Genomic DNA, 49,516 nt, shown 5'->3' with positions numbered 1-49,516 from the left:
CAAGCAGCCAAGCAGCCAAGCAGCCAAGCAGCCAAGCAGCCAAGCAGCCAAGCAGCCAAGCAGCCAAGCAGCCAAGCAGCCAAGCAGTGTGTGACGCTCACGAGCAAAAGCAAACGCCGAGGCAATGGCCTCGGGGTTTGCTTGTAGCTCGGCGCTCGTGGCTCGTGGCTCGTGGCTCGTGGCTCGGCGCTACCTTAACCTCGTCAGCATCCCGTCCAGGGTCCCGTAGAGCCACTCGCGAAAGCGCTGCAGGCGCGGCCGTCGCGACCAGGCCTCGGGGTCGATCTCCCGGCTCGACGCGAAGTTGCGTTCGAAGAGCCCGGCGACCTCGGCGGCGAAGCGGGGGTCATCGACCTCCTGGTTGGCCTCGAGGTTCCACTGCAGGCTCCAATGGTCGAAGTTGCACGAACCGAGGCTGACCCAGTCATCGGCCAGCGAGAACTTGGCATGGATGAAGGTGGGCTGGAACTCGAAGATGCGCACCCCCGCCCGCAGCAGGCGACCATAGAAGCGCTGTCCGGCATAGCGCACGCCGGGATGGTCGTGGAGCTCGCCCGGCAGCAGCAGGCGCACGTCGACGCCGCGCCGGGCCGCTCGGGCCAGGCGCATGCGCAGGGTGAAGGTGGGCACGAAGTAGGGGGTACAGATCCACAGCCGCTCCGCGGCGGTCGAGACCCGATGATGCAGCGAGTGGCGGATCGCCTGGTAGCGATAGCCCTGCCCCCAGACCACGCGACCGCGCATGCCGCGGTAGCCCTCGCGCTGGCGCATCGCGAGCTCCAGCCCCCGCACCAGGGAGGCCCTGCCCGGCCCGCGACTCATCGGTGAGTCCCAGAGCCGGCAGAACAGCCGCACCCAGTCGGCCACCACCGGCCCCTCGATGCGCATCGCCACCTCGTACCAGGCATCCAGGAACTCGTCCACCGCGCCGAAGCCGCCGGTGAAGGCCTCGGCACCGTCGACCACCACCAGCTTGCGGTGGTCCCGGGTCAGGTTGCGCACCAACGACTGCATCCCCAGGGGATTGAAGAAACGCAGCGCCACGCCCCCCGCCTCGAGACGCTGGCGATCGGCAGTGGCGAGCCCCATGGCACCATAGCCGTCGAGCAGCAGCATCACCGACACGCCCCGCTCGGCGGCACGAAGCAGCGCCCCGATCAGCGCGGTGGCCAGCCGGCCGGATTCCATCAGGTAGAGCTCGATCAGCAAGGAGTGGCGCGCCCGGTCGACGGCCTCGAACATCGTGGGCAGGAAGAGGGCCGCCTCGGGAAGCAGTTCGAAGTGATTGCCGTCTCGCCACATGCCGTGCATGGCACCGTCCCTGTCACATACCGTTACAGCATTGACGCATGTTTGCCGTCCCGGGAAAAGCCCGGCCCCCTGACCGCCGGGGGACGGGCCGCTATACTGACGGTTCACTCCCGGGCACAGGCGACAGGATGGGCCTTGCACGCATGCTGGCCGGCGCGCTGCGCGCGCCCCTCGAGGGACTGATGGCCCGCTGGGCCCGGATCCGGCTGATCGAGCCCGCCCCCGAGGCGCTCCCCCTCGAGCCGACGCTTCCGACCCTCTATGTGCTGCCGCATCCGGCGCTCTCCGATACCCTGCTGCTGGCATCGCTGACCCGTGCCAACGGTCTGCCGACGGCCGGCGGCCGGCGCACCATCGGCGCGGTCACCCTGCCCGCCAGCATGGCGCTGCCTGCCCCGAGCCGACGCCTGTGGCGCCCAACGCGGCGACCGGAGGCCCCCTTCCTGTCGCTGATCGAGCAGTGCCAGCGTGATCCCGGCCGTGACGTCCAGCTGGTGCCGGTGAGCATCTTCTGGGGACGTGCCCCGGGCAAGCGCTTCGGTTTCTGGCAGCTGCTCGCCGCGGACAGCTGGCAGCTCACCGGGCGGCTGCGCCGGCTGCTGTCGGTGGTTGTCCACGGCAAGGACGTGGAGGTCCATCTCGGCACGCCGCTAAGACTCTCCGAACTGCTCGACGCGCGCGAGGCCGACCTCACCAATCGCAAGGTCGCCAGGCTGCTGCGGGTGCACTTTCGCCGCCTGCGCACCCGGGTGCTGGGGCCGGACCTCTCCCATCGGCGCACCCTGATCGAGGGGATCGCCGCGAGCCCCGAGGTGCGCCGCGTCATCCGCGAGGTGGCGGTCGCGGAGCAGCGCTCGGTGCCGCGTCTCGAGGGCCGGGCCCGCCGCTATGGCCGCGAGATCGCCTCGAACATGACCTACCCGGTGCTGCGCTTCATGGACGGCCTGCTGAGGCGTCTCTGGAACCGCCTCTACGACGGCGTGGCGGTGCACGGCCTGGAGCGGGTCAAGGCCATCGCCGGGGACCATACCCTGGTCTACGTCCCCTGCCATCGCAGCCACATCGACTACCTGCTGCTCTCCTACGTGCTCTACCGCGACGGCCTGATGCCCCCGCACATCGCCGCCGGACGCAACCTTGACATGCCGCTGATCGGCCCGCTGCTGCGTCGCGGCGGAGCCTTCTTCATGCGTCGCAGCTTCCGCGACAACCGCCTCTATGCCACGGTCTTCAACGAGTACCTGCACCGCCTGATCGCCCGCGGCCACCCGCTGGAGTACTTCATCGAGGGCGGGCGTTCGCGCAGCGGGCGCATGCTGCCTGCCCGGCCCGGCATGCTCTCGATGACCCTGCGCTCCTACCTGCGCGGCGCACGCGCCGGCGGCCAGCCGCTGGTCTTCGTGCCGGTCTACATCGGCTACGAGCGCATCCTCGAGAGCGGCAGCTACCAGCGCGAGCTGCATGGCGGCAGGAAGCGAAAGGAGAGCCCCTGGGGCCTGCTGCGGGTGCTCGGCCGGCTGCGCCAGCCCTTCGGGCAGGTCACCGTGAACATCGGCGAGCCCCTCTCGCTCCCGGCCTTCCTCGACGCGGAGGTGCCCGGCTGGCGAGGGCGGCTCGACGACCCCCGCCCGCCCTGGCTCGCCCGCGCCGTCCCCCGCCTGGGCGAGACCCTCTCGCGTCGCATCAATGCCGCCGCCGCCCTCAATCCGGTCAACCTGGTGGCCCTGGTGCTGCTGGCCACCCCCCACCATGCCATCGAGGCCAGCCTGCTCAAGCGCCAGCTGGCGCTGCTGGTGGCCCTCCAGCAGCGCCTCCCGGGCGGTCAGCATGTCAGCCTGCCGGAGGGCACGCCCGACGCCTGGCTCGAGCGGGTTATCGCCCTGGGGATGGTCGAGCGACGCCCGCACCCGTTGGGCGACATCATCGTCGCCGACGGCCGCCAGGCCGGCCTGCTTGGCTGGTACCGCAACAACGTGCTGCACCTCTTCGCCCTCGCCGGGCTCACCGCCTTCACGTTCCGCCACCAGGCCTGCCATGACCTGGATGGCCTGGTGGCCCTGCTCGCCCCCGGCTGGCCGATCCTCACCCGCGAGCTGGTGATCGCCCCTCCGGCCTCGCTGCGCGAGGAGCTGGCCGGGATGCTCGACGCCCTGGTCGAGGCGGGACTGCTGGAAGCCGAGGGCGGGCGCTGGCGACGGCCTCGGGAGTCCCTGGAGGCCGGGGAGCAGCTGCGCATGCTCGGGGGCCTGATGCAGCCTTCGCTGGAGCGCGGCTACCTGCTGCTGTCGGTCCTGTTGAGCGAGCCCTCGGGGCGCTTCACCGCCGACGAGCTGACCGCGCGCAGCCGCGAGCTCGCCGAGCGGCTGGCCCTGCTCTCGGGGCTGGATGCGCCGGAATTCTTCGATACCCGGCTGTTCTCCGGCCTGGTGGAGAGCCTGGAGGCGCAGGGATGGCTTCACGCCGAGGAGGGCCGCCTGGTGTTCGATGACCGCCTGAGCGAGGCGGCCCAGCGGAGCCGGGCGCTGTTCGACCCGGCGCTGCGCCACCGGCTGCAGCTGGTCAGTCGCCCGGAAGCGGGCTGACCTCAGGCCTCCAGGCGGCGGTGGACGTAGAGGTCATAGCGACTGGTCTTGTCCTCGATGACGTGGCGCGGCGACGGCCCCTCGATGGACGGGGCCTTGCGCGGCCGCTTGACCACCACCCGGTGGGTCGCCACGTCCAGTGCCGCCTCCAGCAGCCGCGGGGCATCCGGGTCATCGCCGGCCAGGGTGCGGAAGAGTCGCATCTCCTTCTTGACCAGCGCGGACTTGTCGCGGTGGGGGAACATCGGATCCAGGTGGATCACCTGGGGCGCCACGCTGCCGCTCGCCACCAGCGCCTCCAGTCCCCGGGTCGCGTCGCCGTGAACCAGTGCCATGCGCGCGGCGATCTCGTCGATCCCGGCGTCCTCCCGGGCACGGGCCAGGCCGTCCTCCAGCAGCGCGAAGATTGCCGCGACCCGCTCGATCAGCAGCACCTCGGCCCCCAGGCTCGCCAGCACGAAGGCGTCGCGACCCAGCCCCGCGGTGGCATCCACCACCGAGGGCGTGACGCCCCTGGCCAGGCCGCAGGCGCGGGCCACCAGCTGGCCACGCCCCCCTCCGAAGCGACGGCGATGGGCGGCGCGTCCAGCGACGAAGTCCACCGCCAGCGGATGGCCGAAGCGCTTCGGATCGCCGGCCAGGACCAGGCGCCCCCCCTGGTGGACCAGCAGCAGCTCGGCCTCGCCCTCACCGGCCCGGGGCAGGCCGAGTCGCGCCGCGAGGGCCGGGTCCGCCACCCCCACCGGCACGCCAGGCCTCATCGGCCCTTCAGCCAGGCGACCCGGTCGCGCAGATAGACCGGCTGCACCTCGTGGGGCGGCCGCCCCTTGCCGGCCACGAAGTCGCGCAGCGCCAGCAGGGCCATGTCGGCCGCATCGGCCTCCGGCTCGGGCAGGCAGAGCCCCATGCCGGCCTGCACCTCGGCAGGCATCTGGTCCCACAGGCGCCAGCCGGAGCCGATGCCGACCCAGTCGTGGTCGTCATGGCCGACGGGCAGGCGCAGCCGCGCCGGCGGCATCACCGCCTCCTCGGTCAGCGCCACCGGCGCACCATCGCGGCACTGCCAGGCCGCCACGTAGATCTCGCCCATGCGGGCATCCAGGGCGGTGATCAGCCAGCGGTAGTGGTGGCGACGATGGGCGCCGAGTGCCAGCGCCTCGAGGGTCGAGATACCGACCAGCGGCCGGTCGAGGCCGAAGGCGAGCCCCTGGGCGACCCCCGCGGCGATGCGCAGGCCAGTGAAGGAGCCCGGCCCCCTGCCATAGGCGACGGCATCCAGCGCCGAGGCCGGCAGGCCGGCCTCGGCGAGCACCTCGTCGACCATCGGCAGCAGCCGCCGGGTGTGCTCCCTCGGGGTCAGGGCGAAGCGTGAGATCAGTTCGTCGTCGATGCCCTCGCGGCGGCGCAGCAGGGCGGCGGAACAGGCGCTCGAGGAGGCATCCAGGGCCAGCAGGATCGGCATGGGCAAGAGGTCGCGGCGGGAAATGTCGGGGCATTATACGCGCGCCATCGCCAACGACGAAGGCCCGCGCATGGCGGGCCTTCGTCAAGGGCGCGAGTGGGGGATCAGCCCTCCAGCGCCTCGATCACCTGGGCGGTGATGTCGTCGATGCTGCCCACCCCTTCGACGCGATGGTATTCCGGGGCCGCCTCGGGGTCCTCCTTGGCCCACTGCCGGTAGTAGTCGACCAGCGGCGCGGTCTGCTCGTGGTAGACCGCCAGGCGGTTGCGCACGGTGGACTCGCGATCGTCGTCACGCTGGATCAGCGTCTCGCCGGTGACGTCGTCCTTGCCATCCTCCTTGGGCGGCTGGTACTCGAGGTGATAGACACGGCCGGAGCCCGGGTGCACGCGGCGACCCGCCAGGCGCTTGACGATCTCCTCGTCGTCCACGGCGATCTCCAGCACGTGGTCGATCTTGACCTCGGCATCCTTCATGGCCTGGGCCTGGGGGATGGTGCGCGGGAAGCCGTCGAACAGGAAGCCGTTGGCGCAGTCGGGCTGGCTGATGCGCTCCTTGACCAGGGCGATGATGATGTCGTCCGACACCAGGCCGCCGCTGTTCATGATCTCCTTGACCTTGAGCCCCAGCTCGCTGCCCTCCTTCACCGCGGCGCGCAGCATGTCGCCGGTGGAGATCTGCGGGATGTTGAATCGCTCGCAGATGAACTGGGCCTGGGTGCCCTTGCCGGCACCGGGGGCGCCCAACAGGATCAAACGCATCTGACTGCTCCTTGAAGTGTGAATCACGTACACGAGGAAAGGGAAGACCCGAACGATAACCGTGCCGTCAGGCCCAGACAAGCGAAGTGACCGCCGACAGCCCGCCAAAAGCGGAAAAAAGGTCGGCGTATCAAGCTTGTGGCAGCCAAATAGCACTTTGGTCTGCCCCGGGGATCGAGCCCGCCATAACGGACGACGGCGCCTTGCGGCGCCGTCGTACCAGGCAGGATGGTCGCCCTACAGCAGCAGGCGACGAATATCCGTCAGCAGCTGGCCCAGCAGCGCGGTGAAGCGCGCCGCATCGGCGCCGTTGACCGCCCGGTGGTCATAGGAGAGGCACAGCGGCATCATCAGCCGCGGCTGGAAGGTGGCACCATCCCACACCGGCTTCATCTGCGCCTTGGAGATGCCGAGGATGGCCACCTCCGGGGCGTTGACGATGGGCGTGAAGGCGGTGCCGCCGATGGAGCCCAGGCTGGAGATGGTGAAGCAGCCACCGGTCATCTCCTCGCGCTTGAGCTTCTTCGACTGCGCCTTCTTGGCCAGCTCCACGGACTCCTTGGCAATATCGATCAGCGACTTGCGGTCGGCATCGCGGATCACCGGCACCATCAGGCCGTCCGGGGTGTCCACGGCGACGCCGATATGCACGTACTTCTTGTGCACCACCGTCTCGCCGTCGCTCTTCAGGCTGACGTTGAACTGCGGGAACTTCTGCAGCGCGAAGGCGCAGGCCTTGATCAGGAAGGGCAGCGGCGTGAGCTTCGCGCCCTGGGCCTCGGCCTCGGCCTTCATCGACTTGCGGAAGGCCTCCAGCTCGGTGATGTCCGCCTCGTCGAACTGGGTGACGTGGGGCAGGTTGACCCAGCTGCGATGCAGGTTGGTGGCGCCCATCTTCATCAGGCGCCCCATGGGCTTCTCTTCCACCTCGCCGAACTGGCTGAAGTCCTGGTCGGGGATCGGCGGGATGCCGCCCCCGGCCGCCGCCGGCGGAGCCGCCGCCGCGGGCGTGCTGCCCTTGCCGTCCATCACCTGCTTGACGTAGGCGTGGACGTCCTCCTTGAGCACGCGCTCCTTGGGGCCGCTGGGCCTGACCAGCCCCAGGTCCACGCCCAGCTCCCGGGCCAGCATGCGAACCGCCGGGCCGGCATGCACCAGCTTGCCGTCGCGGGGCTTGTGGGCGGCCATCTGGGCCTCGGGGCTCGGCGAGCCGGCGGGGGTTTCCGTCGGCGCCTCGGCCTTCGGCGTCGCCTTCTGCTCGGGCTGCTTCGCCGCCGGCTTGGCGGCGGGCTTGCTGCCAGCCAGCGGAGTGCCGGCCACCTCGATATAGCCGATCAGGTCACCCTCGGAGACGGTATCGCCCTCCTTCACGGTCAGCTCGAGCAGCTTGCCCTTGTAGGGGCTGGGCACGTCCATGGAGGCCTTGTCAGACTCCAGGGTAATCAGCGGGTCCTCCTCGTCGACCTCGTCGCCGACGCTGGCGGCGATCTCGATGATCGGCACGTCGGAGGAGCCGGAGAGGTCAGGGACGCGGACCTCCTTGCGCTCCGGCTCGCCACCGGCACCCTCCTCCTCGGCCGGGGCCGACGCCTGCGGGGCGCTCGCTGCCGGCTCGGGCGCCGACTCGGCGGCGGGCTCGGCCTCGCCGCCCCCCTCGCCGATACCCGCGTCCGCGATCTCCATGGTGCCGATGACGTCGCCCTCGGAGACGGTGTCACCCTCCTTGACGGTGAGCGAGACCAGCTTGCCGGCATGGGGGCTCGGCACGTCCATGGAGGCCTTGTCGGACTCCAGGGTGATCAGGGTATCCTCGGCGGCCACCTCGTCGCCCTCGGCCACCGCCACCTCGATGATCTCCACATCCGCGGAACCACCCAGGTCGGGGACCTTGATCTCAATGGTGCACTTGCCGCCGCCCCCACTCCTGGCGGCGGGCTTCTCCGGGGCCGGTTCGGGCGCCGACTCGGGTTCCTTCTGCGCCTCGGAGGCCTCGCTCTTCTCCTCGGCCTCGCCGCTGCCCTCGACCTCGATCTCGATCTCGACGATGTCGTCGCCCTCGGAGACGGTGTCGCCCTCCTTGACCAGCACCTTCAGCACCTTGCCGCCCTTCGGCGCCGGCACGTCCATGCTGGCCTTGTCGGACTCCAGCGTGATCAGGGTGTCCTCGGGGGCGATGACATCGCCCTCGGCCACCGCGATCTCGATGATTTCCACATCGGTATCGCCACCGATGTCCGGAACTTTGATGATTTCGCTACTCAAGGTCGCGCTCCTTCAAACTCTTGACGGGGGCGGGCCTCGCGGGCCCGCCATGCCACCGGATCAGTCGGTCGGCGCCTCACACCTCAAGCGGGTTGGGCTTGGCCGGGTCGATGCCGTACTTCTTGAGCGCCTCGCCGACGACCTTGCGATCCAGTTCGCCACGGTCGGCCAGCGCCTTGAGCGCGGCCACGGTCACGAAGCGGCGGTCGACCTCGAAGAAGGCACGCAGCTTCTCGCGGGTATCGGAGCGACCGAAGCCGTCGGTCCCCAGTACATGGTAGTCGGTCGGCACCCAGGCGCGGACCTGGTCGGCGAACAGCTTCATGTAGTCGGTGGAGGCGATCGCCGGCCCCTTGCGGCCTTCCAGGCAGGCAGTGACGTGGGGCTTGCCCGGTTCGGCCTCGGGGTTGATGAAGGCCTGGCGGTCGATCTCCAGGGCCTCGCGGCGCAGTTCGTTGAAGCTGGTGACGCTCCAGATGTCGGCGCCAACACCCCACTCCTCGGCGAGCATCTCGGCGGCGGCCTCGACCTCGCGCAGGATGGTGCCGCAACCCAGCAGCTGCACGCGGCCCTTGTCGCCCTGCGTCTCGCGCAACAGGTACATGCCCTTGATGATGTCGGCGGCGGGCACCTCGTCGAGGGCCGGGTGCTCGTAGTTCTCGTTCATCACCGTCAGGTAGTAGAAGCAGTTCTCCTTGTCGGTGAACATGCGCTTCAGGCCGTCCTGGACGATCACCGCCACCTCATGGGCATAGGTGGGATCGTAGCTGCGGCAGTTGGGAATCATCGAGGCCTGCAGGTGGCTGTGGCCATCCTGATGCTGCAGGCCCTCGCCGTTCAGGGTGGTACGCCCGGCGGTGCCGCCGACCAGGAAGCCGCGGGCCTGCATGTCACCGGCCGCCCAGGCCAGGTCGCCGATGCGCTGGAAGCCGAACATCGAGTAGTAGACGTAGAACGGCAGCAGCGTCGTGGCGTTGTTCGAGTAGGAGGTCGCGGCGGCGATCCACGCCGACATGGCGCCGGCCTCGGTGATGCCCTCCTCGAGGATCTGGCCCTTCTGATCCTCGCGATAGAACATGATCTGACCCTTGTCCACCGGCTCGTACTTCTGCCCCTCGGAGGTGTAGATGCCGAGCTGGCGGAACATGCCCTCCATGCCGAAGGTCCGCGCCTCGTCGGGAATGATCGGCACCACACGCTCGCCGATCTTCTTGTCCTTGACCAGGCCGTTGAGGATGCGCACGAAGGCCATGGTGGTGGAGACCTCGCGACCCTTGGAGCCGCCGGTCTGCGACGCGAAGGTCTTGTCCTCGAGGGCCGGGATCGGCAGCGCCTCGAAGTCATGGCGGCGCGCCGGCAGGTAGCCACCCAGGCGCTCGCGCTGGAGATGCATGTACTTCATTTCCGGCGTATCGTCATCCGGCTTGTAGTACGGCACTTCCTTGAGCTGCTCGTCGGAGAGCGGGATGCCGAAGCGGTCGCGGAACGTGCGCAGCGCCTCGTACTCCATGGTCTTGACCTGGTGCGCCTCGTTGGCGGCCTCGCCGTCGCCGCCCCCCATGCCGTAGCCCTTGACGGTGTGCGCCAGGATCACGGTGGGCCGGCCGTTGGCCTTCTGGGTCGCCTCGTGGTAGGCCGCATACACCTTGAAGGGATCATGGCCGCCGCGGTTGAGCTTCCAGACGTCCTCGTCGGACATGTCCTTGACCATCTCGGCGGTTTCCGGGTACTTGCCGAAGAAGTGCTCCTTGGTATAGGCGCCGCCGTTGGCCTTGTAGTTCTGGTAGTCGCCGTCGACCGCCTCGTCCATGCGCTTCTGCAGGATGCCCTTCTTGTCCTTCTCGAAGAGCGGGTCCCAGAGGCGACCCCAGACGACCTTCAGGACGTTCCAGCCGGCGCCGCGGAACACGCCCTCGAGCTCGTCCATGATGCGCGAGTTGCCGCGCACCGGGCCGTCCAGGCGCTGCAGGTTGCAGTTGACGACGAAGATCAGGTTGTCGAGCTTCTCGCGGCTGGCCAGGTGGATGGCCCCCAGGGATTCCGGCTCGTCGCACTCGCCGTCGCCCATGAAGCACCAGATCTTGCGATCGTGCATGTCCTTGAGCTCACGCGAATCCAGGTACTTCATCACGTGGGCCTGGTAGATGGCCTGGATGGGACCGAGACCCATGGACACCGTGGGGAACTGCCAGAAGTCCGGCATCAGCCAGGGGTGCGGATAGGACGAGAGACCGTCGCCATCCACCTCCTGGCGGTACTTGTCCATCTGGTCCTCGGTGAGACGCCCTTCCAGGTAGGCACGGGCATAGACGCCCGGCGCCACATGGCCCTGGATGTAGACCAGGTCGCCCTCGAAGTCGCCGTTGGGGGCGCGGAAGAAGTGGTTGAAGCCCACGTCATAGAGGGTCGCCGCCGACATGAAACTGGCGATATGACCACCCAGCCCCGGGTTCGCGCGATTGTTGCGGATCACCTGGGCGATGGCGTTGTAGCGGATCAGCGAACGGATGCGACGCTCCATGAAGAGATCACCCGGCATCGGCGCCTCGCGGTGCACCGGAATGGTGTTGCGATGCGGGGTGGTCACCGAGAAGGGCACCTGCATGCCATCGCGACGCACGCGGTCGGCCAGGCGCGTCATCAGGTACCGGGCACGATCCTCGCCCTCGCGATCCAGGACCGACTCCAGGGAATCCAGCCATTCCGTGGTTTCGACCGGATCGAGATCTTCTCTTGATTCCAGACTCATAGACGTCTCTCCGAATGACGGTGGGGACTACAGCCCCTCAGAGGGGCGAGTGGCGCTCATGTTCGGACGTGCAGACCGAACGCGTCAGGCCTGTAGTTGTTTTACAAGGTGGTGTGATGTGCGGTTGCCGTTGGCGCGAAGATACCGTAAACGCCGGGCCCTGCCAATTCAAGATAAAATGGAAATAGTTTTCACATAACCCATATTGCACCGCAACACAGGGGATTACGTGACCCCACGGCGTCGAATCCGGGCCTGCTCAGGAAGTTGTAGCGAAACTACCGTATGAAGCAAGCGTGCCATTCAGGCGTGATCGGCAAGGCTTCCCTGGCACCCTAGAGAACGTATTCTTTCCACTTCCTGGCGAAAGAAGGCCCAGTCGAAGGCGGGCCCCGGGTCGTTCTTGCGCAGCGGCGCCACCCGGGCATGGCTGGTGATGCGCGTCTCGTCGAGGGCCGGGTAGGCCGCCAGCAGGGCAAGGGTGACGGCCGCGAGGGCCCGGTACTGGGCGCCGGTGTAGGGGCTGACCTCGTCTCCCTCCAGTTCGATGCCCACGGCGAAGTCGTTAAGCGCCGTCCGCTCGCGCGCCCCGTCCCGCCACCGCGAGCGGCCGGCATGCCAGGCCCGCGCCTGGAAGGGCACGAACTGCACGCACTCCCCGTCACGGCGGATCAGCAGGTGGGCCGAGACACGCAGCCCGGCGATGGTCGCGAAGAAGGGGTGTGCCTCGGGGTCGAGCCGGTTGGTGAAGAGCCGCTCGATATGCTCGCCCCCGAAGACCCCGGGCGGCAGGCTGATGGCGTGCAGCAGCAGCAGCGAGACCTCCCCGGCCGGGCGTTCATCCTGGTTGGGAGAAGGAAGGCGCCGGGCGCCGGGCAGCCAGCCGTCGTCGATGCGCATGGTTTTTCCCTGACGTCGATGCATGGGTTTCCCTATAATGACCGCCTCAAGCTTCCCCGCACAGAGATGGACCCGCCATGCATTACCAGGACGCCCTTGCCGAAGAGATCCGTGACAGTGCCGCCCGGCTGCTGGCCGAGGACGTCGGTCCCGGTGACATCACCGCCCAGCTGGTGCCCGAGAAGCAGATGGCCCGAGCCCGGGTGATCACCCGCGAGGCGGCGGTGCTGTGCGGCGTGGCCTGGGTCGACGAGCTGTTCCGGCGCCTCGATGCCCGGGTCGCCCTGCACTGGCAGGCCGCCGACGGCGACCGCCTCGCGCCCGGGCAGGTCTTCCTCGAGCTGGAGGGGCCGGCGCGCAGCCTGCTCACCGGGGAGCGGGCCGCGCTCAACCTGCTGCAGACCCTCTCCGCCACGGCGACCCGCACCCGCCACTGCGTGGACCTGCTCGAGGGGACCGGCGTGCGCATGCTGGACACCCGCAAGACCCTGCCCGGGCTGAGGCTCGCCCAGAAGTACGCGGTGACCTGCGGCGGCGGTCACAACCACCGGATCGGCCTCTATGACGCCTTCCTGATCAAGGAGAACCACATCGCGGCCTGCGGCGGCATCGCGGCCGCCGTCGACGCGGCGAGGCGCATCGCCCGCGAGCTGCCGGTGGAGGTGGAGGTGGAGACCTTCGAGGAGCTGGACCTGGCGCTTGCCGCCGGGGCCGACGTGATCATGCTCGACAACTTCAGCCTCGTCGACATGCGCGAGGCGGTGCGTCGCACCGCCGGGCGTGCCACCCTGGAGGCCTCGGGGAACGTCGACGAGGGCACCCTGCGCGCCATCGCCGAGAGCGGCGTGGACTGCATCTCCAGCGGCGCCCTGACCAAGGATGTCAGGGCCATCGACCTGTCGATGCGCATCGTCGAGCAGGAGGCCTGAGCGGCTCCTCAGGTCTCGACGGCGACCAGCCGCTTCTCGAGCCGCTGGCGGTAGAGCCGCTCGCCGCCGCGCTCGACCCAGTCGTCGCCCAGCCGCTGCCAGCCGCGGTGAACCAGGCCATCGACCAGCATGGCGCTGGCCTCGATGGTGGCACGGGTCACGCCCTGCTCGAGGAGCAGGCGCTCGGCATGCACCAGCAGCGTCGAGCCGATCCCGCGCCGCCCGAGCGACGGCCAGACATAGAGGGTCTCGATCCGCCCGCGGGGAATGTCCAGCTCCAGGAAGCCCACGCAGCGGCCCTCGCAATCGGCGACCAGGGTGGTGTAGAGCGCCTGGCGCGCCGCCCAGGCACTGCCATCCCGGGGCAGGACCGTCGCCCAGGCCTCGCGCTCGACCAGCGAGTAGTGCCCCGCCGCCCCCTGCATCACGGCGTGGTGGAAGACCTCGGCCTGGTCGGCGGCGTCCCGGGCGCGGGCCGTGCGATAGACGATTCGCGGCCCACGGCGGCGCCCGGAGGGTGGCGGCTCGGCCGGCTCGGAACCGGTGTCGATATCGGCAAGACGCATGCGAGACCTTCCTGAGATGATGACCGCCCCAGCAGACTACCCAAGCCACGCCGCGGGGCCAAGCCCTGCGGGTGGTCACCCTCAGGATATGCCATGAACGACCGCCCCGCCCCGCCCGACGCCTTCCATATGACGCCCATCGGCATCATCGAGAGCGACTTCCCCGACAAGTTCGGTATCCCGCGCCAGCCGGGCCTGGCAACGGCGGCCCGGGCATCCCTGGTGCTGGTCCCGCCCTTCGACGACCCGCTGGCGGTGAGAGGTCTCACGGCCTTCAGCCACCTCTGGCTGACCTTCGTCTTCCACCTCACTCCCGAACAGGCCGGCCCGGCACGCTGGCGCCTGCTGGTGCGCCCGCCGCGCCTGGGCGGCAACGCCAAGGTGGGGGTCTTCGCCAGCCGCAGCACCCACCGCCCCAACCGCCTGGGGCTGTCGCTGGTGGAACTGGTCGAGATCGACACCTCGCACGGCGTGCGCCTGCGGCTTCGTGGCGCCGACCTGGTCGACGGCACCCCGGTGCTCGACATCAAGCCCTACCTGCCCTGGGCCGAGGCCCGCCCCGAGGCCCGCGCCGGCTTCGCCCCCGAGACGCCGCCGACCCTGGCGGTCAGCCTCTCGCCCGAGGCGGAGGCGATGCTGGCCCGGCGCCCCGACGGCGACTCGCTGCGTGAACTGATCATCCAGGTGCTGGCCCAGGACCCGCGCCCCGCCTACCGCAACGGCGCCGAGGCACGGATCTACGGGGTGCGGCTGCGCGACGTGGACGTGCGCTTCCAGGCCCTGCAGGCGCCGGCCGGCCCCACCACCCTCAGGGTGATCGAGATCGTCCCGGCCGCGGGCCGGACATGACGAAGGGCCCCGCGGGGCCCTTCTCGCATCACAGGGGCGGCATCAGTCGAAGTCGATGCCGATCCGTTTGCCCACCTCCTCGTAGGCCTCGATCACGCCGCCCAGCCCCTGGCGGAAGCGGTCCTTGTCGAGCTTCTCGCGGGTCTTGGCATCCCACAGGCGGCAGCCGTCCGGGGAGAACTCGTCGCCCAGTACGATCTCGCCCTTGAACAGGCCGAACTCCAGCTTGTAGTCCACCAGCAGCAGGCCACCCTCGGCGAACAGCGCCTTGAGCACCTCGTTGACGCGGAAGGTGAGCGCCTTCATCTCGGCCAACTGCTCGGGGGTCGCCCAGCCGAAGGTCTCGGCCAGCGACTCGTTGATCATGGGGTCGTGCAGGGCATCATTCTTGAGGAACAGCTCGAAGGTGGGCGGGTCGAGCGCCTGGCCCTCCTCCACACCGAGGCGCTTGACCAGACCGCCGGCGGCGATGTTGCGCACCACGCACTCCACCGGGATCATCTCGAGGTTCTTGACCAGGCTCTCGGTGTCCGAGAGGCGCCGGTCGAAATGGGTGGGGATGCCCGCCGCCTGCAGCTTCTCCATGATGAAGGCATTGAAGCGGTTATTGACCATGCCCTTGCGGGCCAGCGATTCCATGCGCTCGCCGTCGAAGGCGCTGGTGTCGTCGCGGAAGGTCAGGATCAGGCGATCGGGGTCATCGGTGGCATGGACCGACTTGGCCTTGCCGGCATAGAGTTCTTGGCGCTTTTCCATGGGAGCCTCCAGAGGCGCGGATACGGATCAGGATGGTCGTTCAGCCGAGGGTCTGCCAGGCCAGGCCAGCGTCCTGGGCGGCGATCCTCAGCCGGGATTCATCGCCGTCGAGCAGCGGCACCAGGGCCTCCAGGGCCAGCTCGGGGCGATTGTTGTGTTCGGAGAGGTGGGAGCTAACGATGCGCTGCAGGCGGTCGAGCCCCAGCCGGGCCAGCAGCCAGGCCGCCTGGCCGTTGGCCAGGTGCCCCCAGTCACCGCCGACGCGCCGCTTGAGGCTCGCGGGATAGGGCCCCTCGGCGAGCATCCGTGGGTCGTGGTTGCACTCCAGCACCAGGCCGTCGCAGCCGGCGAAGGCCTCGACCACATGCGCGCTGGGATGCCCCAGGTCGGTGAGCAGGCCGAGGCGCCGCTCGCCGGCGTCGATACGAAACTGCACCGGCTCCCGGGCGTCGTGGGGCACGGTGATGGGGTCGATGGTCAGCCCCTTGACCGCGAAACGGGCCTGGGGAGTGATCCAGTGGCGGCGCGGCAGCTCGCCGAGCCGACCCGACAGCCAGGTCCCCGGCGTCAGGTGGACCGGCAGCCCGTGGCGGCGGGCCAGGGGGCCGACGCCCCGCACATGGTCGCCATGCTCGTGGGTCACCAGCAGGGCATCGAGCTGGCGGGGATGCAGCCCCAGGCGGGCCAGTCGGCGCTCGGCCTCGCGCAGGGTGAAGCCGCAGTCGACCAGCAGGTGCGTCTCGCCGTCGCTGACCAGGGTGGCGTTGCCCTTGCTGCCGCTGCCCAGGGAGGCGAAGGAGAGGCGCCCGCGCCCACCCGGCACCGTACCGCTCATCAGCGCAGCAGGCCCGCCACCCGCTCGAGCAGCTCGCGCTGGTCCTCGGTGGAGAGCGCCTCCTCGCCGGCACCCTGGGCCGTGAGCACGGTCTCCTGGGGGCCGCGGGCCTCCAGCACCAGGCGCACCTGCCGGGTCGACTCGCCCAGGTCGAGGGTCGCAAGCGACTGCAACAGGCCCCGCTCCCGCTCGCTCCGGGTCAGGTAGCCCACCAGGAAGCTGCGCGACGAGGGGTCGCGCTCGAGCAGCTCGCGACGCCCCTCGACCGAGAAGTCGAGTTCCAGCTGGTGGCTGAGTTCGGCCCAGAGACGATCCGCCTCGAAGGGCAGGATCACCTGCCAGTCGTCACCGCGCTGCTCGAATCGGGCACGACTCTGGGCGTCGGGCCGCTGGGCGGCCAGCGAGGCGGCGCTCGGCGACATGCTGCGCGCCTCGAAGTGGCGCTCCAGCGCCGTCAGGCAGGCGGCCTGCGTGGTCCCGCCCTGCTCGCAGCGAATCTCGCTGTCGCCGCTGCGAAGCGCCGGACGGACACTGAGCCTGGCCTGGTCGGTTTCCAGGATGCCACGGCGGGAGTCGCTGGCGGTGACGGTCAGGCCGCGGCTGCGCACGAAGCGCTCGAGCTCCGGCCAGACCGTTGCCGGTTCGGCGCCCACCACCAGCCAGCGCTCGTCACCGACCGCGCGACGCTCGACATAGCCTCGCTCCATGCTGCGCCCGGGCGACAGGGCCTGGGGGAGCGGTGCCTCGACCACGCCGTCCTCGGCGGGCCGCGTGCCGCTCACCTCGGGGACCGGCATGGCATCCCGGTAGCGCTCGGCATCGCGGCTCTCCGGCAGCACCAGGGGCGCATTCTCCTCGGCCTCGCCGTAGTCGAGGTTGCGATCATGATAGAAGCCATCACGGGCACAGCCGGCCGTGGCCAGGGCGATCACCGCCACCAGCGGCATCCATTTCAGCGCAGAGTTCATGCGTCCACCTTGCCTAGAGTTGTGCGGGGTGCGCGGTGCCGGGCACCGCTCAGTCGTCGATCAGGCCCGCCAGCTGCAGGGCCTCGCTGACGGTGGAGTGATACTTCTCGGAGAGCCAGGTCAGCGGCAGCCGGATGCCGGGCTCGATGTGGCCCATGCGATACAGCGCCCACTTGACCGGGATCGGGTTGGACTCGATCCCCAGGTTGGTGTGCAGCGGCATCAGGCGGGTGTTGATCTGGTGGGCCCGGTCGGCATCCCCGGCCACGGCGGCACTGCAAAGCTCGTGCATCGCCTTGGGGGCCACGTTGGCCGTCACCGAGATGTCGCCATGGCCGCCCATCAGCATGAAGTCGCAGGCGGTGGCGTCGTCCCCGGAATAGAGCATGAAGCCGCTGTCCTTGAGGCGCGCGATCAGGTCCTCGGCGCGCTCCAGGTTGCCGGTGGCGTCCTTGAGCCCGATGATCTTGTCGACCTCGGCCAGGCGCAGCACGGTCTCGTTGTAGATGTCCGAACAGGTGCGCCCCGGCACGTTATAGAGGATCACCGGCAGGTCACTGCTCTCGGCGATGGCCTTGAAGTGCCGGTAGAGCCCTTCCTGGGTGGGCTTGTTGTAGTAGGGCGCCACGGTCAGGCAGCAGTCCGCCCCGACCTCGCTGGCGTAGCGGGCCAGCTCCACCGCCTCGGTGGTGTTGTTGGAGCCGGTGCCGGCGATGACCGGGATGCGCCCGTTCACCTCCTCCACCACGGTGCGGATGACATCGAAATGCTCGGCGAACGACATGGTGGTCGGCTCGCCGGTGGTGCCGGCCGCCACGATCGCATCGGTGCCGTTGTCGAGATGAAAGTGCACCAGGCGGCGCAGGGCCTCCCAGTCGATATCGCCGTTGACCTTCATCGGCGTCGCCAGCGCGACGATACTGCCAGTGATCATCCTCTCGATTCCTCTCGATTCGCCTGCATTCGCGGTCGCGGGGACCTCGGGCAACGCCCCGGTGCCAGGGGCCAAATGGTACTCAGGCCTCGAGAGCCTGTACAGCCGCGACTTTACAGTTCGCCGCGGGTTGCGTGTAATCGGGGCTTCTTCCCTCCCCCACGACAGGAGCACGACCATGAGCGTCAGCCTCGGCGAGCCCGTTCCGGACTTCACCGCCACTGCCACCGGCGACACCACCGTCACCCTCTCGGCGCTGAAGGGACAACAGGTGGTGGTCTACTTCTACCCCAAGGCCAGCACCCCCGGGTGCACCACCGAGGGTGGCGACTTCCGTGATCGCAAGGAGGCCTTCGACGCCGCCAACACCGTCATCCTCGGTGTCTCCCGGGACGGCATCCGCGCCCAGGAGAACTTCAAGGCCAAGCAGGGCTTCAACTTCGAACTGATCTCCGACAAGGACGAGGCGCTCTGCCGGCTGTTCGACGTCATCAAGCTCAAGAAGCTCTACGGCAAGGAGCACCTGGGGATCGAGCGCAGTACCTTCCTGATCGACGCCGACGGCAAGCTCGCCCGCGAGTGGCGCGGCGTCAAGGTCAAGGGCCATGCCCAGGAGGTGCTGGAGGCCGCCCAGGCCCTGCACGCCGGCTGAGCCTTCTCGCATGTCGCTCCGCGCGGACGATCGCCCGCGCCCCGGGACGCTCACGACTCGGCGGGCGTCTCGGCCGCCTCCTGCCGGTGGCGGTGCTTGATGCCTCGCGGCCAGGCGTAGACCAGCGCCTTGAGCAGGGTCGCCAGGGGGATGGCGAAGAACACCCCCCAGAAGCCCCAGATGCCGCCGAAGAAGAGGATCGCCAGGATGATCGATACCGGGTGGATGTTGACCGCCTCGGAGAACAGGACCGGCGACAGGACGTTGCCGTCCAGGGCCTGCAGCACGCCGTAGGCGACCAGCACATAGAGGAACTCGTCCGTCAGGCCGAAGTGGAAGCCGGCCACCGCCGCCACCGGCAGGGTGGTCACCGCCGCCCCGATATAGGGCACCAGCACCGAGAGCCCCACCACCACCGCCAGCAGCGCCGTGTAGGGGAGCCCGAAGTAGGCGAAGGTGAAGAAGGCCGCGGTGCCGACGATGATGATCTCGATGAACTTGCCGCGCACGTAGTTGGCGATCTGGTCGTCCATCTCCTCCCAGACGCGGGTCATCAGCTCGCGCCGTTGGGGCAGCAGCGAGACGGTGAAGCCCACCAGGCGGTCGCGGTCCTTGAGCATGAAGAACACCAGGATCGGCACCAGGATCAGGTAGACGATCAGCGTCAGGACATTGCCCAGCGAGGCCAGCGACAGGGTCAGGGCGCGCTGGCCGAGCTGTGTCACCTCACGACCGGCCACGTCGATCCAGTTCTGCATCTGGTCGGGGGTGACCAGGTTCGGATAACGCTCCTGGAGATCATCCAGCAGCTGCTGGCCACTGGCGAACATGCGCGGCGCCTCCTGGACCAGCCCCACCAGCTGGTTCCAGATCAGCGGCAGCAAGATGAAGGCCAGTGCCAGCAGTACCCCGATGAAGGCGAGGAACACCACGAACACCGCCAGCAGGCGCGGCATCCTGCGCCGCTCCATCCAGCTCACCGGCCCCTGCAGCAGGAAGGCGACCACCATGGCGATGAGGAAGGGCGCCAGCATGCGCCCGAAAAAAATCACCGCGGTGAAGCCCAGCACCAGCACCACCAGCAGGATCACCGCCTCCTCGTCCGAGAAATAGTGATCCATCCAGCGCCTGAAGACCGACCTCAGGGTCATGGAGTCGGCTCCCCGCCCTTGCGGATCCAGTAGTGGTAGACGTCACCGCGCTCCTCCCTGGCCGGCATCTCGTGCGCGCTCTGGGCCACGAAGGTCTCGAAGTCGCGCCAGGAGCCCGCATCGGTGGCCATGACCTCCAGCAGCTGGCCGGGCGCGAGGCGCGACAGGGCCTGCTTGGCCTTGAGCAGCGGCAGGGGGCAGGGAAGACCGCGGGCATCGAGCAGGTCATCGGGTTGCAGCGCCATGGTGTCTCCCGGGAAGATACAATAGGACGTGCCGGCCAACGGGCCCGCACGCAAGTCCCTGCGATTTAAAGGCACTTTGCAGGCCGAATCAATGTCACATCTGGGTACCTGCCACCCCTTGCGCTCCCCTTGACGAGGACGGCCATGCTGCGTCGAACCGGAACCTGCCTCACCGCCTGCGCCCTGAGCCTGGCGCTTGCCCTGCCGAGCCAGGCCCAGTCCCCCGGGCGCTACGAGGCCCCCGGCCTGACCCGAAGCCCCTCGGTCGCGGCCGGAGGCGACTACGGGCTGCCCAGCCTGACCCGCCAGGGGAGCCAGGCCATCAGCGGCGAGGAGTATCGGCTGGGCCGCGCCTGGCTGCGCCAGTTCCGCGCCCGCGCTCCCGAGTGGCAGGACGCCATCGCCCAGGACTACGTGGAGTCGCTGGTGGCCCGCCTGCTGCCCCACAGCGGCCTGGGAGACGCCCGCACCGCCGTCACCCTGGTGGAGAGCCGCCTGCTCAATGCCTTCGCCGTGCCCGGCGGGGTGATCGGCGTCAATGCCGGGCTGTTCGCCTTCGCCGAACGCGAGGCCGAGCTGGCCTCGGTGATCGCCCACGAACTGGGCCACCTCTCCCAGCGCCACTATGCCCGCGGCCAGGCCCGCGCCGAGCAGACCCAGATCCCGGCGATGGCCGCCATGCTCGCCGGCATGCTGCTCGCCGCCGGGGGCGGCGGCGATGCCGGCATCGCCGCCGCCATGGGCTCCCAGGCGGCCTTCATCCAGGACCAGCTGAGCTACTCCCGGCGCTTCGAGCAGGAGGCCGACCGCGTGGGCCTGCAGGCCATGGCGGATGCCGGCTATGAACCGGGCGCCATGGTGGAGATGTTCCGCGCCATGCAGCGCATGATGAGCCTGCAGGGGGGCACCCCCCCGGAGTTCCTGCTCACCCACCCGGTGACCGAGTCGCGCATCAGCGATACCCAGGCCCGCGCCGACCAGGTCTCGGTGGCGGCGCCGCGCGACGGGGACCTCCACTACCAGTTGGTGAGGGCCCGAGCACTGCTGACAGTCCACGATCGCGACCCGCAGCAGGCCAGCACCCGCCTGGCCCAGGACCAGGCGCCGGAGGCGGCCCGGCGCTACCTTTCCGCGCTGATCGATGCCCGGGCCGGGCGCACCGACCGGGCACTGGACGAGCTCGACGCCCTGGCCAGGTCGCAGCCCGACCTGGCGATGCTGCCGGCCTCGGCGGCCCAGGTCGCCTTCGAGGCCGGCCGCATCGACGAGGCCATCGACCGCAGCCGTCGCCAGCTGCGGTTGATGCCGGACTACGCGCCGGCGAGCCGACTGCTGGGCGAGGCATTGCTGCAGCGTGACCCCGACGAGGCCTATCGCGTGCTGCGCGAGCTGGCCGACGCCCGCCCCGAGGACCCGCAGGCGTTCACCCTGCTCGCCGAGGCCGCCGGCCGCAGCGGTCGCGAGGCCTGGGGCCACCTGGCCCGCGCCGAACAGCTGCAGCTCACCGGTCGCATCGACCGCGCCATCCGACAGCTGGAGGTGGCCAAGGAGGTGGCCGAGCGCGAGGGTGACGGCGCCGCCGCCAGCCATATCGAGCGGCGTCGCGAGGACTTCATCGGCTACCGGGAGACGCTGGAGAAGTTCTAGCTACAAGGAGCAAGGAGCAAGCTGCAAGCTGCAAGCTGCAAGCTGCAAGCTGCAAGCTGCAAGCTGCAAGCTGCAAGCTGCAAGCTGCAAGCTGCAAGCCAACAGCGTGAAATCACCCGCAGCAAAAGAAAACCCCGGAGGCCTCAGCCTTCGGGGGTTTCTTGTCGCTTGGCGCTTGTGGCTTGACTGCTGTTATTTCTGGAAGTTGAGCATCCGCTCCAGGGGCTTGAGGGCCGCCAGGCGCAGGGCATCGTCGACGAAGATCTCGCCCGAGCCGTCACGCAGGGTGCCCGCCAGGTTGTCCAGCGCATTCATCGCCATCCAGGGGCAGTGGGCGCAGCTCTTGCAGGTCGCGCCATTGCCGGCGGTGGGCGCCTCGAAGAGCGTCTTCTCGGGAACCGCCTGCTGCATCTTGAAGAAGATACCGCGGTCGGTCGCCACGATCAGCTTGTCGTGGGGCAGTTCCTTCGCCGCCTTGATCAGCTGGGAGGTGGAGCCCGCCACGTCGGCCAGTTCGACCACCGAGGCCGGCGACTCAGGGTGAACCAGTACGGCTGCCTCCGGGTAGAGGCCCTTGAGATCCTCGACGCCCTGGGCCTTGAACTCCTCGTGGACGATGCAGGCACCGTCCCAGAGCAGCATGTCGGCGCCGGTCTGTTTCTGGATATAGCCCCCCAGATGCTTGTCCGGGGCCCAGAGGATCTTCTCGCCGCGCGCCTGAAGGTGCTCGATCACGTCAACGGCGATGGAGGAGGTCACCACCCAGTCGGCGCGCGCCTTCACCGCCGCGGAGGTGTTGGCATAGACCACCACGGTGCGGTCGGGATGGGCGTCGCAGAAGGCGCTGAATTCGTCGGCCGGGCAGCCCACGTCCAGCGAGCAGGTCGCCTCCAGGGTGGGCATCAGCACCCGCTTCTCCGGGGAGAGGATCTTGGCGGTCTCGCCCATGAAACGCACGCCGGCCACCACCAGGGTGTCGGCCTCGTGGCGGGCGCCGAAGCGCGCCATCTCCAGGGAGTCAGCCACGCAGCCGCCGGTCTCCTCGGCGAGCTGCTGGATGGCGTCGTCGGTATAGTAGTGGGCCACCAGCACGGCATTGTGGGCCTCGAGCAGACGCTTGATCTCCTCGATGCGCGCCTCGTCCTCGGCGGGAATGCGGGTGGGACAGTAGGTGCGTGCGAGCTGCTCGCGCAGATCGGCACGGGAAGTCATGATCGTCATCGTGTCTACCACCGTGACAGGCAGGGGCTCCCCCTGCATTACACCAGGTGCCGCCGCTCGTGCACTCCGCACGGGGCAACACGCCAGAGGGCCAACCGCTGCGTCTTTCGCGATGGTCGACCCGCACCGCCATTCTAGACCAGAACGCTGCAATATTGACCAGTCCCGGTCAGAAAAGCGTCATGCGGATGATATGCGGCCTGCGGACGGCAGGTTCAAGGGCACGCCAGGTTCCAGTCGGCCTCGGTGCCGACGGTGTGCCAGCGCACCGACGACAGCCGGCCGGGGTGGCACCGTGGTTTACCGATACTTCACGACACCGTGAAGACTGGACAGTGACGCGAGGTCACCATGCCAACCCCCATCCAGCACAACGCCCCCACCGCCGCCACGTTCACGACGTTCACGCGGCTGCCCGACCGCGAGCCCGGCGAGCAGCAGCACGGCTACCTCTTCTCGCCACAACGCTCGCCCGAAGCTCCGCGCGAGACGCCCGCCAGGACACCCACCGAAGAAGCTGACGAGCGAGCTGCCGAGGGCGACGATGACCGGATGAGCCAGGATTTCAACGCGGTCGATTTCGACCCTCTCCTGTAGCACACCGGCTGGCGCGCTCTCCCCCCAGAGCGCACCAGCCGACGTCATGGTGAGCCCTCCTCGATGAGGATCCGGCGGTAGAGGTTTCGATCGGCGGCATAGCAGCCACAGGACGCCTCGATCAGGCCGGCCCGGTCCAGCACCGTGATATCCCCACGGTGATAGCTGATCAACCGGCGCCCCTGAAGCGCCATGGCGGCCAGGGTGATGCCGGCACGGCGCACCCCCAGCATCATGGCCAGGAACTCGTGGGTAAGATGCAGCCGATCGGAGTGGGCACGATCCTGGGTCATCAACAGCCAGCGCGCCAGGCGGGCCTCGACCTGATGAAAGTGGGTGCATGCCGCCACCCGAGTGAGCTGTTGCATCAGCACGTAGAGATAGCGCTTCAGCAGCGCCTTGAGTGCGGGGCGCTGCTCCAGGTGACGGCAAAAGGCAACCGCCGGCATGCGCAGCGCCTGCCCTGCCCCCTGCACCATGGCGCGCAAGGGCGACTCATCGAGCCCCAGGATCAAGGGCATGCCATACATCCCTTCACTGCCGACCATTGCCACTTCCAGCCGCTCACTGTCACCTAGGCTGGCAATCAGGGAGATGAAGCAGTCGAGCGGAAAATGGACATGCAGGATCTGCCCACCTGGCTCGGTCAATACCTCACCGAACGCCAGGTCGACAGCCTCGCAGTCGGCAAGAAAAGACGCCCGGTCCTGAGGCGACAAGCTGTCGATAAGGTGGTTGGTCACCGGACCGGGGATAGAGGACTGCATGGGCACGCTCCTGGTGAAGACCCGGCAATCGGCACATGGCAAGCAACCACCAGGCTCCGAGGCCGGCGGCAACCGGGGTGATCAGGGAATCACCGAAAAGCCGCCGAGCGAACAGTGGCATGTCCAACATCATGCCGTCGGTGCGCCAGGAGACACAGGAAGGACAGGTGTTGCTCGCGCAGGATATCGCGCCTCGAGGAAGAGGGCCCATCACCCGGGACGATGATAGCTCAGCAGGCGTTCGTACTCCTTCTTGACGACCGCATAGCACTCGCAGACCCGCGCTTCCAGGCCAGGTCTGTCCAGGATACTGATGCGCCCACGATGATAGGAAATCAGCCCGGCCTTCTGCAGCTTGCCGGCCGATTCGGTGACGCCCTCTCGTCGGACGCCCAGCATGTTGGCGATCAGCTCCTGGGTCATGACCAGCTCGTTGCTCGGCAAGCGATCCAGGCTCAGCAAAAGCCACCGACACAGCTGCTGATCCAGGCTGTGGTGCCGGTTGCATACCGCCGTCTGCGCCATCTGGGTGATCAGGGCCTGGGTATAACGCAACAACAGGTACTGGAGTGTCGACGCGCGATCGAATTCGTCCTTCAGCAATTGCCCCTTGAGGCGGTAGGCACCGCCAGCGCTCTGCACGACGGCACGGCTCGGCGTGGTTTCGCCGCCCATGAACAGCGAGATGCCGACGATACCCTCGGCACCGACGACGGCAATTTCCGTCGAGTCGCCATCTTCCATGACGCAGAGTAGTGATACGATGCAGTCCGTCGGGAAGTAGACATGGCGCATCACCTTGCCCGACTCGACCAGCGACTCCCCAAGGGTCAGCTCGACCCGCTCGAGGTGGGGCGCCAGGCGCTGGTATTCATCCCTCGGCAGGGCCGCCAGCAGGTGATTCTGACGAGGATCATGTTGCACAGCCATGACAGACACTCCCATATCGGGCCAGCCACCCCGGCAACAGGGTACGAAGAGCGAGCGTCTCCGATGGTGGTTGACGAACCGAGGCAGCCTCTGGAACGCCTTGCCGGACTTGGCCCGGATCTCGTCAAGAGACAGGCCACAAGCTGCCCCACAGCACCAGGCAACCGATAACCCATTGATATAAATCGATAAACACTGAATCACGGGAGTCTCGCTGCACTCCTCCACCCGCCAAATAGTCGCGCAGGAAAGGAGGCCCATGCCATGTACGCTAACGCACGGAAGCGACGCCGTCACGCCACTACGCTCGCTGGGTATCGGCCAGGCGCACCAAGGCCCGGGCCAGGCAACGCCGTCCCGGCGGAAATCAGACATCGGCAGAACAGGAAACCGGCTCATGGTAATGCACGCCCTTCTGATGACCAGGTCTCTTGTCTCACTCCCTCAAGTGCACCAGCGGGCCACGTCGCCCTCGCCTCACCATCGGGCATGCGGCCCATGGCCAATGCACCCACCCGAGTCGAGTGCATGAGGGACGACTCGATACTTCAGGGCACCGCCTGGACACCGCTCGATTCCGCCGCCTTCCCTGCCGAGCAGCCGCTGCGGCAAGGTCGCACGCCGAGAACGGAGTACCTCTCCGAGCGAACAGCGACCAGAACCTCGAGACGGTGCCTCGCCGCCGCCCTGGAGGCCGAGAAGAGATGGGCGCGGGTGGCCCTCGACGCCATCGGCGATGCCGTCCTGACCATCGATCTCCGCGGCACGGTCACCTACATGAACCGGGTGGCCGAGACCCTCACAGGCTGGTCACAACCGGAGGCCATCGGCGCACCACTCTCCCGAGTGCTACCCCTCGTCGATGGCAAGACACACCGGACGGCCATCCCCCCCGGGCGGCGCGCCATCGAGGAGAACAAAGCGGTGGGCCTCGCCCTGGATGGCGTGCTGGTCCGCCAGGATGGCAGCAGGATCGAGATCGAGGATTCCGCGGCGCCCATCCATGACCGGGAGGGTCGCGTCACCGGCGCCGTGATCGTGTTCCACGATGCCTCCCAGTCGCAGGTCATGCTGGAGCGGATGGCCCACCAGGCGCAGCATGATGCGCTCACCGGCCTGCCCAACCGCGCCCTGCTGACCGAACGACTCTCCCGCGCCCTTGGCCTGGCCCGACGTCACCGCCACCTGGTCGCCCTGCTCTATCTCGACCTTGACGCCTTCAAGCCCATCAATGATTCGTTTGGCCATGCCGTGGGGGACAGCCTGCTCCAGGCGGTGGCGAGCCGTGTTCAGGAGTGCATGCGCGACATCGACACCGTCTGCCGCCAGGGTGGCGACGAATTCGTGATCCTTCTCGCCGAGATCAGGCGACCCGAGGATGCCACCCGAGTCGCGGAAAAACTGCTCGCCGTCCTCGGCAGGCCCTACTGCATCCAGGGCCAGGAACTCCTCATCACGCTCAGCATCGGCATCAGCCTCTACCCGGATGATGCCGACGATGCCGATGCCCTCATGCACAACGCCGACACGGCCATGTACCACGCCAAGCGCAATGGTCGAAATGGGCATTACTGCTTCACGGCCGAGATGAATACCCAACCCCTTCAACGCAGGCGGACGGAACCCGGCCTGCATCCCCCCCTGCAGCCATCGCAATACGTTCTCGACTTCTAGTGGAGGACCGGGCATTTTGCCAGGCTTCGGATGCGAGGCGCACTGTACGCCAGCGCACAGATGGCAGGGCGCCATTCGCATATCATCCATCTGGGTGAGGCAAGGGAACTGCCTGTACAGGGAGTTGCGCCACGCGTCGCACGGACGGCGACGCCATCATGACACGAGCCATCCCGCAGCATCCTGGCACAGGATCATGTGCCAAAGAGGGTTACTTACTTGATGAACAACATCGTCTATATCGTCGGTGCCGTCGTGATCGTTCTGGTGGTCCTTTCCGTTCTCGGACTCCGTTGAGACAAGCGAAGTCCGAGTGGATCGGCACGGCATCTGAAACCGAGAGGCTGCCAGCCGCAGAGGCCCCATCCCGTTGGAAACGCCCCCGCGGCCATCATCAAAGGGCGAGGTGATCACCAGTAGCACGGGCCACGCCCGGCAGCGAACTTACGGGGATCCCACATACGCAAAGCGCCCTCGCTTCCTGGAAGCGAGGGCGCTTTGTCGTGAAACTGGTGGGTCGTGTAGGATTCGAACCTACGACCAATTGGTTAAAAGCCAACTGCTCTACCAACTGAGCTAACGACCCGGCGCTTGCAGGCAAGCATACAGGCTCGGATGGTGGGTCGTGTAGGATTCGAACCTACGACCAATTGGTTAAAAGCCAACTGCTCTACCAACTGAGCTAACGACCCCTCCGAACGGGTGCAGATATTACTGATCCGCCCCTGTGATGGCAAGCGATTTTTGCCTTTGGTCGCAAGGCGGAACCGCGCTCAGCGTCCGCGCTGGCCCTTGGGCTTGCGCATGGCCTGCACCGGGCGGCGCTTGTGCTTGTCGCGGCTCCAGCGGTTCTTCTCGTCCGGGGTCAGCTCGGGCACCTTGCGTGCTTCCAGGCCGGCCGTCGCCGAGAGGTCATCGATCTCGTCTTGGGAGAGCTCCACCCACTCGCCGGCCTTGGTGCGCTTGTCGAGGAAGATGTTGCCGTAGCGCACCCGCTTGAGGCGGCTGACGGTGAGCCCCTGGGACTCCCATAGCCGACGCACCTCGCGGTTGCGGCCCTCCATGATCACCACGTGGAACCAGGTGTTGATCCCCTCGCCGCCGAACTCCTGGACGTCGGTGAAGCGCGCCGGCCCGTCGTCGAGCATCACGCCCTCGACCATGGCCACCACCTGCTCCTTCTTCACCTCGCCCATCACGCGAACGGCGTACTCGCGCTCCACCTCGGTGGAGGGGTGCATCAGCTTGTTGGCCAGTTCCCCATCGGTGGTGAAGAGCAGCAGGCCGCTGGTGTTGATGTCCAGGCGGCCGATGGCGATCCAGCGCTCGCCCTTGAGGCGCGGCAGGCGGTCGAAGACCGTGCGCCGCCCTTCCGGATCCTTGCGGGTGCACAGCTCACCCTCGGGCTTGTTGTACATGATCACCCGGCGCGGCACCTCCTCGGCGCCACGCAGGGTCACCGGGCGGTCGTCGAGGGCCACCCGGTCGCGCATCTCGATGCGGTCGCCCAGGGTCGCCACCTTGCCGTTGACCTTGACCCGGCCATCGGCGATGGCGGTTTCCATCTCGCGGCGCGAGCCCAGCCCGGCGCGTGCCAGGACCTTCTGCAGTTTCTCGGTGGTAGTGCTCATGGGTCGTCATTCTCACTGGATGTGGATTCCGTCCCCGGGGCAGCATCATCGGCGACGCGGCCCCGGGCACGTTCGGACAGGCGAGCCTCCAGATCGGCGAAGCTCAGCCCTGCCCGCTCGGACGCCGTCCCGGCGTGTTCGTCCTCGTCGGCCCTCCCGGCCGTCGGGTCGGTGGCCTGCTGTGCCACCTCGTCGCCCGCCTCGGGCAACGTCTGGTCGTCTGTCTCGTCCGCCTCGGTCGTCCCATCGGCCGCCTCGTCCGCCTGGGCCAGCAGCTCGTGCTGGGGCGGCGGCGACTCCTCCTCCAGGGTCGGCTCCTCGAAGTGCTTGAGCTCGTGCATCGGCGGCAGTTCGTCGAGGGTCTTGAGGCCGAAGTCGTCGAGGAAGCTTCGCGTGGTGGCATAGACCGCCGGGCGGCCCGGCACGTCGCGGTGGCCCACCACGCGAATCCAGCCACGATCGAGCAGGGTGCGCATGATCGAGCCGCTGACCGTGACGCCCCGCACCTCCTCGATGTCGCCGCGGGTCACCGGCTGGCGATAGGCGATCAGTGCCAGGGTCTCCAGCAGCGCCCGGGAGTAGCGCTGGGGCCGCTCGTCCCAGAGCCGCGACACCCAGGGCGAGAGGCGCGGGCGGATGCGCAGCTGGTAGCCCGAGGCGGTCTCGATCAGCTCCATGGCCCCGCGTTCGTGGCGGCCCCCCAGGCGCGCCAGGGCCTCGCGCAGGGCACGCCGCGGCGGGCGCTCGTGGTCGTCGAAGAGCCCCTCCAGGCGCTCCAGCCCCAGCGGCTCCCCGGCCGCCAGCAGCGCCGCCTCGAGGATCTCGTCCAGGGCATCGGGAAACTCCATGGCGGTCATGCCGGGTCGCTCCCGTCCTGGTTCTCGCGACGGTCATCATCGAAGGGGCTCTCGCCCTCCTCGCCCTCTTCCAGGGCCTCCGGCTCGTAGGCCTCCTGCTCGTCCAGCCGCGCCCGCACGTGGATCGGCGAGAGCGGGGCATTCTGCACGATCTCGATCATCGCCTCCTTGGCGAGCTCGAGGATCGCCATGAAGGTGACGATCACCCCGGCCCGCCCCTCCTCCAGGGTGAACAGCGCCTCGAAGGCGGTGTAGTGCTCGTGGTCCAGGCGCTCCATGATCGCCAGCATGCGCTCCCGGGTCGAGAGCCCCTCGCGGCTGATCTGGTGGGCCTGGTTGAGCTCGGCGCGGCGCAGGATGCCGGCCAGGGCGCCGAGCAGCTCGTCGAGCTCCACGTCGGGGTGGATCACCCGCGCCTCCAGCGCCGGCAGGGTCGCCCGGGCCGGGAACCAGTCGCGCCCCAGGCGCGGCAGCTCGGCCAGCGACTCGGCAGCGTACTTGAGCCGCTCGTACTCCTGCAGCCGGCGGATCAGCTCGGCCCGCGGGTCCTCCTCCTCGTCGTCCCCGCCCTCCTTCGGCGGGCGCGGCAGCAGGGTGCGCGACTTGATCTCGGCCAGCATGGCCGCCATCAGCAGGTACTCGCCGGCCAGCTCGATCTCCATCGCCTTCATCAGCTCCACGTACTCGATGTACTGGCGGGTGATGGCGGCCACGTCGATGGCCAGGATATCCAGGTTCTGGCGGCGGATCAGGTAGAGCAGCAGGTCGAGCGGCCCCTCGAAGGCCTCGAGGAAGACGCGCAGCGCCTCCGGCGGGATATAGAGATCCTCCGGCAACTGGGTGATCGGCTCGTCGAACAGCCGCCCCAGCACCTCGGCATGGCCGGCCGCGGCATCGGTCTGTTCGGGGCTGGCGGTATCGGGGGTGGCGCTCACGCGGCGTGCCTCTCCGGGGACGCAGGATCAACGGGGCAGTCTAGCAAGAGCGCGGCGCTGGAGACAGCTCTGGCACTCAGCTGACCGGGCTACCGGGAGAGCGCAGGACGTTACCGGCGACAGGTCCCCTACTCCGCCTCGGCGGCCTTGCGGTAACGCCCGGTGTAGTCGAAAAGCTTCTCGCGTATCTGCCAATGGCGCCCCACCTTGCGACCCACCACGAAGTCGGGGTGGCGCAGGCGGCGCTGTTCGGCGATCACCTCGTCCGGCGTGCGCGGCGACCAGCGGCTGCCCGGGGCGCGCAGGTGCTCGCGCAGGAAGGCCGCGGCGAAGGCGGCGCGCTGGGCCGGGGTCTCCAGGGCGAACCACTCCGACAGCATGGCACCGTCTTCGTCATGGTAGGTCACCTTCAATCGCGGCAGGCCGCGGCCGTTGACCGTGGCCTCGAGCTGCATGCCGGCCACGCGCAGCACTCGGGCATCGCGCAGGCGCAGCGCCTCCTTCAACTTGTCGTCGGCGTCCACGAGCAGGGTCTCGCAGCCGTGACAGCGCCGGGCGGCGATATCGTTCTCGGCGCCGCATTCGCCGCACACCTTGAAGCGGAAACGAAATGAACACTGCGCCATCGCCGGCGTCGTCGACGTTGAATTTACGCTTTTCGCGCGGGGTCGGGCGCGATTAGAAAGAACCAGCCCCTGGCAGCGCCGGCCGAAGTGCTCGACCACCAGTTCGCCGTCACGCTTGCCCCAGAAGAGGTTGGCATGGCCGCAGGCCGGGCACTCGACCTGCACCGGCTCACTGTCGGAGGCGGGCCTGGGCGAGCCCACCTCCGGGGCATAGAGGTCCCAGGGGTTGCCGGCATAGTCGAGGACCAGGCAGTCGCGCTTGCCCGGCGAGAGGCGCAGGCCACGGCCGACGATCTGCTGGTAGAGGCTCACCGACTCGGTGGGGCGCAGGATGGCGATCAGGTCCACGTGGGGCGCATCGAAGCCGGTGGTCAGCACCGCCACGTTGACCAGGTACTTGAGCTCGCGGGCCTTGAAGGCGCCGATGAGCCGCTCGCGCTCGATGGAGGGGGTCTCGCCGGTGACCAGCGCCGCCTCGCCGGCGGGCAGGTAGCCGAGGATCTCCTTGGCATGGGCGACACTTGCCGCGAAGAGCATCACCCCCTGGCGTTCCCGGGCACGCTCCACCACCTCGGCGATGACGCCCGGCGTGGCGCGATGGCCCGCCACCACCCGGTTGAGCTCCTCCTCGCGGAACAGGCCGCTCGTCCCCGGCGTGAGCGCCGAAAAATCATATCTCTCCACCGCCGCATCGATGCGCCGCGGCTCGGCCAGGTAGCCCTGCTTGACCATCAGGCGCAGCGGCTGCTCGAAGACGCACTCCTGAAAGAAGCTCTCCGCCTCGCCGCGCACCATGCCGTGGTGATGGCGGTGGTAGATGAAGCCCTGGCCGAGCCGGTAGGGCGTGGCGGTGAGGCCGAGAATCTTGAGCCGCGGGTTGGCCGCGCGCAGGCGATCGATCACCTGGCGGTAGCTGGAGTCCTCGGCCGGCGAGACCCGATGGCACTCGTCGACCACCAGCAGGGTGAAGGGACCGCGCGGATGCTCCGGCGCGGCGAAGCGCTCGAGGTTGCGCACCACCGACTGCACCGAGCCGAACACCACCTGGCGCCCGGCCTCCTTGCGCCCCAGGCCGGCGCTGAAGATGTCGGCCGAAAGGCCATAGGCCAGGTACTTGGCATGGTTCTGCTCCACCAGCTCGCGCACATGGGCCAGCACCAGCACCCGCCCCCGGGCCAGGCGCGCCAGTTCGGCGATCACCAGGGACTTGCCGCTGCCGGTGGGCAGCACCACCACCGCCGGATCGCTGGAGCCGCGAAAATGCGCCACGACACGCCGCACCGCCTCCTGCTGGTAGGGGCGCAGGGAGGGCGGCGCGGCACAGGATGGGGGAGCAACGGAGGCAGGCATGCAGGTTCCGGGATGGCGAGCGGGACCGCCATCTTAGCGAGGCGTCGCGCGCCCGTCAGGGGGACAGGCGAAACGTGAGGGCACTCCGGCCTACCGAATCATCGACCAGTCGGTCAGGAAACCGACGACATTGCCGACAGGCCACGTATGAGATCGACGCTTCGCGGGCGCGACTGGCAGAAACTTGATCGGGGTCATGTCGAATATCTCTAACCTGCTTGAGCATGGCCCTTTTCCAAACTCCCGATAGAGGAGCGAGCGCCATGCACACAATTCCAACAACCGGCACCCCCCGCCTGCTGCCCGAGGAGCTCCTGGGCCTCGCTTGCGACCATGAGCGCGACGAACTCGAGCGCTACCGCGGCCTCGCCTTCCGTTTCCTCGCCTTCAGCAGCGCCACCAGCCGGCTGATGGCGACCCTGGGCATCGAGTGCGAGATGCGCCTGTCGGGCCTCGCCCGGGCCGCACGTCGCCTTGGCCTGGAGGCACCGCACGTCGAGGCGGACACGCGCCTGGCGGCGAGGTCAGTGTCACCACCGGGCCTGATCGACAGCCTGATGATGGCGCGGGACGCCCTGTCCCAGGCCATGGCCGATGCCGCCGTGTCCCGGCAGTTCTATGCGCGGCTCGGCGAGTTCGGCGCGGCCTCCTCCCTGGGCCACGAGTTCGAGGCCATTGCCCGCCAGAAGCGGGCGGAGCTGGCCATCCTGGGCGAGCACTGCCTCGATCGCGGCACCGTTTCGGGAGAGCGCCGCCGCGCCTGACCGGCAACGCGACACGATCCCGACATGACGAAAGGCGGCCCGAGGGCCGCCTTTCGTGTCATCTGCCGTGGGCCTCGCGGGATCAGCCCAGCCAGACACGCGCGTTGCGGAACAGGCGCATCCAGGCGCCGTCGCGGGTCCACTCGGCGGGCCGCCAGGAGTTGGTCACCGCGCGCACCACCCGCTCGGGGTGCGGCATCATGATGGTGACCCGGCCATCGGGCGTGGTCAGGCCGGTGATGCCGGAGGGCGAGCCATTGGGGTTGGCCGGGTAGCGGGTTGTCACCTGGCCGTGGTTGTCCAGGAAGCGCAGGGCGACCTGGCCGCTGCCCTGGATGCCGCGCAGGTGGGCACTGTCGCGGAACTCGGCGCGGCCCTCGCCGTGGGCCACCGCGATGGGCAGGCGCGAGCCGTCCATGCCGGACAGCAGGATCGACGGGCTCTCCTCCACCTGCACCATGGAGACCCTGGCCTCGAACTGCTCGGACTCGTTGCGCACGAAGCGCGGCCAGGCCTCGGCCCCGGGGATCAGGTCCTTGAGCTGGGCAAGCATCTGGCAGCCGTTGCACACCCCCAGCGAGAAGCTGTCGTCGCGCTCGAAGAAGGCCGCGAACTGCTCCCGGGCGCGGGAGTTGAAGAGCACCGACTTGGCCCAGCCGCCGCCGGCGCCCAGCACATCGCCGTAGGAGAAGCCGCCGCAGGCCACCAGGCCCTTGAACGCCTCCAGCGACACCCGCCCTTCCAGGATGTCGCTCATGTGCACGTCCACCGCTTCGAAGCCGGCCCGATCGAAGGCCCAGGCCATCTCCAGCTGGCCGTTGACCCCCTGCTCGCGCAGCACGGCCACCGCGGGCCGTGCGGTGTTCACCTGGGGTGCCTGGACATAGCGCGCGGCGATATCCTCGTCGACCTCGAAGGTCGGCTGGGCAGAGAGCCCCGGGTCGCGACCGTCGAGCAGGCCGTCGAACTCGCTCTTGGCGCAGTCGGCGTTGTCGCGCAGCGCCTGCAGGCGGTAGCTGGTCTCGGCCCAGGTGCGCTCGGCCAGCAGCCGGGTGGTCTCCAGCAGCGGCTCCTCGAAGAGGGTCACCCGCACCTGGTCGTCGTAGCGCGGCCGGGCGATGACGCCGCAGGTCTCGATGCCGGCGGCGGCGAACTGGGCCAGCACCGCCTCGGTGTGCCGGCGGTTCACCTGGATCACCGCGCCGAGCTCCTCGGCGAAGAGCGCGTTGAAGGCATCGACGGGCTCGTCGATCAGCCAGTCGAGCTTGATCTCGAGGCCGGCATGGGCGGCGAAGGCCATCTCCAGCAGGGTCACCAGCAGGCCGCCGTCGCTGCGGTCGTGGTAGGCCAGCAGCGTGCCCTCGGCGTTGAGCCCCTGGATCACCGCGAAGAACGCCTTGAGGTCCTCGGGGTCGTCCAGGTCCGGGCACTCGTTGCCCACCTGGCCATAGACCTGCGCCAGGGCCGAGCCGCCGAGGCGGTTCCGGCCGCCGCCCAGGTCGATCAGCAGCAGGTCGGACTCGTCCTGCTCCAGGTTGATCTGCGGTGTCAGGGTCCGCATGGCGTCGCTGACCGGTGCGAAGCCAGTCACGGAGAGCGACAGCGGCGAGGTGACGCTCTTCGCCTCGACCTGGCCGTCATCCTCGCCGCTCTGCTCCTGCCAGGCGGTGCGCATGGACATCGAGTCCTTGCCCACCGGGATGGCGATGCCCAGCGCCGGACAGAGCTCCATGCCCACCGCGTGGACGGCGTCATACAGCGCCTGGTTCTCGCCCGGGTGGTCGGCGGCGCTCATCCAGTTGGCGGAGAGCTTGATGTCGCCGAGCTTGTCGATGGGCGCGGCGGCCAGGTTGGTGATGGTTTCGGCCACCGCCAGGCGGGCGCTGGCCGCGGGGTCGATCAGCGCCACCGGCGGCCGCTCGCCCATGGCCATGGCCTCGCCGGCATGGGTGTCGAAGCTCGCCGTGGTCACGGCGACGTCGGCCACCGGCACCTGCCAGGGGCCGACCATCTGGTCGCGGGCCACCTGGCCGGTGATGGAGCGGTCGCCGATGGTGATCAAGAAGCTCTTGGAGGCCACGGCGGGCAGGCGCAGCACGCGGTCCATGGCCTCGCGCAGATCGAGGTTGTCGAGCATCACCCCGGAGAGCGGATTGGCCCGACGCTGGAACTCGCGCTGCATCTTCGGCGGCTTGCCGAACAGCACGCTCATCGGCAGGTCGACCGGCTGGCTCGCGAAGTGGCCGTCGGTGACCGCCAGGTGATGCGCCTCGGTCGCCTCGCCGACCACCGCATAGGGACAGCGCTCGCGCTCGCACAGCGCCTCGAAGGTGGCGAGATCCTCCGGCGCCACCGCCAGCACGTAGCGCTCCTGGGCCTCGTTGCACCAGATCTCCAGCGGGCTCATGCCCGGCTCGGCGTTGGGCACGGCGCGCAGCTCGAAGAGGCCGCCGCGCTCGCCATCCTTGACCAGTTCCGGCAGGGCGTTGGAGAGGCCCCCGGCGCCCACATCGTGGATGAAGCGGATCGGGTTCTCGCCGCCCAGCGCCCAGCAGCGGTCGATCACCTCCTGGGCGCGGCGCTCCATCTCCGGGTTGCCGCGCTGCACCGAGGCGAAGTCCAGGTCGGCGCTGGAAGTCCCGGAGGCCATGGAGGAGGCCGCGCCGCCGCCCAGGCCGATCAGCATCGCCGGGCCGCCCATCACGATCAGCTTGCCGCCCACCGGGATCTCGCCCTTCTGGACGTGGCCGTCGCGGATATTGCCGTAGCCACCGGCGAGCATGATCGGCTTGTGGTAGCCGCGGCGCTCGATGCCGTCGTGCCCCAGGGCGTCCTGCTCGTAGGTGCGGAAGACGCCGGCGAGGTTCGGGCGACCGAACTCGTTGTTGAAGGCGGCGCCGCCGATGGGGCCCTCGAGCATGATCTGAAGCGCCGACTGGATGCGCTCGGGCTTGCCGTAGTCGAAGGCCTCCCAGGGCTGCACGAACTCGGGGATGCGCAGGTTGGAGACGGTGAAGCCGGTCAGGCCCGCCTTGGGCTTGCCGCCGATGCCGGTGGCGCCCTCGTCGCGGATCTCGCCGCCGGCGCCGGTGGCCGCCCCGGGGTGCGGCGCGATGGCCGTCGGGTGGTTGTGGGTCTCCACCTTCATCAGGATCTGGATCGGCTCGCGGGTGCTGCCATAGACGGCGCGCTCGCCGTCCTTGCCGGTGAGCGGCGCCGGGAAGAAGCGCGGGGCCTCGGAGCCCCTGATCACCGCGGCGTTGTCGCTGTAGGCGGAGAGGATGTCACCGGGCGAGGCATCAAAGGTATTCTTGATCATCCGGAACAGCGAGTGGCTCTGCGCCTCGCCGTCCACCACCCAGTCGGCGTTGAAGATCTTGTGGCGACAGTGCTCGGAGTTGGCCTGGGCGAACATCATCAGCTCGACGTCCGTCGGGTTGCGGCCCAGGTCGCGGAACGCCTCGACCAGGTAGTCGATCTCGTCCTCGGCCAGCGCCAGCCCCAGCTCGGCATTGGCGGTGACCAACGCCTCGCGGCCCCCCTCGAGCAGGTCGACGCTGCCCAGCGGCGCCGGCTCGTGGTGGGCGAAGAGTCGGGCGGCGTCGGAGGCGTCGGCCAGCACGCTCTCGGTCATGCGGTCGTGCAGGGCGGCCCGGATCCGCTCGAAGGCGGTCTCGGAGAGGGCACCGGCGACCTTCACCCGGTAGGCCACGCCGCGCTCGATGCGCCGCACCCTCTCCAGCCCGCAGTTATGGGCAATGTCGGTGGCCTTGGAGGACCAGGGCGACTGGGTGCCGATGCGCGGCACCACCAGGAACAGCTGGCCCTCGGCGCGGCCTTCCTCCTCGCGCACCGGGCCGTAGTCGAGCAACTGCTCCAGCAGGCGCCGCTCATCGTCCCCCAGGTCGCCGTCATGGTCGACGAAGTGGACATGGTCGGCGTGCAGGGACTCGACCTCGGGAACGGATGCGCGCAGGGCGTCCAGCAGCTTGGCATGACGGAAAGCAGATAGGGCGGGCGCGCCTCGCAGTTCGAGCATATCCTGGAGCCTCTGAAACAGGGGGAGAATTCGGGGCCGCGGCCGGCGGCAACGAGCGCACATGATACTGGAAAGCGCCGGGCGCGAGAAATCGGCTTAGGTGACAGCCGCCCGCGGGCTGGTTAAGGTTGAGGGTCTCATCGCCGCACGTCGCCCACATGCCCGCTTTCCCGACCGACCCTGCCCGGCGCCAGTGGCGCGGGACCGCCCTCCTGTGCAGTGCCCTCCTGCTGGCGCTGCTGCCCGGGCGTTCCGGCACGCCCGAGGGCCCGCACCTGAGGGAGGTAATGACGCGCGACTTCCTCAGCGTCCACACCCGCAACACCCCCACCACCTACTACGAAGGCCGGCAGGGGCCCACCGGCTTCGAGTACGAGCTGATGCGGCGCTTCGCCGACCATCTGGGCGTCAGCCTGACCCTGGACCCCGACCACCATATCCAGGGCGTGCTGGACGCGGTGCGCCAGGAAGGCGACCTGGGCGCCGCCGCCCTGCCCCTGGACCCGACCCTGGACGGCCTGCTCTTCAGCCGGCCGATCATGCTGCTGCAGCCGCTGCTGGTCTATCGCCGCAGCCTGCACCCGCCGGAGACGATCGCCGAGCTGGAGGGGCTGGAGATCGGCACCCTGCGCGGCTCCGGCACCGACCGGGTGCTGCGTGAGCTGCAGGCCGAGCACCCCGGGCTGAGCTGGAAGGAGTCCGGCGAACTGGAAGTGGCCGAGCTGCTTGGCCAGGTGGCCCGGGGCACCCTGGATGCCGCGGTGATCTTCGAGCACCAGTTCCGCCTCAACCGGCTGTTCTTCCCCGAGGTCGAGGATGGCTTTGCCCTCGGCAAGCCGCTCTCCCTGGCCTGGGCCTTCCCCGCCGGACGGGGGCTGGGACTGGTCAACGCCGCCAATCGCTTCCTCGATGACCTGCGCCGCGACGGCGAGCTCGACGCCCTGGTGGCCAGCTACTTCGGCCACGACGACTACCTGGAGTACGTGGGCGCCCGGACCTTCATCGCCCATGCCCGGGAGCGCCTGCCCCGCTATACCGAGCTGTTCCGCGAGGCCGCCCGCAACACCCGCTTCGACTGGAAGCTGCTGGCCGCGCTGGGCTACCAGGAGTCCCACTGGAAGCCCAGGGCCACTTCCCCCACCGGCGTGCGCGGGCTGATGATGCTGACCAACGCCACCGCTGGCGATCTCGGCGTCGGCAATCGCCTCGACCCGGCCCAGAGCATCCATGGCGGCGCCCGCTACCTGCGGCAGCTGATCGAACGGCTGCCGGAGTCGATCCAGGGCGACGACCGCCTGTTCATGGCCATGGCCGCCTACAACGTCGGCCTCGGCCATCTCTACGATGCCCGCAGGATCGCCGAGCAGCGCGGCGGCGACCCCGACCTGTGGCGCGACGTGCGCGAGGCCCTGCCGCTGCTCCAGGAGCGCGAGTGGCACAGCCAGACCCGCCACGGCTATGCCCGCGGCGGCGAGCCGGTGATCTATGTGCGCAACATCCGCCGCTACTACGAGATCCTGGCCTACCTGGACCGCAGCCAGGAGCAGTTTCACGAACTCAATGCACGCCTGCCCGACGAGGAGGAGAACGCCCTCTTCGAGCAGGTGCCACCCGTCCTCTAGCCAAGCGCGCCGGCCTCAGTCGTTTTCCAGGCCCTCGCGGCGCGCGGCGAAGAAGTCCCGCAGCAGGCGGGCGGCGCGGGCGGCCAGCACCCCGCCCTCCACCGTCACCCGGTGGTTGTACCAGGGCTGGGCGAAGAGGTTGGCCTTCGACTCCGCCATGCCGCTGCGCGGCTCGGCGGCGCCATAGACCACCCTCGCCAGGCGGGCATGGATGATCGCCCCGGTGCACATCAGGCAGGGTTCCAGGGTCACGTAGAGGGTGCAGCCGTCCAGCCGGTAGTTGCCGAGCCGCTCGCCGGCATCGCGCAGGGCACGGATCTCGGCATGGGCGCTGGGGTCGTGCTCCCCCACCGGGGCGTTGAACCCCGCGCCGACGATCTCGCCCGCGGCGTCCACCACCACGGCGCCCACCGGTACCTCGCCGGCGGACAGTCCCCGCCGGGCCTCGTCCAGCGCTCGGTGCATGTAGAACTCGTCGCTGCGCACTGTCGTGAACTCCCGTAGACTGGATGGCATTCAGACGATCGTATGATACCGATGGCCGGCACGCCATCGCCCCGGAGGAGACCGATGAAGCCCGATGCCCTGAACGCCCTGGTGGACCTGCTCGGCCTGGAGGCCCTGGAGGAGAACCTGTTCCGCGGCCGCAGCCAGGACCTGGGCCTGCCCCAGCTGTTCGGCGGGCAGGTGCTGGGCCAGGCGCTCTCGGCGGCCAGCCAGACCGTCGACCCGGCGCGACGGGCCCACTCCCTGCATGGCTACTTCCTGCGCCCCGGGGACCCGCACCGCCCGGTGGTCTACCAGGTCGATGCAGTGCGCGATGGCGGCAGCTTCACCACCCGCCGGGTCACGGCCATCCAGAAGGGGCGGCCGATCTTCTTCTGCAGCGCCTCCTTCCACGGCGAGGAACAGAGCATCGCCCACCAGCCCGCCATGCCCGAGGTCGCCCCGCCCGAAGCGCTGGCAAACGGCGATGCCCGCATCGAGCGCTTCCCTGGCCATCCCATCGAGTTCCTGCACCTGGGCGACGAGGCCGAGGCGGGCCGACCGGCACGCAAGCGCCTCTGGTTCCGGCTGGTCGGCGAGCTGCCCGATGACCAGGCGCTGCACCGCTACCTGCTCGCCTACAGCTCCGACTTCAACCTGCTGACCACCGCCCTGGTGCCCCACGGCATCGACTTCCGCGACCCGCAGCTGCAGATCGCCAGCCTCGACCACGCCCTCTGGTTCCACCATGACGTCAGGGTCGACGACTGGCTGCTCTACGACATGGACAGCCCCTGGGCCGGCGGCGCACGGGGCTTCGCCCGCGGCAGCATCTACGACCGCCAGGGCCGTCTGGTCGCCTCCAGCGCCCAGGAGGGGCTGACCCGGCTGCGCCGCTGACGCCTGGCATCGGGCCCTGAGCGGCGCTACCATGCCCCTGCGCCGCAATAGCTCAGCCGGTAGAGCAACGCACTCGTAATGCGTAGGTCGGAGGTTCGACTCCTCTTTGCGGCACCAGAAAGCCCTGTAGAAACGGTCACTTGGCGAATCGTGCCGGTGGCCGTTTCTCGTTTCGGCCGGTTCAGGCGGCAAGAAGGTAGCGCCCCTCGGAGCCCCCTCTTCCCTCCTCCGCTCGCCACGCCAGATCAAGGCTCGCCCTCCAATTGCATGCAACTCTAGTCTAAAGTCTAGTGATACGGCACCCCGTTTCTCTCCTATCTTGCAGATTGCATGCAATCCAGGACATCCGCCGTGAGCACGACCCGACACCTCGATGCCCCCGTCGCGAGAACGGCCACCGCCCAGGTTCACGAGGCGATCAAGCAGCGCATCCTCGACGGCAGTTACCGGCCCCACGACTACATCCGCGAGACGAGCGTGGCCCGCGAGCTCGAAGTGAGCCGCACGCCGGTGCGCGAGGCGCTGCGCGAGCTGGTCTCCGAGGGCTGGCTGGAGGCGATCCCCCACCATGGCGCCCGGGTGGTCGCCTGGACCGACAAGGACGCCCGCGAGGTCTTCGAGCTGCGCCTGGTGCTCGAACCCATGGCGGTGCGGCTGGCCAGCGAGCGCCTGGACCGGGTACGGCTGGACCGCCTGGAGTCACTGGCCGAGCGCATGGAGGCCCTGACCGAGCGCGTCGAGACCGACCCCGGCGTGCGCAACGAGATCGCCCTCCTCAACCACGAGTTTCACCGCGAGCTGGTGCTGGCCAGCGACAACCAGCGCCTGGCCAGCGTGCTGGAGAGCGTGGTGCGTACCTCGGTGATTCGTCGCAACTTCGGCAACTACGACCTCACCAACCTGCGCCGCAGCATGCGTCACCACCGCGAGATCCTCGAGGCCATCGTCGCCGGCAGCCCCGAGTGGGCCGAACACGTGATGCGCGCCCACCTGCTGGCCGCCCAGGCCCTGCATGTCCGGTCAACCGACGTCCCCGACGGCGCCCCGCCGGGAGCCTCCTCCCACTGACACTCACGAGGCACCACAACAACAATGACGCCGCACGATACCCAATCCCCGACACCCCTCAGCGACATCAAGGTCCTCGAGCTTGGCCAGCTGATCGCCGGCCCCTACTGTGGCCAGGTACTGGCCGACTTCGGCGCCCAGGTGATCAAGCTCGAGCCGCCCGGCAAGGGCGACGCCATGCGCCAGTGGGGCGAGGCCGACCGCGACACCGGCGAGCCGCTGTGGTGGAACGTCATCGGCCGCAACAAGCAGTCGCTGACCCTGGACCTGCGACAGCCCCGCGGCCAGGAGTTGCTGCGCGAGCTGGCCAGCCAGGCCGACGTCATCATCGAGAACTTCCGCCCCGGCACCATGGAGCGCTGGGGGCTCGGCTACGATGAACTTTCCCGCCACAACCCGGGCCTGGTGATGGTGCGCGTCACCGGCTTCGGCCAGGATGGCCCCTATGCCTCGCGGGCCGGCTTCGCCTCGGTGTGCGAGGCCATGGGCGGCCTGCGCCACCTGAGCGGCTACCCGGACCGCCCGCCGGTGCGCGTGGGCATCTCGCTGGGCGATACCCTGGCCGGCCTGCACGCGGCACTCGGCACCATGATGGCCCTGCACCAGCGCGACCGCAGCGGCCGCGGCCAGGTGGTCGACAGCAGCATCTTCGAGTCGGTGCTGGCGATGATGGAGAGCCTGGTCCCGGAATACGCCCGTGCCGGCAAGGTGCGCGAGCGCAGCGGCAGCTTCCTGCCCAAGATCGCCCCCTCGAACGCCTATCCGGCACGCGACGGCCGCGACGTGATCATCGGCGCCAACCAGGATACGGTGTTCCGCCGCCTCTGCGAGGCGATGGGCCAGCCGGGCCTCGCCGACCACCCCGACTTCGCCACCCACCGCGCCCGCGGCGAGCACCAGGCGGCCATCGATGACCTGGTCGCCGCCTGGACGCGCGAGCACGATGCCCAGCAGGTGGTCGATATCCTGGCCGAGGCCGGCGTCCCGGCAGGGCTCGTCTACCGTGCGCCTGACATGCTCGATGACCCGCACTTCCAGGCCCGGGAGTCGATCGTCGAGGTGCCCGACCGCCACGGCCAGCCGCTACCCATGCAGAACGTCTTCCCGCGGCTCTCCGACACCCCGGGCCGCGTCCGCGAGGTGGGGCCGGCACTGGGGGAGCACACCGAACAGGTGCTCACCGGCTGGCTGGGCCTGGCACCCGAGGCCCTCGACGCCCTGCGCGCCGATGGCGTGATCTGAGGACGCCGCCCCCATGGATCCCGTCATCGTCCTGGCCGTGCTGGTGGTGCTGATCACCATCGGCTTCCCGATCTTCCTGGCGCTGGGCCTTTCCGGCCTGGTCGGGCTCTACATGGCCCGCGGCTCGCTGGCCTTCTTCTTCGCGCCCTCGTCGCTCTTCGGCCAGCTCAACGCCTTCGAGCTGATCGCCCTGCCGCTGTTCATCCTGATGGGTAACTTCCTGGGCGCCACCCCGGTGGGCTCGAGCCTGTTCACCGCCGCGGTGCGCTGGCTCAACTGGCTGCGCGGCAGCCTGGCGATCTCCTCGGTGGGGGCGTCGGCGATGTTCGGGGCCGTCTCCGGCGTGAGCCTGGCCGGCGTCGCCGCGGTGGGCTCCATCGCCGTGCCGCAGATGCTGGCACGCGGCTACAGCCGCTCGCTGGCGGCGGGCGCGGTGGTCAGCGCCGGGGCGCTCGCCATGCTGATCCCGCCCAGCGTGCCCTTCATCATCTACGGCGCGGTCTCCAGCGTCTCGGTGGCCGACCTCTTCATCGGCGGCATCGTGCCCGGCATCGTGCTGGCACTGGCCCTGTCGCTGTTCATCTACATCCGCGTGCGCCTCAACCCGGCCGAGGCCCCGGCCAGCGAGGAGCGCTTCACCTGGCGCCAGCGCTGGGCGAGCCTGGCCAATATCTGGCACGCCGGCCTGCTGGTGGTGGCGGTGCTGGGCTCCATCTACTCGGGCCTCGCCACCCCCAGCGAGGCGGCCGGCATCGGCGCCGCCGGGGCCTTCCTGATCGCCACGCTGGTGTTTCGCAGCCTCAGCTGGAAGAAGTTCCTGGAGATACTCGCCACCACCGCCCGGATCAGCGGCGCCATCCTGTTGATCATCGGCTGCGCCAAGATCTTCGGCGACTACCTCAACATGGTGCGGGTTCCGCAGCTGCTCACCGAGGCCCTCACCGCCACCGGCCTGCCCGCCTGGGCGATCCTGGTGGCGGTGATGCTGCTGCTGATCCTGCTCGGCATGATCGTCGACGCCGTATCGCTGATCGTGGTGACCACCCCGGTGCTGCTGCCACTGATCACCGCCCTGGGCTATGACCCGCTGTGGTTCGGCATCGTCATGGTGCTCAACCTGGAGATCGCCGTGGTCACCCCGCCGGTGGGCCTCAATCTCTACGCGCTGCGCGGGGTATGCCCCGAGCTCTCTGTTGAGGAGATCATCAGGAGTGCCCTGCCCTTCGTCGCCGTGCAGTTCCTCGTGCTGATGCTGTTCGTGTTCTTCCCCGGCCTCAGCCTGTGGTTGCCGGGACTCATGTAGCCCGGTGTTTCAACGTCAGTGAAGTGAAGTGAACCGTCACCACCGACCGTCGCAACGGTCCATCACAACGACCCATCACAACAACAAGCAGGAGATTCACCATGACGCTTTCCCGTCGCCAAGTGTTGAAATACGGCACCTTCGCCACCGCCGGCGCCACCCTGTTCGGCACCCAGAGCCTGCTGGCGCCCCGCAGCCACGCTGCCACCACCCTCACCGGCGTCACCTACCTGCCCGACTCCTACAAGGCGCTGACCTACGGCTCCAACCGCTTCGTGGAGATGCTCAAGGAGAACGGCGGCGACGCCCTCTCGGTGGAGTTCTACGACTCCGGCCAGCTGCTCAAGGTGGACGAGCAGCTGCCGGCGCTGCGCGCGCGCAGCATCGACTTCATGTTCCACACCTTCTCCTACGTCACCCGGTCGATCCCGATCCTCGGCGTCACCGGCCTGCCGGGGGTGGTCGGCGAGCTCTACCGCCACCCGGAGCGCCTGCGCCAGGGCAGCCCGCTGATGGAGCTGATCAACGAGGTGCTGGCCGAGGACAACCTCTACATGCTTACCTCCGGGGGCGGCATCCTCGAGCCGGAGTACCTGTGGAGCACCGAGGCGAGCCCGATCCGTCGCCTCGACGATGTGCGCGGCAAGAAGGTGCGCATCGTCGGCTTCGAGGCCACCCAGGCCTTCGAGCCCTACAACGTGGGCGCGACCCGCATTCCCTCCTCGGAGACCTACATGGCGCTGCAACGGGGTACCGTGGACGCGGGGGTCTTCAACATCTCGACGGTCATCGGCCGCAGCCTCCAGGAGCAGCTCAAGGTCTGCTACAAGCTGCCCATCACCGGCTTCTCGGTGGCGCCCTTCATGCTGCGCGACACCTGGAACAACCTCGACGACGACGTCCGTGCCGTGCTGCAGAAGGCCGCCGACTGGTACGACGCCAACTTCATCGAGCACTGCAACAACGACATCTACCCCAACGAGTACTGGCCCCAGGTCGAACAGGCCGGGGTGGAGATCGTCGAGCCCACCGAGGAGGACCTCGAGACCTTCAACGCCGGCGTCCAGGACGTCTGGGACCACTGGAAGGGCGAGGTCGGCGAGGAGGTCGGCAGTCGCGCCATCGCGCTGGCCCTGGGCGAGGCCTGAGGGAGAGCGACATGACTGCAACTGCCCTGCGTGGCTGGGACGGCCTGCTGGCCGTCCTGCGCTGGACGTCGATGGCGGTGCTGGTGTTCATGATGGCGTCGATCTGCTACGACGCCATCATGCGCTACGTCTTCACGGCCCCGACCAGCTGGAGTCTGGAGATCAACTCCTTCCTGCTGGTCTACCTGGCCGTGATCGGCGCCGCCGAGGCGCAGCGCCACGACGCCCATATTCGCATCACCTACTTCAAGGACAAGCTGCCGTGGCGCCTGCGCGGTGCCATCGACCTGGCCACCGGACTGCTGGGGGTCGCCTTCTGCGCCATCCTGGCATGGCGCGGCGGCATCATGGCCCTGCAGGCGCTGGAGTACGGCGAACGGGTCTCCAGCTCGCTGGGCACCCCCATGGTCTACCCCTATGCGCTGCTGCCCATCGGCTTCGCCGCCCTGGGCCTGCAGTTCCTGATCGACGCCGGCTGCGCCCTGTTGCGCCTGCGCCAAGGCCACGACGAGGAGGTGACCTCCGATGGCTGACACCCTGAGCCATAAGCTGATCCGCGACCACCTGGTGGGCGGCGAGATGGTGCCCGGCCACGAGATCGCCCTGCACATGGACCAGGCCCTGCTGCAGGACATCCTCGGCACCCTGGTGATGCTCGAGCTCGACGCCATGGGCCTCGAGCGGGTGCACACCTCGCCCAGCGTGCAGTACATCGACCACACCCTGATCCAGCAGGACAACATCAACGCCGACTCCCACCTCTTCCTGAAGAGCGCCTGCGAGCGCCTCGGCGTCTGGTACAGCGGTCCGGGCAACGGCATCAGCCACCCGGTGCACATGGAGCGCTTCGGTGTTCCCGGCCATAGCCTGGTGGGCTGCGACAGCCACACCACCGCGGCCGGGGCGCTGGGCATGCTGGCCATCGGTGCCGGCGGCATCGAGGTGGCCATGGCCATGGCCGGCCAGCCGCTCTACCTGCCGATGCCGGAGATCGTCGGCGTGCGCCTGGAGGGCAAGCTGCCCGACTGGGTGAGCGCCAAGGATGTGATCCTCGAACTGCTGCGCCGCCACGGGGTCGCCGGGGCGAAGAACTGCATCCTCGAGTACCACGGCCCGGGCCTGGCCACGCTCGACGCCATGGACCGCCACGTGCTGGCCAACATGGGCACCGAGATGGGCGCCACGGCGAGCGTCTTCCCCAGCGATGAGGTGACCCGCGACTTCCTGCGCTCACGGGGCCGGGAGGCCGACTGGCGCTCGCTCGCCGCCGACCCGGGCTGTCGCTTCGATCGCACCGAGCGCCTCGACCTCTCGCGTCTCGAGCCATTGATCGCCCTGCCCTCCAGCCCCGACCGGGTGGTGGCGGTGGCCGAGGTCGCGGGGCAACCACTCTACCAGGCCTATATCGGCTCCTCGGGCAATCCCGGCTATCGCGACATCGCGGTGGTCGCCGAGATCGTCAAGGGCAAGAACGTGGCCGGCAATGTCTCCCTGGACATCAATCCCTCGACCCGGCGGATCCTCGCCGCGCTGATCGACGAGGGCCACCTGGGCGCCCTGGTCGCCGCCGGGGCCCGCCTGCACCAGCCCGGCTGCAACGGCTGCATCGGCATGGGCCAGGCCCCGGCGGCGGGTCGCAACAGCCTGCGCACCGTGCCGCGCAACTTCCCCGGGCGCTCCGGCACCCGCGAGGACAGCGTCTTCCTGTGCAGTCCCGAGACCGCCGCCGCCTCGGCGCTCAGGGGCGTGATCACCGACCCGCGCACCCTCGACATGCCCTGCCCGCGGCCTCGCGAGCCCGCCGACATGGCCCTCGACGATGCCTGGTTCCTGCCGCCCTTGCCCGCCGACCAGGCCCGCGGCGTCGAGCTTCTGGCCACCGACAACACCCCGCCACTGCCGCTGATCGCGCCGCTGCCGGAGACCCTGGAGGTTCCCGTGCTGCTGGCGGTGGGCGACAACGTCTCCACCGACGACATCATGCCCGCCGGCGCACGGGTACTGCCGCTATGGAGCAATGTCCACGCCTCGGCGGAGCACCTCTTCGAGGCCCTCGACCCCGACTACGTCGGCCGCGCCCGCGAGCAGGGCGAGGCCGGCCACGCGATCGTCGGCGGCGCCAACTATGGCCAGGGCTCGAGCCGCGAGAATGCCGCCCTGGTGCCGCGCCTGCTGGGCCTTGAGCTGGTGATCGCCGAGAGCATCGCCCGTATCCACTGGCAGAACCTGCCCTGCTTCGGCGTGCTGCCGCTGACCCTGGCCGACCCGGCCGACCGGGCGCGGCTGACCCGGGGCACCCGGGTGCGTATCGAGGGCTGGCGCGAGCAGCTCGCCGCCGGCCGCGCGGTCACCGCGACCCTGGACGACGGCAGCCCCCTGGCCCTGGTCCATGAGCTCAGCCCCCGCCAGCAGGCGATCCTCGCCGCCGGCGGGGTGATCAACTACCTCTCCTCCCCATCATGAACGACGAGATCGCTGCCATGACCCTACTTACGCCCCCCGAACGGGTCGACATCGTCGAGGTCGCCCCGCGCGACGGTTTCCAGTCGATCCGCGAGCCGCTGCCCACCGACGAGAAGATCCGCTGCATCCAGCTGCTGATCGAGGCCGGCGTCACGCGCATGGAGATCGGCTCCTTCGTCAGCCCCCGGGCCATCCCGCAGATGGCCGATACCGGGGCGCTGGTCGCCGCCTTTGCCGACCGGGCCGCCATGCGCTTCTCGGCCCTGGTGCCCAACCTCAGGGGTGCGGAGCTGGCAATGGGCCAGGGCATCCGCGAGCTGGTCTTCGTGGTCTCGGTCTCCGAGGCCCACAACCAGGCCAACGTGCGACGCAGCGTGGCCCAGTCCCTCGAGGAGCTCGCCCGCATCGTCGAGCTGCTCAAGCGCGACGGCAACGCCTGCCTGCGCCTCGACCTGGGCACCAGCTTCGACTGCCCCTACGAGGGCACCATCGCCTGGCACCAGATCGACGACGTCCTCTCCCGGGCCCGTGCCCTGTGCGGGGACCTCCACCTGGAGGTCGCGCTGTGCGACACCACCGGGCGCGCCACGCCCTACCGGGTGGCCGAGCACTTCCGCCAGCTGGTTGCGCGACACCAGGGGCCGCGGCTGACCTGGGCCTTCCATGGCCACGATACCTACGGCATGGGCGTGGCCAACGCGCTGTTCGCCATCCACCACGGCGCCACCACGGTGGACACCGCCTGCGCCGGGCTGGGCGGCTGCCCCTTCGCCCCCGGCGCCACCGGCAACACGGCCACGGAAGACCTCGTCTACGCCCTCAACGGCGGCCAGGTCTACAGCGGGATCGACCTGTCGCGGCTGCTGGCGGCGGCCGATGCCATCGCCGCCCTGCCCGGGGGGCAGACCGCCAGCCACCTGCGGCAGGTGCCCCGGAACCGGGTGGCCTGAGCCGCCGTGCCGGTCGTCCTGCTCGCCACCACCCTGGTGCTGGCCTTCTCCTCGCTGGTGGCGCTGTTTCCCGCCGCCATCGCGCCGGAGGTGGCCAGGGCCCTGGGGGTCTCCTCGGCCACGGTGGGCCTGCAGGTCAGCCTGATCTTCGCCGGCGCCATGCTGACGTCGCTGGTGGGCGGCCCCCTGACCCGGCGGCTGGGCCCCTGCCGCACCAGCCAGCTCTCGCTGGCCCTGCTGGGCGGCGGCGCCGGGCTGCTGGCCATCCCCACCCTGCCGAGCTTCGCCGTCGCCTCGCTGGTGGCCGGCCTCGGCTATGGCCTGACCAACCCCTCGGCCTCGCTGCTGCTGGTGCGCTTCACCCCGCCCGGGCGACGCGGGCTGATCTTCTCGCTCAAGCAGTCCGGTGTGCCCCTGGGCGGGGTGATCGCCGGCGCCAGCGCTCCCGCCCTGGCGCTGGTGATCGGCTGGCAGGCGGGGCTGCTGGTGCTCACCGGCCTCGCCCTGGCCGGCATCGCCGCCCTGCAACTCGCCCGGCCGCGCTGGGACGACCGGCGCGACCCCCGCACCCCCTGGCTGGCCACACCCTTCGCCGGGCTCGCCGTCGTCTGGCACCAGCGTTCGCTGCGCCACGTGGCGCTGCTCAGCCTCTGCTTCTCGGCGATCCAGCTGTCGGTCTCGGCCTTTACCGTGGCGCTGCTGGTGGAGGACCTGGCCTTCGGCCTGGTCGAGGCGGGGCTGGTGATGTCCGGCGTGCAGGTCGTCGGGATCGTCGGGCGCATCGGCTGGGGCTGGGTCGGCGACCTGCTGGGCGACCGACTGACCACCCTCGCCGTGATCGCCTGCACCACCGCGCTCGGCGCCCTGCTGGTGGCCACCATGACGCCGGCCTGGCCAAAGTCCCTCGTCACCGGCCTGCTGTGCCTGCTGAGCCTCTCCTCGCTGGGCTGGAACGGCGTCTTCATGGCCGAGATCACCCAGCTGGCGCCGGCCGATCGCATCGCCGATGCTGCCGGCGGCTGCCTGGTCTTCACCTATGGCGGCGTGCTGCTCGGCCTGCCCCTGTTCACGGTGCTGCATGGCCTGTTCGGCCGCTACACCCCGGTCTTCGCCGTGCTCGCGGGCATCGCCCTGGTCGGCCTGTGGCTGATCCGACAGGCCCGCCTCGCCACCCGCCGCGAGGCAACCGAACGGTCACCGAGCGGGAGCGGCGCCGGCTAGCACGTCAGGACTTGCCGGCGGTAAAGCCACCATCGACCAGCAGGTGGGCCCCGGTGACGAAGCTGGCCTCGTCGCTGGCCAGGAACAGGAAGGCGTTGGCGATCTCCTCCGGGCGACCCAGGCGGCCGATGGGATGCAGGCCGATGAGCCCCTGCAACATGTC

42 protein-coding genes and 3 tRNA genes are annotated in these 49,516 nt (G+C 69.1%); 19 read left to right on the top strand and 26 right to left on the bottom strand.

From position 1 onward, the window contains the following. Positions 1-189: 189 nt before the first annotated feature. Complete coding sequence (locus SCI24_RS03970) at positions 190-1,311, bottom strand: phosphatidylserine/phosphatidylglycerophosphate/cardiolipin synthase family protein (RefSeq protein WP_318724130.1); 1,122 nt, start codon at positions 1,309-1,311, stop codon at positions 190-192. Positions 1,312-1,439: 128 nt separating this feature from the next. On the opposite strand from SCI24_RS03970, the gene plsB reads away from it, so the two are divergent. Further along, a complete protein-coding gene (gene plsB, locus SCI24_RS03965; RefSeq protein WP_318724129.1) occupies positions 1,440-3,893 on the top strand; it encodes a glycerol-3-phosphate 1-O-acyltransferase PlsB in 2,454 nt (817 codons plus the stop codon). A 2-nt stretch (positions 3,894-3,895) separates the two neighbouring features. Here plsB and SCI24_RS03960 read toward each other — a convergent pair whose 3' ends face one another. From SCI24_RS03960 to ampD, 6 genes are all read right to left on the bottom strand, one after another. Further along, on the bottom strand, positions 3,896-4,654 hold the full coding sequence (locus tag SCI24_RS03960; protein WP_318724127.1) for a class I SAM-dependent methyltransferase: 759 nt from the start codon (positions 4,652-4,654) through the stop codon (positions 3,896-3,898). Further along, on the bottom strand, positions 4,651-5,355 hold the full coding sequence (gene tsaB / locus SCI24_RS03955) for a tRNA (adenosine(37)-N6)-threonylcarbamoyltransferase complex dimerization subunit type 1 TsaB (protein ID WP_318724125.1): 705 nt from the start codon (positions 5,353-5,355) through the stop codon (positions 4,651-4,653). Before tsaB ends, SCI24_RS03960 begins: the two co-directional genes overlap by 4 nt. A 104-nt stretch (positions 5,356-5,459) precedes the next feature. Further along, on the bottom strand, positions 5,460-6,116 hold the full coding sequence (gene adk, locus SCI24_RS03950) for an adenylate kinase (protein WP_318724124.1): 657 nt from the start codon (positions 6,114-6,116) through the stop codon (positions 5,460-5,462). Between the two features lie 237 nt (positions 6,117-6,353). Beyond that, positions 6,354-8,378 carry a pyruvate dehydrogenase complex dihydrolipoyllysine-residue acetyltransferase gene (gene aceF, locus SCI24_RS03945; RefSeq protein ID WP_318724123.1) on the bottom strand — a complete coding sequence of 675 codons (2,025 nt, stop codon included), beginning with the start codon at positions 8,376-8,378 and terminating at the stop codon, positions 6,354-6,356. A 76-nt stretch (positions 8,379-8,454) separates the two neighbouring features. Further along, positions 8,455-11,127, bottom strand: coding sequence for a pyruvate dehydrogenase (acetyl-transferring), homodimeric type (gene aceE, locus SCI24_RS03940; RefSeq protein ID WP_318724122.1), 2,673 nt, complete (start codon positions 11,125-11,127; stop codon positions 8,455-8,457). Between the two features lie 303 nt (positions 11,128-11,430). Further along, complete coding sequence (ampD, locus tag SCI24_RS03935; protein ID WP_318724121.1) at positions 11,431-12,027, bottom strand: 1,6-anhydro-N-acetylmuramyl-L-alanine amidase AmpD; 597 nt, start codon at positions 12,025-12,027, stop codon at positions 11,431-11,433. Positions 12,028-12,104: 77 nt separating this feature from the next. Between ampD and nadC the strand changes: the two genes are divergently transcribed. Continuing rightward, complete coding sequence (gene nadC, locus SCI24_RS03930) at positions 12,105-12,956, top strand: carboxylating nicotinate-nucleotide diphosphorylase (RefSeq protein ID WP_318724120.1); 852 nt, start codon at positions 12,105-12,107, stop codon at positions 12,954-12,956. Between the two features lie 8 nt (positions 12,957-12,964). Here the strand turns inward: nadC and SCI24_RS03925 are convergent, their stop codons facing one another. Beyond that, the gene (locus tag SCI24_RS03925) at positions 12,965-13,522 is read right to left on the bottom strand and encodes a GNAT family N-acetyltransferase (protein ID WP_318724119.1); all 558 of its coding nucleotides are present in this window, start codon (positions 13,520-13,522) and stop codon (positions 12,965-12,967) included. A gap of 93 nt (positions 13,523-13,615) precedes the next feature. On the opposite strand from SCI24_RS03925, the gene tsaA reads away from it, so the two are divergent. Next, positions 13,616-14,371, top strand: a complete 756-nt coding sequence (gene tsaA, locus SCI24_RS03920) for a tRNA (N6-threonylcarbamoyladenosine(37)-N6)-methyltransferase TrmO (protein ID WP_318724118.1) — start codon at positions 13,616-13,618, stop codon at positions 14,369-14,371. Between the two features lie 42 nt (positions 14,372-14,413). On the opposite strand, the gene purC is transcribed toward tsaA, so the two are convergent. Genes purC through dapA form a run of 4 tightly spaced genes read right to left on the bottom strand, consistent with a single transcriptional unit; the run spans position 14,414 to position 17,864 of the window. After that, entirely contained in the window at positions 14,414-15,127 is a 714-nt protein-coding gene (gene purC, locus SCI24_RS03915) for a phosphoribosylaminoimidazolesuccinocarboxamide synthase (protein ID WP_318724116.1), read from the bottom strand. 40 nt (positions 15,128-15,167) lie between these two features. Beyond that, entirely contained in the window at positions 15,168-15,962 is a 795-nt protein-coding gene (locus tag SCI24_RS03910; RefSeq protein WP_318724115.1) for an MBL fold metallo-hydrolase, read from the bottom strand. Continuing rightward, on the bottom strand, positions 15,962-16,930 hold the full coding sequence (locus tag SCI24_RS03905) for a lipoprotein, NlpB (RefSeq protein ID WP_318724114.1): 969 nt from the start codon (positions 16,928-16,930) through the stop codon (positions 15,962-15,964). Before SCI24_RS03905 ends, SCI24_RS03910 begins: the two co-directional genes overlap by 1 nt. A 49-nt stretch (positions 16,931-16,979) precedes the next feature. Next, a complete protein-coding gene (gene dapA / locus SCI24_RS03900; RefSeq protein ID WP_318724111.1) occupies positions 16,980-17,864 on the bottom strand; it encodes a 4-hydroxy-tetrahydrodipicolinate synthase in 885 nt (294 codons plus the stop codon). Between the two features lie 178 nt (positions 17,865-18,042). Between dapA and SCI24_RS03895 the strand changes: the two genes are divergently transcribed. Continuing rightward, positions 18,043-18,516 (top strand): peroxiredoxin, encoded by a 474-nt coding sequence (locus SCI24_RS03895; protein ID WP_318724109.1) that lies wholly within the window; start codon positions 18,043-18,045, stop codon positions 18,514-18,516. A 50-nt stretch (positions 18,517-18,566) separates the two neighbouring features. On the opposite strand, the gene SCI24_RS03890 is transcribed toward SCI24_RS03895, so the two are convergent. After that, on the bottom strand, positions 18,567-19,667 hold the full coding sequence (locus tag SCI24_RS03890) for an AI-2E family transporter (protein WP_318724107.1): 1,101 nt from the start codon (positions 19,665-19,667) through the stop codon (positions 18,567-18,569). Beyond that, positions 19,664-19,912: a sulfurtransferase TusA family protein gene (locus SCI24_RS03885; protein ID WP_318724106.1), complete on the bottom strand. Its 249-nt coding sequence runs from the start codon at positions 19,910-19,912 to the stop codon at positions 19,664-19,666. The genes SCI24_RS03890 and SCI24_RS03885 overlap by 4 nt, the downstream gene beginning before the upstream one ends. 144 nt (positions 19,913-20,056) lie before the next feature. On the opposite strand from SCI24_RS03885, the gene SCI24_RS03880 reads away from it, so the two are divergent. Further along, positions 20,057-21,559: a M48 family metalloprotease gene (locus SCI24_RS03880; protein WP_318724105.1), complete on the top strand. Its 1,503-nt coding sequence runs from the start codon at positions 20,057-20,059 to the stop codon at positions 21,557-21,559. A 192-nt stretch (positions 21,560-21,751) separates the two neighbouring features. Here SCI24_RS03880 and nadA read toward each other — a convergent pair whose 3' ends face one another. Then, positions 21,752-22,780, bottom strand: a complete 1,029-nt coding sequence (nadA, locus tag SCI24_RS03875) for a quinolinate synthase NadA (protein WP_318724103.1) — start codon at positions 22,778-22,780, stop codon at positions 21,752-21,754. Between the two features lie 351 nt (positions 22,781-23,131). Between nadA and SCI24_RS03870 the strand changes: the two genes are divergently transcribed. Then, positions 23,132-23,377 (top strand): hypothetical protein, encoded by a 246-nt coding sequence (locus SCI24_RS03870; protein WP_318724102.1) that lies wholly within the window; start codon positions 23,132-23,134, stop codon positions 23,375-23,377. A gap of 44 nt (positions 23,378-23,421) precedes the next feature. Here SCI24_RS03870 and SCI24_RS03865 read toward each other — a convergent pair whose 3' ends face one another. Together SCI24_RS03865 and SCI24_RS03860 are read right to left on the bottom strand one after the other, a co-directional pair. Next, positions 23,422-24,144, bottom strand: a complete 723-nt coding sequence (locus SCI24_RS03865) for a Crp/Fnr family transcriptional regulator (protein ID WP_318724101.1) — start codon at positions 24,142-24,144, stop codon at positions 23,422-23,424. Between the two features lie 210 nt (positions 24,145-24,354). After that, the gene (locus SCI24_RS03860) at positions 24,355-25,074 is read right to left on the bottom strand and encodes a Crp/Fnr family transcriptional regulator (RefSeq protein WP_318724100.1); all 720 of its coding nucleotides are present in this window, start codon (positions 25,072-25,074) and stop codon (positions 24,355-24,357) included. A 528-nt stretch (positions 25,075-25,602) separates the two neighbouring features. Here SCI24_RS03860 and SCI24_RS03855 point away from each other — a divergent pair. Next, the gene (locus SCI24_RS03855) at positions 25,603-26,748 is read left to right on the top strand and encodes a diguanylate cyclase domain-containing protein (protein WP_318724099.1); all 1,146 of its coding nucleotides are present in this window, start codon (positions 25,603-25,605) and stop codon (positions 26,746-26,748) included. A gap of 510 nt (positions 26,749-27,258) precedes the next feature. Here SCI24_RS03855 and SCI24_RS03850 read toward each other — a convergent pair. From SCI24_RS03850 to SCI24_RS03825, 6 genes are all read right to left on the bottom strand, one after another. Beyond that, a tRNA-Lys gene (locus SCI24_RS03850) sits at positions 27,259-27,334 on the bottom strand. 30 nt (positions 27,335-27,364) lie between these two features. Further along, positions 27,365-27,440, bottom strand: a tRNA-Lys gene (locus tag SCI24_RS03845). A gap of 81 nt (positions 27,441-27,521) precedes the next feature. Further along, a complete protein-coding gene (gene rluB / locus SCI24_RS03840; RefSeq protein ID WP_106230635.1) occupies positions 27,522-28,379 on the bottom strand; it encodes a 23S rRNA pseudouridine(2605) synthase RluB in 858 nt (285 codons plus the stop codon). Beyond that, entirely contained in the window at positions 28,376-29,236 is an 861-nt protein-coding gene (gene scpB / locus SCI24_RS03835; RefSeq protein WP_318724097.1) for an SMC-Scp complex subunit ScpB, read from the bottom strand. The genes rluB and scpB overlap by 4 nt, the downstream gene beginning before the upstream one ends. Next, entirely contained in the window at positions 29,233-30,171 is a 939-nt protein-coding gene (locus SCI24_RS03830; protein ID WP_412928978.1) for a segregation and condensation protein A, read from the bottom strand. The genes scpB and SCI24_RS03830 overlap by 4 nt, the downstream gene beginning before the upstream one ends. Positions 30,172-30,299: 128 nt before the next feature. Further along, positions 30,300-32,147: a DEAD/DEAH box helicase gene (locus tag SCI24_RS03825; protein WP_318724096.1), complete on the bottom strand. Its 1,848-nt coding sequence runs from the start codon at positions 32,145-32,147 to the stop codon at positions 30,300-30,302. A gap of 263 nt (positions 32,148-32,410) precedes the next feature. Between SCI24_RS03825 and SCI24_RS03820 the strand changes: the two genes are divergently transcribed. Next, complete coding sequence (locus SCI24_RS03820; RefSeq protein WP_318724094.1) at positions 32,411-32,911, top strand: hypothetical protein; 501 nt, start codon at positions 32,411-32,413, stop codon at positions 32,909-32,911. A gap of 82 nt (positions 32,912-32,993) precedes the next feature. On the opposite strand, the gene purL is transcribed toward SCI24_RS03820, so the two are convergent. Next, on the bottom strand, positions 32,994-36,950 hold the full coding sequence (gene purL / locus SCI24_RS03815) for a phosphoribosylformylglycinamidine synthase (protein WP_318724093.1): 3,957 nt from the start codon (positions 36,948-36,950) through the stop codon (positions 32,994-32,996). Positions 36,951-37,108: 158 nt separating this feature from the next. On the opposite strand from purL, the gene mltF reads away from it, so the two are divergent. Beyond that, positions 37,109-38,572 (top strand): membrane-bound lytic murein transglycosylase MltF, encoded by a 1,464-nt coding sequence (gene mltF, locus SCI24_RS03810; protein WP_318724092.1) that lies wholly within the window; start codon positions 37,109-37,111, stop codon positions 38,570-38,572. 15 nt (positions 38,573-38,587) lie between these two features. Here the strand turns inward: mltF and tadA are convergent, their stop codons facing one another. Next, the gene (gene tadA / locus SCI24_RS03805) at positions 38,588-39,058 is read right to left on the bottom strand and encodes a tRNA adenosine(34) deaminase TadA (protein ID WP_318724151.1); all 471 of its coding nucleotides are present in this window, start codon (positions 39,056-39,058) and stop codon (positions 38,588-38,590) included. Between the two features lie 84 nt (positions 39,059-39,142). Between tadA and SCI24_RS03800 the strand changes: the two genes are divergently transcribed. The 10 genes from SCI24_RS03800 (at position 39,143) to SCI24_RS03755 (ending at position 49,353) form a co-directional block, all read left to right on the top strand. Continuing rightward, positions 39,143-39,958, top strand: a complete 816-nt coding sequence (locus tag SCI24_RS03800; RefSeq protein WP_318724089.1) for an acyl-CoA thioesterase II — start codon at positions 39,143-39,145, stop codon at positions 39,956-39,958. 41 nt (positions 39,959-39,999) lie between these two features. After that, a tRNA-Thr gene (locus tag SCI24_RS03795) sits at positions 40,000-40,075 on the top strand. A 234-nt stretch (positions 40,076-40,309) separates the two neighbouring features. Next, positions 40,310-41,026, top strand: a complete 717-nt coding sequence (locus tag SCI24_RS03790; protein ID WP_318724088.1) for a GntR family transcriptional regulator — start codon at positions 40,310-40,312, stop codon at positions 41,024-41,026. 24 nt (positions 41,027-41,050) lie between these two features. Further along, positions 41,051-42,268, top strand: coding sequence for a CoA transferase (locus SCI24_RS03785; RefSeq protein ID WP_318724087.1), 1,218 nt, complete (start codon positions 41,051-41,053; stop codon positions 42,266-42,268). 13 nt (positions 42,269-42,281) lie between these two features. Then, positions 42,282-43,571 (top strand): TRAP transporter large permease, encoded by a 1,290-nt coding sequence (locus SCI24_RS03780; protein WP_318724086.1) that lies wholly within the window; start codon positions 42,282-42,284, stop codon positions 43,569-43,571. Positions 43,572-43,672: 101 nt separating this feature from the next. After that, entirely contained in the window at positions 43,673-44,719 is a 1,047-nt protein-coding gene (locus SCI24_RS03775; RefSeq protein ID WP_318724085.1) for a TRAP transporter substrate-binding protein DctP, read from the top strand. Between the two features lie 11 nt (positions 44,720-44,730). Further along, the gene (locus SCI24_RS03770; RefSeq protein ID WP_318724084.1) at positions 44,731-45,252 is read left to right on the top strand and encodes a TRAP transporter small permease; all 522 of its coding nucleotides are present in this window, start codon (positions 44,731-44,733) and stop codon (positions 45,250-45,252) included. Then, a complete protein-coding gene (locus SCI24_RS03765; RefSeq protein WP_318724083.1) occupies positions 45,245-47,182 on the top strand; it encodes an aconitate hydratase in 1,938 nt (645 codons plus the stop codon). The genes SCI24_RS03770 and SCI24_RS03765 overlap by 8 nt, the downstream gene beginning before the upstream one ends. A 17-nt stretch (positions 47,183-47,199) precedes the next feature. Next, positions 47,200-48,132 carry a hydroxymethylglutaryl-CoA lyase gene (locus SCI24_RS03760; protein WP_318724082.1) on the top strand — a complete coding sequence of 311 codons (933 nt, stop codon included), beginning with the start codon at positions 47,200-47,202 and terminating at the stop codon, positions 48,130-48,132. A gap of 6 nt (positions 48,133-48,138) precedes the next feature. Then, on the top strand, positions 48,139-49,353 hold the full coding sequence (locus tag SCI24_RS03755; RefSeq protein WP_318724081.1) for an MFS transporter: 1,215 nt from the start codon (positions 48,139-48,141) through the stop codon (positions 49,351-49,353). 4 nt (positions 49,354-49,357) lie between these two features. Here the strand turns inward: SCI24_RS03755 and SCI24_RS03750 are convergent. Next, positions 49,358-49,516 (bottom strand): SDR family oxidoreductase (locus tag SCI24_RS03750; protein ID WP_412928990.1); only part of this gene is annotated, 159 nt, incomplete at its 5' end.

This window comes from Halomonas sp. (assembly GCF_033549285.1).
Classification (GTDB): Bacteria; Pseudomonadota; Gammaproteobacteria; order Pseudomonadales; family Halomonadaceae; genus Halomonas.
This window is presented reverse-complemented; position numbering and strand designations above follow the sequence as displayed.

Bases quoted from the DNA above. Each gene is read 5' to 3' on its own strand.
- SCI24_RS03970 (WP_318724130.1), bottom strand. From the start codon at position 1,311: ATGCACGGCATGTGGCGAGACGGCAATCACTTCGAACTGCTTCCCGAG.
- plsB (WP_318724129.1), top strand. From the start codon at position 1,440: ATGGGCCTTGCACGCATGCTGGCCGGCGCGCTGCGCGCGCCCCTCGAG.
- SCI24_RS03960 (WP_318724127.1), bottom strand. From the start codon at position 4,654: ATGAGGCCTGGCGTGCCGGTGGGGGTGGCGGACCCGGCCCTCGCGGCG.
- tsaB (WP_318724125.1), bottom strand. From the start codon at position 5,355: ATGCCGATCCTGCTGGCCCTGGATGCCTCCTCGAGCGCCTGTTCCGCC.
- adk (WP_318724124.1), bottom strand. From the start codon at position 6,116: ATGCGTTTGATCCTGTTGGGCGCCCCCGGTGCCGGCAAGGGCACCCAG.
- aceE (WP_318724122.1), bottom strand. From the start codon at position 11,127: ATGAGTCTGGAATCAAGAGAAGATCTCGATCCGGTCGAAACCACGGAA.
- ampD (WP_318724121.1), bottom strand. From the start codon at position 12,027: ATGCGCATCGACGACGGCTGGCTGCCCGGCGCCCGGCGCCTTCCTTCT.
- nadC (WP_318724120.1), top strand. From the start codon at position 12,105: ATGCATTACCAGGACGCCCTTGCCGAAGAGATCCGTGACAGTGCCGCC.
- SCI24_RS03925 (WP_318724119.1), bottom strand. From the start codon at position 13,522: ATGCGTCTTGCCGATATCGACACCGGTTCCGAGCCGGCCGAGCCGCCA.
- tsaA (WP_318724118.1), top strand. From the start codon at position 13,616: ATGAACGACCGCCCCGCCCCGCCCGACGCCTTCCATATGACGCCCATC.
- purC (WP_318724116.1), bottom strand. From the start codon at position 15,127: ATGGAAAAGCGCCAAGAACTCTATGCCGGCAAGGCCAAGTCGGTCCAT.
- SCI24_RS03910 (WP_318724115.1), bottom strand. From the start codon at position 15,962: ATGAGCGGTACGGTGCCGGGTGGGCGCGGGCGCCTCTCCTTCGCCTCC.
- SCI24_RS03905 (WP_318724114.1), bottom strand. From the start codon at position 16,930: ATGAACTCTGCGCTGAAATGGATGCCGCTGGTGGCGGTGATCGCCCTG.
- dapA (WP_318724111.1), bottom strand. From the start codon at position 17,864: ATGATCACTGGCAGTATCGTCGCGCTGGCGACGCCGATGAAGGTCAAC.
- SCI24_RS03895 (WP_318724109.1), top strand. From the start codon at position 18,043: ATGAGCGTCAGCCTCGGCGAGCCCGTTCCGGACTTCACCGCCACTGCC.
- SCI24_RS03890 (WP_318724107.1), bottom strand. From the start codon at position 19,667: ATGACCCTGAGGTCGGTCTTCAGGCGCTGGATGGATCACTATTTCTCG.
- SCI24_RS03885 (WP_318724106.1), bottom strand. From the start codon at position 19,912: ATGGCGCTGCAACCCGATGACCTGCTCGATGCCCGCGGTCTTCCCTGC.
- SCI24_RS03880 (WP_318724105.1), top strand. From the start codon at position 20,057: ATGCTGCGTCGAACCGGAACCTGCCTCACCGCCTGCGCCCTGAGCCTG.
- nadA (WP_318724103.1), bottom strand. From the start codon at position 22,780: ATGACGATCATGACTTCCCGTGCCGATCTGCGCGAGCAGCTCGCACGC.
- SCI24_RS03870 (WP_318724102.1), top strand. From the start codon at position 23,132: ATGCCAACCCCCATCCAGCACAACGCCCCCACCGCCGCCACGTTCACG.
- SCI24_RS03865 (WP_318724101.1), bottom strand. From the start codon at position 24,144: ATGCAGTCCTCTATCCCCGGTCCGGTGACCAACCACCTTATCGACAGC.
- SCI24_RS03860 (WP_318724100.1), bottom strand. From the start codon at position 25,074: ATGGCTGTGCAACATGATCCTCGTCAGAATCACCTGCTGGCGGCCCTG.
- SCI24_RS03855 (WP_318724099.1), top strand. From the start codon at position 25,603: ATGAGGGACGACTCGATACTTCAGGGCACCGCCTGGACACCGCTCGAT.
- rluB (WP_106230635.1), bottom strand. From the start codon at position 28,379: ATGAGCACTACCACCGAGAAACTGCAGAAGGTCCTGGCACGCGCCGGG.
- scpB (WP_318724097.1), bottom strand. From the start codon at position 29,236: ATGACCGCCATGGAGTTTCCCGATGCCCTGGACGAGATCCTCGAGGCG.
- SCI24_RS03825 (WP_318724096.1), bottom strand. From the start codon at position 32,147: ATGCCTGCCTCCGTTGCTCCCCCATCCTGTGCCGCGCCGCCCTCCCTG.
- SCI24_RS03820 (WP_318724094.1), top strand. From the start codon at position 32,411: ATGCACACAATTCCAACAACCGGCACCCCCCGCCTGCTGCCCGAGGAG.
- purL (WP_318724093.1), bottom strand. From the start codon at position 36,950: ATGCTCGAACTGCGAGGCGCGCCCGCCCTATCTGCTTTCCGTCATGCC.
- mltF (WP_318724092.1), top strand. From the start codon at position 37,109: ATGCCCGCTTTCCCGACCGACCCTGCCCGGCGCCAGTGGCGCGGGACC.
- SCI24_RS03800 (WP_318724089.1), top strand. From the start codon at position 39,143: ATGAAGCCCGATGCCCTGAACGCCCTGGTGGACCTGCTCGGCCTGGAG.
- SCI24_RS03785 (WP_318724087.1), top strand. From the start codon at position 41,051: ATGACGCCGCACGATACCCAATCCCCGACACCCCTCAGCGACATCAAG.
- SCI24_RS03780 (WP_318724086.1), top strand. From the start codon at position 42,282: ATGGATCCCGTCATCGTCCTGGCCGTGCTGGTGGTGCTGATCACCATC.
- SCI24_RS03775 (WP_318724085.1), top strand. From the start codon at position 43,673: ATGACGCTTTCCCGTCGCCAAGTGTTGAAATACGGCACCTTCGCCACC.
- SCI24_RS03770 (WP_318724084.1), top strand. From the start codon at position 44,731: ATGACTGCAACTGCCCTGCGTGGCTGGGACGGCCTGCTGGCCGTCCTG.
- SCI24_RS03765 (WP_318724083.1), top strand. From the start codon at position 45,245: ATGGCTGACACCCTGAGCCATAAGCTGATCCGCGACCACCTGGTGGGC.
- SCI24_RS03760 (WP_318724082.1), top strand. From the start codon at position 47,200: ATGACCCTACTTACGCCCCCCGAACGGGTCGACATCGTCGAGGTCGCC.